The sequence below is a fragment of the Acinetobacter sp. YH12156 genome (assembly GCF_013418235.1).
GTDB classification, from domain to species: Bacteria; Pseudomonadota; Gammaproteobacteria; order Pseudomonadales; family Moraxellaceae; genus Acinetobacter; species Acinetobacter pseudolwoffii.
Genome location: NZ_VPCL01000004.1, coordinates 115,343 through 173,013, shown reverse-complemented (window position 1 = coordinate 173,013; position 57,671 = coordinate 115,343). Strand labels below are relative to the sequence as shown.

Here is a 57,671-nt window from a genome sequence, read left to right as displayed (position 1 = left end):
GTCCGGTGGCCACTACATTTTGTATCAGCGGCATGGTGTTCAAGGTATAGCTTGGTAGAACCGGCCCCTGCCACCAGCGGAACAGAGCAAAACCGACTGCCAGTAGCAATAAGATGATGAGCAAAATTTTATAGCGGGCAGCGCGCAACTGAGAATCTCCGGTTGATGCATCGAATATTGAATAAGAAAGATAACGCTTTATTTATTTTCTTCGAGTGTCTAATTTACAACAGGTTCCTGCATAGATTTATAGATATTTTGTTGAGTTTGAAAAGAATGTTGAGTTCCTGTCCACTTTTTTGAGCCAGCTTAAGTCGGTGTCAGTGAATTTAATCAATAACAGATCCAGATGCGGGATCAGGTAATAGAAAATTGTATTGAATTTATCTTGAGTTCAAGGAATGGGAGCTTTCATTAAAAAAACAGGCTGGATCGTAATGGATCTAGCCTGTTCAATCGTTTGGGTGTTAATTGGATGTTAGTTAAATATTAGACCGTACGACGTAATGGCTGATCACGTTGCGCCAGACTTTCACCCATCGGCACGAGTCGTCTATCAAGATCAATCTTTTGCCAAGGCAAGTCATTCGGGTCTGCTTTCATGGCCCCAGGCGCTTTCGCGACCAAAATGGCAGCAGCCATGTCCTGAAAATCTGCACGAAAATGTACCGAACTTTTCACCACGATAATCGTTTTATCTTCAGGCACAAGACCAAAAATTCTAAACATATTACGATCGAGCAACTGGGCTTTGTAGGAACTGACTGCAATTTCAATACCGTCTATTTCCAGCAACACACTTGGGCCAATATCCGCCTCAACGCCATGCATCATAGGCCCGCCATAGCTGAATTTTCCATCGCTATAGGCTTTGATTTTAAATTCAGCGCTAAATGGGGAATCCCCGGCAATACCCGATGTTCCACCCAGTTGCGCATAAAAATTCTGACCAAGCTCAAGCTGATAGGCTTGCTGCGCCACCGCAGGATCTACAATGAGGCCAATCAATGCATTTTTAACCTGATGTCGATGTAGCGCCGATAGCATCCCGGTCGTATTCGAATCACCACCGGCTCCCGGATTATCCTGAGTATCGGCAATCACTACGGGTCTGGTCGAATGATGCTGTTGATAAAGTTGAAGTGCCTGCTGCACGGCATGATCCGGTGATAAGAAATCCATATTCCAATGCGCTTCTTGTTGCAGCACATGGGCGATATAGCCTTGCATAGCCTGATCTAACTGCATAGCGTTTTCACTATAGCCCCAGATACAACCACCACATTCGGCAAAGTCTGCCGCCGGAAAACCCGGCGTGAAATTCATCTGGACAGGATTATTTTGCTCTAACTTTTCCAGTAAATTCATACAAGACTGGGTAGGTTCCAGCTCGGTACATTGTGCATTCAGCGCAATCAAAAATGGCAGCTTATACATTTGCTTGTGCAGCTTTTTACCCCGGAATATTTGATCCAGCAGTTGGGCACAGCGTTGTCCGGTTTGAGCCATATCTACATGCGGATAGGTCCGATAGCAAATCAACACGTCACTATGGGCAAACATCGCTTGCGTGACATTGGCATGGAAATCCAGACTAGCAATCACCGGAATGTCCGGACCAATGGCCTCGCGAACCCGTCTTAATAATTCTCCTTCGCCATCATCCACCTGTTCACTGACCATGGCACCATGCAGATCCAGATACACTGCATCTGCCGGATGCTGCTGGATGCTGGAAATAATTTCATCACAGATGCGCTGGTAAGTGTCCTGCTCTATATGCGCTGAAGGTGAAGTGCCAGCCCAGATCACTGGCAAAAGTTGATAACCGAATTGTTCTGCTTGTTGAATAAAACCGCCAATCGGAATGTTCTGTTCCCGAAATTTCAGGATATCTGCGCCACGACTAAGTGGAGGAAATCCCCCACCCTGGACAAAATCGGCGTAGCTTGCTTTGGTCGGGGCAAAGGTATTGGTTTCATGTTGAAAGCCCGCAATGATGATTTTTTTCATATCTTGAATCCTTCCTATGCTGCATGATTGATTATTTATCAACGATTAAAGCGGCGCGTGTTGTTTGCTGAGGAGCAGCTTGCTTTTTCAGTCTGAAGGCATAAATCAGGAAAGCGCCACCGAGCATCATGATCACAGCAATCGTGAACCAGCCTGCCAACATGGAACCGGTCATTGACTGCGCCATGCCCATAATATTTGGACTGACAAAACCACCGAGTAATCCAATACTGTTAATTAAGGCAATTCCGCCTGCTGCTGCACTACCGCTTAAGTATTTCGATGGAATCGACCAGAAAATGGTATAGGCACTAAACATAAAGGCCGTTGCGGTACAGATCGCAATAAAGGAAAGCAGGAAATTTGCACTGATCACCGACAACATCAAGCTAACTCCGGCCAATACCGTCGGCACTACACAATGCCATTTCCGTTCCTGCCATTTGTCCGAGCTACGGGCAAAGATGATCATGAAAATTGCGCCGCATAAATACGGGATTGCCACCAACCAGCCAATCATCTGCAAATTCTGGATACCGCCCGATTTCAATAAAGATGGTAGCCAAAAGCCAATCGCATAGATGCCACAGATAATGGTGAAATAGGCCAAGGCCATGAAATAAATCCAGGGATCCTTTAATACTGCTTTAAAATTGCTATGACCGCTTGCAGACTGATGCTGTGAAATTTCTTTCACCAATAAGGCTTTATCCTCTTGAGACAGCCATTTTGCTTGTGAGGGATGATCGGTTAAATAAAAGTACGCTACGCAGCCCAATAGCACGGTTGGTACAGCTTCCAATAAAAATAACCATTGCCAGCCAGAAAGATTATAAATCTGATGAAAAGTACTCATGATTTGTGTGGATAAAGGTGCACCTAACATGCCAGCCAGTGGTCCGGCTAGCATGACAATCGCCATGACACGTGCCATGCGTGCACCGGAATACCAATAGGTCAGATAGAAAATCATGCCTGGGGCAAAACCGGCTTCGAATACACCTAGTAAAAAGCGCAAGATATAAAACATTTGTGGGGTGGTGACAAATAGCATCGACATGGAGGTCAGGCCCCACAAAATCATGATGCGGGTAATGGTTTTTCTGGCGCCGACTTTTTCAAAATACAGATTGGTTGGCACTTCAAACAGGACATAACCTAAAAAGAATATGCCGGCTGCCATGCCATAAATCGCATCGTTAAAGCCCAACTCCTGCTGCATTTGTAACTTGGCAAATCCGATATTGATCCGGTCCAGATAAGCAAAGAAATAACACAGCAATAAAAATGGCAGCAGGCGCCAGCTTACTTTCTTGTAAATCTGGTCTAACCGTTGTTGACGGGAGGTGATTAAATCCATCTAAAACTCCTTTTTATCTAGATCTTCTTATTGTTCAAAATCCATGTAATCATGCTCCTGACTTGATAACAATGTAATTTTTTAGGCATACTGATGCTTTTAAGGCATCAGAGTTTTTATGGACAGAAACTTGCAATTCCTTGCGCCACTGAACGGAATCAATGAAAAACGTTTGCGTTATTTCTATACGGTGATGATGTTTGGCTCGATGCGCAAAGCGGCAGATATCCTGAATATTGAACAGTCTGCCATGAGCCGACAAATTCAACTCTTTGAATCAGAATTAAAAATAAACCTGTTCAAACGCAAGGGTCGGCATATTATTCCGACTGAAGCTGCCTATCTGGTACTTGAGTATTTTAAGGAAAATAAAAATCGTGAAAATGAATTATTTGACAGTTTATTTCAGCTGCAATCCTCTCAACTCGGCAAAGTGAACATTGTTTCAAGTGAAAGTTATATGCAACATATGATTTATGATGTACTTCGACATGTGCATCATAAATATCCAAATCTTGAAATCCAGTTAGAATTAATGAGTGCCCAGCATGTGGTACGACATATCGTGGACAGCCTGGCGCATATTGGACTGGCGTATAACCCTTCATTTCATACAGACATCAGCACCATTGCTCATAAGACAGAACCTTTTATTCTGGCTGTTCCTGCCGGTCATCCTCTTGCCAAGCTCAAACATCGCATTTGTCTTTCCGAAATTTCAGCCTATAAATTTGCTTTAATGCCCGTAGGGCACGGTTTCCGTCAGTTACTCGACAGTGAAATGGTGCGCTTACAAGTGAACCTGAATATTGGCCTGACCACCAATTCTATTTATGCCTTAAAAAATTATGTGGTGGCTGGACATGGGATTTCGGCCATGCGCTATGCAGATATCGCAGATGCAGTAAAAGAAGGTCAGGCCGTCGCCTTAACTATTGATTCCGAACTGTGCAACACAGCTCAAACCCAACTGATGGTCCGTAAAAACACCCATTTGTCAGAGTCGAAGCATTTATTGATTGAGCGTATTCGTTCTAGTTTTGATTTGATCTTTTAGATAATTTGATTTTTTAAATTGCTTATAAAATTTAGGCAATAAAAAAGCCACTTATATAAGTGGCTGATTTATAACAATAATTTTGGTGGAGGTGGCGTCAATTGAACTCAAACATTAACTACCTAATTTCAAATATATTTTAATGAATAAAAAAATTCATTGACCCAATTTTGACCCAAATTAGATTTAGTGTATTGATTCACTTTCAAATCTTGTTCAAATCCAAATTCAGGATTTGAAATGGCACACTGAATTATACTAATATTAAGCGCACTATAAAATATTATGTTATAACATATTGTTTTTTGATGTATTATTCGTTTAGACATATACAGGGACAAGGCAATGTTTGAAATCATTGATGATTTAAAAAATAAATTAGATCAATATCATTCAGTTTATTAAAAGGGTAATACAATTTAATGACGAGTAGAGTCCGTAGTATGAAGGGCTTTTTAAGCGGTATCTGTGCATCTCTATATGCTCTCACAATAAGCCAACCATTCAGATTAAGAAATCATTGGCTTAAATGGGTTTAGGGTTATAGATCCTAGATATCGTTATTTTAGGCTGTTTATTACCAATATACGATGCATTAAAAATATTTTCTGTTACTTCCAATTTTTAAGCTTAGATGTCTGTCCAATACCGACATTAAAACTGTTGGTTGGATCAAGTTTTTCATAATGATTTTTCAGCGCAGGCTTAGCCACATATAAATGTCCAACATTATGCTCTGCTGGATACTCAGCGCCACGGCTATCTAACAAACGCCACATTGCATGTTCCATAGCTAAAGGATCAACATCTTTTTTAACAATGTAATCTTGGTGGAATACATGACATAAAAAATGTCCATAATACAGTTTATGTAAAATCTGCTCATCCATTTCTTTAGGTAAAGTTTCTACCCATTCACGATCATTACGGCGAAGTGCGATATCCAATGCAACAATATCTTCAACTTCTGATCGGTGCGTATCTCGATAACGAATTGCAGCACCTGCGACCGCAAAACGATGTAAAAATGCTTTCCGCCCTTCATCTTGATCACAAAGGAAATAATCACCAGTTTCGTGATGATCAAAGTAGCTTTCTAAAAATGCCTCTACTGCAGCAACATCTTGATCTTCAATACGTAGTACCAAATGATGCTCATATAAATTTCGAAATGCATTCATACGCTTCGGCAAGTGTGACGGTAGAAATTTTGTCAGCAATTGCAGAAATTTATCAGAAAGACCTCGCATTTTCATTTTTTCAAGATAACCATCTATTTTATCTTTCATCGCAAACGCAGCAGGCACTTTGGCTGTACCGAACTTCTCGATAAACATAAAAGTATCCTTACCATATTCAGCACCAATGTCATAAGCAACACGATGAATATACTCACCAGCAATAGGAATACGCGGCAAATCTTTCAGTAAAAAACGACGGATTCTGGTTAAATCTTCTTGGTGATTACTCCCCACATAAAACACTTGGCTTGAAATTCTCTCAAACGTATCTAAACGCACTGCAAACACACAGACTTTACCCGCTGAGCCCGATGCTTCGAATAAACGGGATGGATCAGCATTAAAACGTGCCGGCGTGTTTTCATCAATTTTCGCCACATCTTTAATATAATGATGGTCTGATGCACAGCACTGACTCTCATTTTCGATGTCGGCAATTTGATATTTTTGTTGTTCCAAATTCGATAAGATTTCCTCAGAAGAATGACCCAAATTCACACCTAAATGATTGACTAATTCAAGCGAGCCTTGATCATTCACTCTCGCATATAATGCAAGTTCTGTGTACGCAGGCCCACGACGCACCAATGCTCCACCAGAATTATTACATACGCCGCCTAAAACTGAAGCACCGATACAAGATGAACCAATGACTGAATGAGGTTCACGATTAAAAACTGCTAATTCTTTTTCTAAACGATCCAAAGTCGCACCTGGTAAACAAATGACTTGCTTACCTTCATTGATTACTTGAATGCCCCTTAGACGACGGGTACTCATTAATAATACTGGACGATCATAATCATCGCCAAATGGAGTTGAGCCACCTGTGAGTCCTGTATTAGCGGCTTGCATGATTACGATACAACCAGCATCTACCGCTATTTCAAGCACTTTCCATTGTTCGACCAATGTCCCAGGAACAACGACAGCTAAGACGTTTCCTGTACCGTAACGGCGGCCTTGGCGATACAAACGAGTATCTTTGTCATCAGTCAGCACATTGTTTTTACCAACAATATCTATTAGTTTTTGAATAGTCTGTCGAGAAGAGGATTGAGTGTTTATCATTTTTAAGTCTTCTATTTTATAAATCCCCAAATAATATAATTCTCTCTCCTAGGTATCTTTTAAAACACGGCTTTAAAATTCAGCACAAGTGAAGATTAGAAGAGATTCTTTCTAAACTATCGAAGCCCCTTTTTCAAAAGGAAGCTTTGTTTACCTAAATTATTCGGATAAGAATCTCTTTTTTCAAAGGAAAGTTGGCAGAAATTTACTAATGTGAGTAATTAAATCGCTTACTCTTTCTCTAACTTGACCAGGCAATCCGATGTAATATCTGCAATGGTTCTTGCACCAGTCAATGTCATTGCCACACGCATTTCTTTCTCAATCAAATCTAGTAAATTACTTACCCCAGCACCGCCGGCAGCACCAAGTGCGTATACAAATGCACGACCAAGCATGCAAATATCTGCACCCATAGCCAACATACGTACTACATCAAGACCGTTACGAATCCCTGAATCTGCTAAAATTTTGATGTCACCTTTGACCGCACTTGCAATTGAAGGAAGCGCACGAGCAGAAGATAAAACACCATCAAGCTGGCGACCACCGTGATTGGAGACCACAATTCCATCTGCGCCAAAACGTACTGCATCCTTGGCATCTTCAGGATCTAAAATCCCCTTAATAACCATGGGACCCTCCCAATAATCACGAATCCACTCAAGATCTTTCCAAGAAATTGAAGGGTCAAAGTTATTGCCCAGCCAACCGATATAATCTTCCAGACCTGTCGGCTTACCTAAATATTTCGAAATGTTACCTAAATCATGCGGACGACCCAATAAACCCACATTCCAAGCCCAGTGTGGGTGCATACACGATTGCATATAACGACGCATTGCAGCATTTTTACCACTCATTCCTGAATGTGCATCACGGTAACGCGCACCTGGAACGGGCATATCGACTGTGAATACTAAGGTAGAACAACCTGCGGCTTTAGCACGTTCCAAGGCATTTTTCATAAATCCACGGTCACGTAGTACATACAGTTGAAACCACATTGGACGTTGAATCGCAGGTGCCACTTCTTCAATTGGACAAACTGAAACTGTTGATAAGGTAAATGGAATGCCCTTTTTATCTGCGGCAACCGCGGCTTGAACTTCACCACGACGCGCATACATACCTGTTAGACCTACAGGTGACAATGCCACTGGCAACGCCAAATTTTCACCAAACAATTGCGTTTCTAAGCTCAGCTCAGACATGTCATTTAACACACGTTGACGTAAAGCGATTTTTGATAAATCTTCTACATTACGCTTTAAGGTATATTCCGCATAGGCGCCACCATCGATGTATTCAAATAAAAATGGCGGTAAACGACGTTTCGCAGCTTCACGATAGTCATTTGCAGAAGAAATAATCATAACTTATGTCCTATTTAATCGACTCGAACGTTGACGACGAGCTTCTTCTTCATCGATCATACGTACGCGTTGAACAACAAATTCAATATGCCCACAAGCTGCCTTACGTGCAGTCTCTGAGTCTTGACGTTCAATTGCGTCCATCACCTCAAAGTGCTGGTCATGCAATTGTTCAAAATGTTGTGGTGTAGTGTAGACTTTACGTCGCCCTAACATCACGTTGTCTTGCAATAAATCAAACAAACTACGCATCATTTGGATCAGCACTAGATTGTGGGATGCTTCTGCAATCGCCAGATGAAACTTCGCATCCGCTATTGCTGCGTGTGCATCATCACCTAAGGCCTGAAAATGGCTAATCTGCTCAAAACACTGACGAATATTGATCAAATCACTGGGTGTGGCACGTTGTGCGGCATACCACGCTGTACCACCTTCAAGCACCATACGAGCTTCTTGTACATCAAAACGATATTCAGGATCTTGATCCATCAAACCGGATAATGGCTCAACGATTTGATGCTGTGACCAATGTGCAGGCAACTGCTTTAAATAGTTGCCTGCACCCGCTTTGCTCTGAATAATCCCTGCGGTAATCAGCTGTTGAATAGCCTCACGTAAAGAGCTACGAGACACACCCAACTGTTCACAGAGTTTGCGTTCGGCAGGCAATCGCTCTCCGACTTGCACATTATTTTTTTCAATCAATAGACGTAACCGCTGTACTACTTTGTCGGAGACTTTCATTTTTTTCCTTGACCCGTTTACGGAATCATCCACGGGAAAACATAAGCTTGTAAGGTCACAATAATACCAATCATCACCGTAAAGATAATGCTGTGTTTTACTGTAAATCTAAATAAATCAGATTCTTTACCAACTAAGCCCACTGCCGCACAAGCAATCGCAATTGATTGAGGAGAAATCATCTTACCTGTTACCCCACCACTGGTATTGGCAGCAACTAATAAGACTTCAGGCACACCGATTTGCTGTGCTGTAGTTGCTTGTAACGCTGAAAACAATGCGTTAGCTGAAGTATCTGAACCTGTAAGAAACACCCCAACCCAACCCAAGAATGGTGAGAAGAAGGTGAAAGCCTGCCCCGTATGTGCCAGTGCTAAAGCAAGCGTTGCTGACAGACCTGAATAGTTTGCAATGAAGGCAAAAGCCAACACCATACCAATCGAATAAATTGGTGTTTTTAGTTCATTCACGGTTTCAAAGAATGTCGAAACTGCCTCTTTAGGTTTCATTTTTAAATAAATAATCGTGATCAATGCCGCCAACATAATCGCCGTACCCGTTGCTGATAACCAATCAAACTTATAAATCGCATCATAATCTTTAATTTCAGGCACGACAGGCGGTAGCTTTTGAATCAATTGATGCAAATACGGCACTTTAATTGAAACTACTAAATCACTTAGTTCGCCGTCCTTAACAAATAAATCTTTAAAAGGTTTGATGCTCCAGACCGTCACCATTGCTGTAAGTATCAAAAATGGAGACCAGGCTTTGGCTATCTGCCCCACACTGTATTGCTTACGAACTTGCTCAACAATGGTTTCATCTACTTGTAAATCTTTATCCTGAAAACGAAAAATATGTTTTGGCTTCCAGTACTTAAGTAAGATTGTCAAACTAACCAATGCTGCAATTGCAGCAGTAATATCGGGTAACTCAGGACCAACAAAATTTGATGTCAAATATTGCGCTAAAGAGAAAGATAAGCTGGCAACTAAAATAGCAGGCCAAGTTTCTTTAACCCCACGCCAGCCATCCATGATTGCCATGATCCAGATCAATACAATTGGCACCATAAAGGGTAACTGACGACCCACCATTTGACTGATTTCCATGGTGTCAACACCTGAAACCTGCCCAGCGACAATGATCGGAATTCCCATTGCACCAAAAGCAACAGGTGCAGTGTTAACTATCAGGCATAGCCCAGCCGCATATAAAGGCTTAAAACCGAGTCCCACCAACAGTGCCGCAGTAATTGCGACGGGTGCACCAAAACCTGCCGCACCTTCTAAAAACGTACCAAAAGCAAACCCAACTAATAGCATTTGCAGACGTTGATCTTCTGTGATTGAAAGAATAGAGGAACGAATAACATCAAACTGCCCTGTTTTTACTGAAATCTTATATATAAAAACTGCACCGATAATAATCCATGCAATTGGCCACAGTCCGTAGAAGAATCCATAGACCATTGATGCCAATGCCATTCCGATTGGCATTTTGTATAAAAATAATGAGACCAGAAAGGCTAAAAAAACGGTAATTGTCGCGGCTACACTACCCTTCATACGAAAAATAGCCAATGCCAAAAAAAAGAAAACAATTGGAACTAGCGCTATTGCACTCGAAATCCAGATATTGCCCATGGGATCATAAATTTGTTGCCACTGTTGAAGCATTGTCTACTCCTTGAAATGCTTAACTACTAGATTGAACAGTTTATTATACTTATACACTAAATTGGTATGACCAATTTAGTAATTAAGAGATAAAATTTATATTTTATATTAGAAATATTAGCCTAAAAACGCAATAGACAAGCTTTAATTTATTTTTTTGGTATGACCAATTTTACAATCTATTAAAATCTTATACATTATTAAAAACTTAAGCAATACATGGTTTTGTTGCACAAACCTATTCTTGAAAGCTTATTCAGCAATATAATTCCCAAATGAATAAGCCTATACCTAAAATCTACCGGACAACGAAAGGCTAACCTACTACTTTTACAGTCAATACAAAATGTAATGATATATCACTACATTTCTGATCTTTATTTTTTCATGTATGATCAACTAAGACAAATTCAGGGATAAGGTAATGTTTGAAACTATCGATGATTTAAAGAAAAAATTAGATCAACATCGCCCCCTCTCTCATTCAATTGTAAAAAATTTACAAGAAGACCTTATTCTTCGCTGGACTTATCATTCAAATGCAATTGAAGGCAATACACTCACCCTGCTAGAAACAAAAGTAGTACTGGAGGGTATTACTGTTGGTGGAAAGGCATTAAGAGAACACTTCGAAGCGATCAACCATAGAAATGCAATTTACTATGTTGAAGATATTATTCGAAAAGAAGAACCTTTTTCTGAATGGCAAATTCGTAATATCCATCAACTCATTTTAAAGAATATTGATGATGATAATGCTGGACGTTATCGTCAACAAAACGTCCTGATATCAGGTGCTACCACTACCCCACCTGACTATACTTTGTTAAATGATAAGATGGCTCAATTGGTAGATTGGTATAATAGTGAAGCACATAAGCTTCATCCTATTGAACGTGCTGCTAAAGTACATGCGGATTTTGTAGGTATCCATCCCTTCATTGATGGTAATGGGCGTACATCACGCCTATTGATGAATCTAGAATTACTTAAAGCTGGTTATCCACCTTGTGTTATTACAGTAGAAAATCGTTTGGCTTACTATGAGGCTCTTGATCAGTGGATGGCTTACGGAAAAACCGAAGCCTTTATCAAGTTAGTCTCCGATGCAGTGCTAGAAGGATTTAAACCATATCAGGTGGTATTAGGTATTTAGCAAAGCTTGTACGGTAGCTCGGACAAAAATGAGACTGTAAATTAAATTGTGTAATTGCCTGAATTTGCTATGTTCATATTCACAACGGAGTCAGGCAACATGATGAACGAACAAAAACTAAAAGACCTTGCTGCAGAATTTGCTAAAGGAATCAAAACAGAAGAAGATCTCAATCAATTCACCCAATTGTTGACTAAACTCACTCAACATCATCCGACGGTTCCATCGAGTTCAGCCACTGCCAAAGCCATCAATTACAGCCTAAAACGTTGGGAAGTCTTAAGCCATTATCTGGATGATGGCAATCTACCTATTTGCAATAATTGGGTAGAGAACCAAATGCGTCCCTGGGCTTTGGGGCGTAAGAACTAGTTATTTGCAGGTTCGCTGCGCAGTGGTCAGCGAGCGGCGAACTTCATGACCCTGATTCAATCAGCAAAACTGAATGGGCTGGATCCGTATGCCTATTTAAGTGATGTACTGAAAAGGCTGCCGACACATAAAGTGACTCAAATAGAAGAATTACTGCCACACTGCTGGAAACCTGAACCGAATTAAAAAATAGGTATGGGGTTCAGCGAACGCTTACAAACAGCGTAATACGTCAGGCGATCAAAAAGCGTAAAGTCTTTCCAACGGATGATTCTGTACGTAAAGTGATTTACCTGGCAATTGATGCAGCGTCTAAAAAGTGGAATATGCCTATCTTGCGCAGCAGTGCTGCTCATGGCGTTTAGCTATGAGTCGCTTTATTATTGAATTCGGTGACCGCTTAAGCAATCACCTTTAATTTATGAAAAGCAATTACACAAAATTATTTACACGCTCCTTCCGTAGGCTAGAAATATAATTTCTAATTTTAGAACCTATTATTTTTAGGAAGGATTACCTAGGTTACATAGAGAAACCTAGATAAATAATAAGAGCAATTAATAATAGATTAATAATACTTATTCCTAAAGTCATCGTCTGCATTTTTTTATTTTTTGCCAATTGATCTTTAATGTTTTCATCAAATGCTTTTAATTCTGAAGCTTGCTGATCTAAACGATTTTGCTGAAACTCTTGCAGCTGATTGATATTGTTTTGCTGTTTATTTAATGACAGATCTGATGAAGACTTAATTTGTTCAATGAGTTGCAGTATAACAGCATCTTGTTTATTAGATATCTTTGTTTCAAAATCGATCAATAATGTTGAAATTAATTCAGATTGAGAATTTAAAGAGCTTATATGTTGATTAGATAAACTCTGTAATATTTTAAATAAAGTGGACCATTGATCTACTTGATATTTTTGTTGTTCTTTTAATTCACCTAAATTTTTTTTAAATTGTTCATCCACATGACTTAACACAGTAGTTTGTTGGTTTGAAAATGCAGTGGTGAGCTGTTGCCCTAGCTCATCTAATAAAGAATTTTTATTCTTTACAATGTTTAAATTTAAAAAATTAAAAGATTCACCAATTTTTTCAAAGCTTTGTTCTAACTTCTCAAAGTTATTTTTTTTAAAATCAAAAATTAACTCTTCTAATGTTTCAAGTTTATTCTGATTTTCATCACATTTATCTCCAATTAACTCATGAATGTCGTCAAAATTTTTCTTGATTTTAGTATTTTGAACTTTTATATCTTTTTCAATTTTATTAATTTTTTCACTAGAAAATTGAATATCAAACTTAATTTTTTCAATCTGTTTATTCACATTTTCATCTATAGGTTTATTAATATTTTGATGTATTAGTCCTATTAATGCATCCATTGATTTATCTACTTTAATATTTTCGTTCATTTCAGTTTTACTAAATTTTTGTAACATTACTATTTTACCCCTAACATCATTTCATCATATTGTGTTTCTAGTAACATTGAATACCATAAGCGATAAAACTTTTTGATAGGATCTCTTTCATTTAAAAAATCATTTTTGCACTGCAACCGTGCCTGCTCAAAGGAGATTTTCATAAAGTCTTCAAAAGATTTTCCATGTTGCTGTGCTGTGGTCATACGTGCAATAAAGTTTTGGTGACATATTTTTAAGTCACTTTTTTGTTGCTGTAACTTAAATAATTCGTCTTGTTTATTCTTTAAACCATATACAAGTTGTTTTAAGCGATTATCTAAGCTTTCATATTTGTTTTTAAGCTGGGCTCTTTGCTGATTTGTATAGTTTGTCAGTCGCGTGCATGCTTCTTGTGAAAATTTTTTCCCTTCTTTTATCAATGCAGTTTTTAACATTTGATAATCTTTTTTAAAATTACTTTCAGCCCAATAAAAATTTGTTAGGTAACCATTTAGCTTTTCATCATATACTTTAAAAGTTTCTACATCTAATTCTGGCGGCAAACCGAATGAAAAATTTAAATCTTCTTCATTTTTATCAAAATATTCTACAATCCCAAACCATCTTGATTTTGGATAACTAGTATATACCTTTGCTATCTTTTTCAGAGATGAAACAGACGTATCATCAGGAATTGTATAAAATTCATTAGCTAAATCCTCATACTGCATTTGAAACCAATCTAGTGAATATTCTTCTTGAATCATTCTAAAATATTCATCGTTTGATAGGCAATCAACTTGTTGTTGAGCTACATCTTCAATTTCTTGTTCAAATTTAGCCATTATAGTTCTCAAATCTCTTAATTCTTGGCTGAACTGTTCATCATTCTCATTAAATCTTTCCTTTTCTTCCTCTATACGTATTTTAGCAAGACGTTGTACATCAAAACCATTTTTAAATCGCGAATAAGGATTGGCAGCTTTGCATATTCCTTCATGTAATAATTTAAACGATTGCTGGTTAACGCTATCTATTAGCTCAAAATACTCAAGGTGTTTCTCTTGAATATTTGCTAAAGAATCTCCAAATTCGAGTGGGAAAATAATATCCCGACACTCTTGAGGAACTGGAAAATCATGGGTTTTTAATTGCTGGAAGATTCGATCTTTAAACGCATCTAAATTAAATGTATCTTGATTTTTTTTTATATAATCAATAACTGTCGCAGGTGAAAATGCACGAGTTAATATCACTCTAAAACGACTGGGTTGAGAAGTCCAATATTTAAATTGATCCAAGATAAGGCGGCTAGGATTTATAAAAGCTAAATCATCTGAACGTCCAACCAATAAAATTAAATCGGCATTGGCTGCATATTTTGTTGAAATCTGTTGTACATGATTTTGTTCATGTTCATTTTTTGCTTGAATACCTGGCAAATCCAGAATTCTAATATCTAGCATTCCCTCTGATTGATGAGCAAAATAGTATTGTGGAATATAGACATCTACAATATTTGTAGTATTAATTTGACCTTTTTCAACACTTGCTCGTAAATTTTTAAAATATTCTTCTACAGTTGAAACAGCAGTGTCTCTACCTTGTATATCATGAATATGCCATTGGTTATCTTCAGATTTACGGTAGCGAATAGGCATAATGGTCGCTGACTTACCAATTTCACGACCACCTCTCAGTAATGTGGAAACTTCTGACATATGAGCATCATCAATTCCCAATATTTTGAGAATTAATGATGTTTTTCCCACTTGTGTTGAGCCATATACAACGATAGTAATTTGATCAGATCGAGTTAAATCTACTTTTAACGCATCATCAACCTGATTAATAAAATTTTCATAGGCTGTTATCGCCCATTGATCACGTTGTTGATATAGCTCAAGCCAATCTTGATTGTTGTCCACCTAAATACCTTTGTAAGTTTTCTTGTGCATTCTTTGTTGCTGTTAGGCATCTTAAAACTGTATCACGTTTACCTAATGCCTGATCTAAACCATATGCTTTACGCAAGTTATCTCTTAAAACATCCCGAATATTTTCCATTACATCATCATATTGATCCAAAGAGTTTTGAATATTCATATCACCGTAATATTCCATCACTGTAGCAATATATTCTTTTTGATTAGCATGATAGCGTTGCACTTCTTTATGTGCTTGATACACTAAATATCCACCTACGATAACACCTGCGGCTGCCATAGAAGCAGTTGCACCTATACCTGCTGCGGCACCTCCGGCAGATATTGTGGCTGTACTAGAAACAGCTTGAATCAATGCCGGAATCGTATCAATTTGACCATCAATTGTTACATCTACTGCTAAAATAGCAGCTATTGTAGTAATGATTGGCTTCAGTGATTCATTGAATTTTGGTAATTCAGTGCTAACTGTTGTTGCGAAATTTTCAATTAATTTATCTCCACTCATTTTTTCAGAAATTTTGATGTCAGGGGTTGTTACAACCGCGACCTGCATCAGACGACCATATTCCATTACTAATGCAGGAACCAATGCGATAGCTTTCGATAAATCATTATTAAATTTAATATCGTTGTCTGTACTAATGACTGATGGAGAAAATAGTCGTTTTATTCCATCTTGTACCTCAGGTTTATCTAATACAGCGACCTTATTACTTTTATTTTCACCTAATAGAGCTGAGGTATTATTAATTAATCCTTGTTCGTTACGTGTAAATTCACTTGTAACATTTAATCCCAATTGATCCTTGGATAAATCTGATAGCGCTTTTACATTACTTTCGATGATGGTTCTTGGTTCTGATATTTTTGTATTTTGATTATCTCGCCACACACTTTGAATACGTTGCTTTGCCCGTCCTTGATGATCTTCCCCTAAATTGTTCCACCAGTTTTTAATACCTTCCTCATTATCAATATATTCTTTCTCTGTGAGTTTAATTGTTGCATGTACATACGAGTGAGTTTGTTTTGTTAATTCTTTATTATACTTACGTTTAAACTTATCTCGTGCTGTATCAAATTTTTCTAAAATTTCATTGATGTTTTTTTCTGCTTGACTGTTAGTACCAATAGAATCGACCTCTAATAATCCAGTTTGAGATAAAGAAATGATATCGTCTACTTTATCTGATAGTAAATAATCTAATTCAGCATATTTTGCTGCTTCAGATTGTTTAGAATTTAAGGTGGTAGTCATAATCGCGCACATTAATTCACTAGACCATCTTTTTTTATAATTATCATCATCAGCGCCTGTTAATACAATATTTACTTTTTGTTGTTCTGAAAATTCAAATGCTTCTGCTACCGTCTGTCTTAATTCAACACGCTTTTCATCCTTTAAATTTTCTGTTTTAGTCACGGCAACAATAGGTTGTCTATTTTCTAAATATTGACTACGCAAATCATCTAAAATACGTTTTTGTGTATTTTCAGCAATCCTTGTTTCATCCGTAACCAGTATACATCCTAAGGCATGTGTAAGGGTATGACGCATTAATTGTTGCCATTTTTGGTTTTCTCTTGTTTCCATTTCATAACCAGGTAATAAAACAAAACCAAAATTATTTTGCTTAAAATACTTCATTGGCACATACAATTTAGCTAATAAAATAGAGTTTTCGGCATTATAGTTTCTTAGAATCGTGTGCAATTCTTCCGAAGTGATTTTCCTTTCTTGTTCTCTATCATTATTATATTCGACAACCACAGCGTAAGGCTGAGTACATTCTTTATGTTCAATAATAAAAAGGGGTAATTGTTCGCCACGCCCCTCATTATCTGAAAGCCATTGATGATCCAAATCATACATTTCACGTATTAATCGGGTCTTTCCTGCACTTTGTGTACCAGCGATAGCAATATATTTTGTATCTGCTAGTTCTCTAGTAATACGTAACTTCCGATTAATCGATAATACTTGGTTTTTTATTTCTGTATATTTAGGCATACCAACTAAACTATTCATCAAATTAAAGAGTGCAAGTTCTAAGCGAGAAATGACATTTGATTCTGAGATGTTTTTCATTAATTTATTACCCTAGTTACAGTATACTTTCACAATAATTTTTAATTCATCCAATAAATTTTCTTGTAAATTCAGAGGACTTACAACCTTAATATAGGGAATCCAACAACTTATTAAAGATGGAATTTGGACTTCTGACACATAACGGCAACTTCCCATTAAGCTCCCTTTGTATTATTCCCCGTAAATGTGGACAGTTAACTTGCTAATTTGAACGATCTAAACTCCCGAAGGGATTTCATTTTTAGCCCACTATACGGCTAATTGCAATTGTAATCTTCAATCCAAATAGGCAAACATCTCATAACAGTTTGTGCATGGTAATCTTTCCATGAATAACTAGAGTTAACAGTGATGGTGACAAAACAACTCATAGTGAAAATTTAATTTAAACATGAAGTTAAAACAATATTACCCACTATCTATTACCCATATTTACCCATCAACCTCAGAAAGAGAATAGGCTGTGCATGAAGCACAGCCTGTAACCATCTATAAGAATTATAGACCTTTATAGAATTCCTTAATTTTTTGTGCCATGAGCTTACGACGCTCATTCAAAAATTCAGTATATTGATCAGCATCTAACTGGTTTAAATTACTTGGTATGCAATGAGTCTGTAAATTCAGGTCTAAACCTTCAATACTTTTCAGAGAAGTTATTTCATTCTTATCCAATTTAATTTCATTTTGGATTTTTTCCATATACACTTTTGGAGAAGCGTTTCCTAGTTTAATATTGATTGCTTGCTCTGTATAAACATAATTAGCTACTTGATTATATTCACTTTTCTTAAACCCATTTTTAGCTAAATAGTCTTTTGGAAAAACGTGATGTACATCCCCTCTTTGCTCTATTAAGCTTCGTACAGTTAAACTACCAGACAGGAAGGATTGCTCATTTGATTTGCATTGTGCTGCTAGATAACACAAGTATGCATTATTAACAGTACTTGAAGAATCCAGCTCATTTACCAAACGGTAATTCCAGAACCCATCATCTAAATCTGCTTGCTCGATTTGAGCTAAGTATCCTTCAATACCTTTTTCTAAGATTTGTTTACTATCACGCTCAATCGCTGATTCTGAAGATCCAGAATAACGCCCTGTCAGTAATGAAACCACATACCAGCGTTTTACAAGATTTTGAATTTGTGGCTCAGGCATTTTTGATGCTCTAAGCTGCAAATAAAGCGCATAAGCAAAATTCAAGCTAGTCTTTGAGCTAATAAGTTTTTTGTCAATAAATCCCGCTGATTGGATGATCGTTAGAAAACGTTGGTAATTTGTCTGGTTGAAGAAGTCTTCTAAACCTTGACGTAACTTGTGATAACTTTCTTCAGCAATACTTTGTATATTACGTCTATTTTCAAAATCGCGGCCAGAAAGTAACGCCACAAGATCACTAAATTTTCCACGATTAAATTGGCACGTGTATGCCACACGTAAAACATCTATATAGTTAGGTTGATACAAATCATCTTTGATATCAGCTATCCAACTAATTTTTTTATAGTCCTCCGTATCTGCAAAATTTTTATCATTTTGTTTAATGATTTTATTAAAACTACCATCTTTCAAAAGATGGCAAAAGTAATCAATCATTTTACGTAATCGATTTCCACCAAATTGCTCATCTGATGCAATCTTTGACATAACAAAGTCTGCATTACTGAGTACTACACCCTTTTGATTGATTCGTATAAAAATTTCAGTAACCGTGTCGATATCCAGAGATGAATCTAGTTCAATGATACCAATCTGACGATTTTTGATTGCTTTTAACTGCTCAAGCTTATCTTCAATGAAATCTTCATTTGCATCTGGATTCAATCCCATATATGCACGTCTAGCCTGAGATATTGAAATATCCCCATTTAAAATTGGGGCGATATTATTGACCCAGATTGGATTACGCTCGATAGCTGTGTTACATACTTCAAATAAGGGCTCATCATCTTTAGCAGTTGGGTTATACGCTATTCGAATATTAGTTTCTTTATAGTCCTTATCTAACACCAACTGCCCAACAACAGCAGCAGTCAATGCAGTAATACGTTGCTGTCCATCAATAAGTACCTTTTTTCCTGCGGATAAGGTTCCATCTTTAAGGCGAATATCCGGGTTACGCCATGTGATGATATAGCCGACAGGATAACCTTTATATAGCGAATCCATTAGATCCCGCACTTTACTACTCGACCAAACGAAAGGTCGCTGGATTTCAGGAATTGCGATTTCACCTGATTTTATCCAAGAGAGTAATGTATCAATTGGATGCTGATGTACTGAATATTTCGCCATTAAGACGCCCCTCAAAATATCTAAAACCAACAAAAAAAGGTCATTGGGTACTGATACCCAATGACCAAATTTAGAAAATCAAACTTCTTCCGTATCAACCAAGTTTTCCAAGGTTTGGCTAAACGTATCCTGGAAAGCAGGATCTTTTCGATATAGGTTATACAGATCAACCATATTTTTACGCTGAACCACCATAATTTCATCTAGCATTTTTTTGAAAGCAAGTGAACGAGTATGGGGATCTAAATTCTCTTTATACTTTTTAGTGAAGTGCTGATGCTCTTGCAGACGCTTCACTAGGTCAATAATAATGACACGCTGATCATTAGATGTTGCACTCCAACCCTGAAACCACTTTTCATTGAACTTTGAAATAATTGTATCTAAAGTTTCATCATCGTTTTGTTCGCTGGGATTACGAGGATTTGGGTTTTGTGGATCTACAATCGTTTCTTCAGCATCTAAGGAAATGGCTTTATTGATATGCTCACGCTTTAATGCATAGGTACTTAAATCGACCGATTCTAGAAGATCGTCAATACCATTGAGACGTCCATCTTGTACATTCAATTTAGGAACTAAGAATTTCAGGAACCAATAAAGTTGCTCCCATTCCACTTTATTGAACTGAATAATCGACGATACTTGCGCATAGATTTTAACGAATTGCTTGGCCTTTACTTTAAAATCGACTCGCTGTTCATGTCCCCATACAGATGTGTCTGCATCAAAACGCTCTACTGCTGTATCAATGATAGGGCTTAAGTCACTGCCAGAAGCGCTACTAAAGAATAGCTCATTAAATTCCACAATCTCATGCAACTCATATACACCGCTGTCGTCCAATGATGTTTTGACATCATTCAGTACATTCACATCTGTTGCACTTGATAATGATGTAGAGGTATAGAAATCATCAAATGCTGCTTTAATGTCAGCAATATCATTATAGAAGTCTAAAATAAACAGATCTTCCGTGCGCTTATTATATTTCGGTGCAGCTCGGTTCAATCGAGATAGGGCCTGCACACACTGTACACCTGTCATTTTTTTATCAATGTACATGGTCGTCAGCTTTGGCTGATCGAAGCCTGTTAAATATTTATTCGCTACCACTAAGATGCGGTTTTCATCTAAATCAAAATGGTCTTTGGTTTTAGATTCACTAAATCCATTTAACGATTCTTCAGTATAGGTTTGGCCATCAACCTCTTTTTCGCCCGAGAAAGCGATCATAATGTTGAAAGGATTGCCTTTTTGCTCTAAAAGCTTTTTGATTGACAGATAGTATCGAATCGCAGATTCAATACTTTGTGTTGCGACCATTGCTTTAGCAATACCCTTCAATTTCTTTTTATTCACCACATTATCAATGAAATGTTCCAGCATAATACTGGCTTTGGCTTCAATAGATTGCTGTGATGCCTCAACATAGGCTTTTAAAATACGCTGGGCTTTCTTTGACTCAAATAATGGATTGTCCTCAATCGATTTTTGAATTTCATAGAAGCTTTTATAGGTCGTGTAATTCGCCAGTACATCAAGAATAAAGCCTTCTTCAATTGCCTGCTTCATACTGTAAAGATGGAATGGCTCATATTTACCCGTCATGACATCTAGCTTACCGAACTTCTCTAAGGTGCTGTTCTTTGGTGTTGCCGTAAATGCGAAGTAAGAAACATTCTCTCGCTTTTTACGCGAGTCCATCATTGCAACCAGCATATCCTGAACATCATCAGCATTTTTTAGAGCCTCATTACCCATGGCTCGGTTCATGCTGTTATGCGCTTCACCCGACTGTGAGCTATGCGCTTCATCAATAATAATGGCAAAGTTTTTATGGCTTAAATCGGTCACACTTTCCCAAATCATTCGGAATTTTTGAATGGTGGTAATGATGATCTTTTTACCTGTTTCTAAGGCACGTTTCAGCTCTGCACTGTTATGTGCATGGGCAATAATATTTTTCACTTCTGAGAAGTCTTTAATATTGTCCCGAATTTGTTTATCCAAGATCTTACGGTCTGTCACCACAATCACAGAATCAAAAAGTGGCTGATGCATGGCACGACTCGCTGCCGCTGCTGCATTGTCTGGGTAGGCTTCAATCAACTGAAATGCAGCCCAGGTAATCGAGTTTGATTTACCAGAGCCTGCTGAGTGCTGAATCAAATAAGGCTTGCCAACGCCATGCTCTGAAACATGGCTAATTAATTTTCGTACTACATCAAGCTGATGATAGCGTGGAAAAAATAGGGTTCTTTTGCTGAGTTGATCTTTATCTGTACCATCTAAACGTACAAAGTGCTGAACAATATTCACCAGACTTTCTTTAACAAAGATCTCTTCCCAAAGGTATGCTGTTTTGTAGCCCTTTGGATTCACTGGATTGCCCTGGCCACCTGACTTTATGCCTTTGTTAAATGGCAAGAAATTGGTCTTTTTCCCTTCCAGTTTGGTGGTCATGTAGGCTTCATCAGTATCCACAGCAAAATGCACTAGGCAACGTGCAGGCGTCAGTAATGGCTGTGTTGGATCTCGATCTTCACGATATTGTTTTTGACCGTGATAACGTGCCGTTTGATTGGTCCATGCATTTTTTAGTTCCATAGTGACCAATGGCAAACCATTGAGGAAGATCACCATATCAATTTCTTCACGACGGTTTTTCAGTGAATACTGTACTTGTCGTGTCACACTAAAAATATTTGACGCAAAATTTTGTTTGACTGACTGGCTACTGCTTGCCAATGGGCATGGATACATAAAATGAAAATGTTGCTCATCAAGTGCCATGCCTTTTTTGAGCATATAGGCAATGCCATGTTTTTTAATGAGTTTGTCAAAACGTCCTAGAATTTTTTGTTTCCAGTCGTTTTTGTTATAGGCTTTATAGGCATCTAAGCTGTCTTTTTGGGTGCTTTCTAAAAATTGAAAAAACATTTTTTCATCAATAGCATAGTCTGCATTAAAGTCGGATACTTGCCCGATAACATAGCCCAAACCCGAGTGGGTTTGAGCGATGCCTTGAGCAAGGTCTTCTTTACAGATACCGACCAATGCACGTTCGATATTTTTTTCTAAAGCCAGTTCGTTTAAATTTTTGTTCACAAGTATCCCTCTACCCTCTGCATTGGCGGTTTATATTTTTTAAAAGCTATATCAAGATTTATGCCACTTTAATTTTGCCTGTCACAGCATCATTAATCAGGGTAGTTTTATATTCTTTTAGCTTTTCGATTTGATCTTTAATATTTCCTATTAAATAACTAAATTTTCTTGTTTCATTTTCAATATACTCAGTTATTAAAGTTTGTTCTTTTGAACAAGGCATACATAAGTAGCTATTTTGAATTGTATTTAAATACACTCCTGGTTGTGCTGAAAAACCAGCATTAGCCCATAAGAAATTCTGATATTTCGGACTTCTAATAAATGATAAAAGAAAATTAGGATTCAATACACTTGGTTGAGTTCTTAAAGTTGCCAAACTACGTTGAGTAACAATTTCTTCCTCAAGATCCTTTACTATTGCAGCCTTACCTAAAGTACCACCAACAATTGCTAATTGAATGTCATCATTACGAATCAAAAATTTTGAACTAATTTCTTTGAAATGTTTTTGAGAAACACAACTATCATCCTCTCTAAAAACAAATTCATTATTTATAATATTCCTTACACTTAACAACCTATATCCTTGTTCAACTCGTGGATATGATCCATGTGTACCATCATAGATAAATTGACAAGCTCTTTTAAACTTTAAAACCTTCCAATGCTCAGGAATTTGCCCAATCCATTCCACACCCGAATCTTTCATCGCAACATTTGGATTTAAACCTTGCGTCACTGCTTTTTGAATGACAATTTGCTTACGCTCATTAAGTAAAGCAATTTGCTGTTCTTTAATAGCAATGGCTTGGTCAATTTCTAATATTTTAGTTTCTAAAAAATCTACTATTTTTATCTGTTGTTCTTTACACAGATGTAAATATGGTAGCTCTAATAGATCTTTTGGACTTAAAGTAGATCGAACACCAGCACCTAGCTTGTTAAAAACCGTCTGCAAGTACAAATTATAAAAATAATAATATGCAAATTTAGGTATAACTGTCTCTTTACATTCTAAGCGGATATAAGCTGGGCTCATAATTCCTTTTTCATGCACTAGACCAACTCTACTAGTACTAATGTTTTCTAAATCAATTAGCTTAAATACCAAATCGTTCTTATTAAATATCTGATAAGTTGCATAGTCCTTTGGAATCAAACCTTCTGGATTATCAAAACTATTATTTACTACACCTCGCAGTGTCAAGCTAAGAACATTATCACATTGATATTTAGAATTAATGATCTTCCTAAAATTGAAAAAGTTCTTTGCTCGCAATACTGACCATTCACTTGGAATTTCACCAATCCATTGGACACCTGAATCTTGATACGCATTATATTTATTAAACATTCTGCTTCCCCTTAAAGACCCACAATTTGTGCAATTAAACCATCAGCTTGCTTCTCAAGATTTAAAATATCCTGAGCCACTTCTTCAAGCGAACGCAATGGCTTATGTTGGTAGAAATACTTATTAAAACTGATTTCATAACCAATTTTCACCGAGTCCAAATTAATCCATGCTTCATCTACATGCGGTTTTACTTCATCTAAAAAGTATTGGTGAATACGCTGATTTAATGGCACAGACTCACTGTCACGAATATCGGCATTACTTTCATAAGTGATGTACTCACCTTTTTTGCCTGTTGCATAATAACCAAAGTCGGCTAGATCAGATTCTTCACAGCCTAAATGCTCAAGTAGCTCAGCCAACTTATCGCCATTCAACTTCACGACTTTCTTCAGCACTTTTTCAGCCGTTTCGTCATACCAGCTCACGGCATTTAAAATGCTGTTCTTTTCAGGAGCAGACAGCTTTAGACCAAGGGCTTTAATCGCTTTATCTACGTTATCTTTAAACACATTAAAGTCGCTTGATTCCGCTTCACCCACTTGCGCCATAATCGCTTGTGCAGACTCAAATAAAGTCTTTAACGATGTCCAATGCTTAATATCAAACAGCTTCGCTTTTGCTTTGGTATTTAAGCTAATTTCTTGCTTTTCACACCAATCTAAAACGTCTTTTTCAACTTCTTTGAGCTTGCCTGCTTGGTAAATAGCATCGCCATATTCAGCAAACATATATTCCATTGGCTCAAGCAATGACTTATCAAAACGTAATGGCTGTAAACGTTCCAAACTAAACTGTGCTTTGCGACGATCAGGACGTTCTATATTGACTTTGTAATAGCCAAAATCACTATTATTAAAAACTTTAGATGCTAAACCAATCGGGTCATTCTTGGCATCAAGACCACGCTCAACATCTTGTCCATTCAGGTACACATTTAAAATTTCTTCAAGATGCTCAGGTGCAAATTCACAATTCTTTTGCCCTAAGTTTTTACGCAACTTACGGTAAAGCAGACTTGCATCAATCAGTTGTACTTTGCCTTTACGTGATTCAGGCTTGTTATTGGATAACAACCAAATATAGGTAGTAATACCGGTGTTATAGAACAAGTTGTTTGGCAACTGAATAATGGCATTCAACAAATCATTCTCGATGATATAACGACGAATGTTTGATTCACCGCCACCTGCATCACCTGTAAATAAACTTGAACCATTATGGACAGAGGCAATACGGCTACCGATTGGGCTGACATCAATCGATTTCATCTTGCTGACCATTTCCATCAGGAACAGAAGCTGACCATCGCTTGAACGTGGCGTTGCATCTTCTTCTCTCAGGTCGCCCCAATAGTTTTTAAGCTCAACTCTAAAACGTGGGTCGATAACTTTTTTATCTTCTACAATGTATTTTTGATCTGATGCCCAGCTTTTACCATACGGCGGATTAGACAGCATAAAGTCAAAACGTGTTGATGCAAATTCATCACTTGCCAATGTAGAACCGACACGAATGTTTTCAGGGTTGTTGCCCTTAATCATCATGTCCGACTTACAAATGGCATAGGTTTCGTCGTTAATCTCTTTACCATACAAGAAGATATCTCGATCTTCATTACTATAACGCTCTTCAATAAAGTTTTGTGCTTCAGTGAGCATCCCGCCACTACCGCAAGCAGGGTCATATACAGACAATGCATAAGGAATACGGTCTTTGATTGGATCAAAAATGGCATGTGTCATTAATTCAATCACTTCACGCGGAGTAAAATGTTCACCTGCCTCTTCGTTATTTTCTTCATTAAATTTACGAATGAGTTCTTCAAAGACATAACCCATACCGAGGTTTGATAAACCACCCAACTTATAGCCATTTGGGTCTTCAGTTTCAAACGGACTTAAATTGATATATGGAGAGACAAATTTCTCCAAAACATCGAGTAATACATCTTTAGTTGCCATGTGGCGAATTTGCGCAAACAAGTTAAAGCAGTTAATAATTTCTTTAACGTTATCGCTAAAACCACGTAAGTAGTCTTCAAAGTTCGCCAGCAAAATTTGCTGGTTATTGGTCGCTGTGTCGAAAAGACTTTTTAATGTCCATTCTGAAGTATTATAAAAAACATAACCTGAAATATGCTCTAATGGCAAAGCATCCAATTCCACAAAGTCTGGCTCTTCTTTTTGTTCTTTGACTTCTTGTAAGACAGCTTGTTTTGTTGGTTCTAACAAAGTATCTAAACGACGTAGTACAACCATTGGTAAAATAATGTCACGGTACTTACCGCGTACATAAACATCACGCAAGCAATCGTCAGCAATAGACCAAATAAAAGAAACCAATTTGTTGTGAACGCTTTGATCCATGTTTAGACCTTAAAATCTGTAATTATTTCTTATGCTTATTTAACACTATTTTCAAATATATAGGCAGTCTGTATAGTGGAATCTTTAGGCGTACACGCCAAATAACGTCGCTTACCATTTTCAAGACAATGGATTTTATCGTGGATCTAACACAGTTCTATTTTGAAATATTTTTAAAGTTCGATAAGAATATTGAAAAAAAATTAAAAAAAGCAATGGATAAAGCAAGTCAAACTCAAGATGAGCCGAGTACTACACAACTCAAAATTTTATTAGCAGAAGCATTTAGTCAAAAAATTCTAGACCCTGTTTCCAGCAGTTTTATTGACGCAGTTACTGATAATTATAAAGATATGCAATTTACTTTTTCTCACATCTTAAAAAACTTAGCACTGTATCCACTGCAAGGGGATCACTTCAAAAATTGGAATAGGCACGTTGAACTCTTCGATCTAGCTGAGCGTAGTCATTACTCTCAAAAAATGGTCAAACAATTACACGACTTCCTCTTGGAATTCACCTCACAAAAGGAAGATAGCCCTTTCTTTAGTTTGAAAGAAGTTCAGCAACCTTTTCACAACATCCTATTGCTCATCGTACATTTAGACACACTGATTTCAAGCAGCGCTCATTTTGAACCGCTGTGCTTTAATCATTATTTCAAATATCGTTTGGTGAAAGATAAGCCCTACTATCCTTCTAGAAGTTTTTCAGATGTTTTGCTGTTCTTGTTAGGCTCACGATTTGAAAAAAAGTTTGTTCAAAAAATTCCTGGTATCACCAAACTTACAGAACTTATTGATGCTGAAACATTAGGTGAAGGTATGGAACTAAATTGTTTAAGTGAGTCAGCTAGGCAGAAGAAAGAACAAGAAAATGAAAATTTTACTGACGGACTGCGACAGCAAGTAAAAAAAATGAGAGAAGGTAAAAAATTCTGTTATTTAACAGATATCGACCAGTTTTTTACCGTTCCTTTTAACTTACAAAATACAATCAATCACTGCTTGTTCGAAAAAACATCTCTATCAAATTTGAATTTTCTCCAAACTGGTCAGTTAACGAGCATAGATGAATTAAAATTCAATGATATGAATGCCTTATGGCTTATCTACTTTTTCCAGAATTATTTTTACAATTACTTTGTAGAGCACAATCCAAATGGCCTAATCCAACTTAGTAGTAGCTTGGAGTTTATGACTATCTGGAAGACCTTTAATCAATCAAAAACTTCAGAGGCCATTTATCAATGGCCTACTGAATTACAGAAAATTGCGAAACCGAGTTAGATATTATTGTAACGTCCCTTGCCTGAAGGATTACCTGTTTTACTCGGCCAGCCAGGATAATTCGGCAATTCTGAAAAGAATTGCATTATCATATCCTTATCTTCTTGAGACCACTTATAGAGTCCTATAAATGTATTATTGATTTGGTTCCAGGCTTTTAGTTCCTTGGACTTTAAATCGGCTCCATCAAATTTACGTTCAGCTCTAATCAAAAAATTCCATTTTTCATTAGCTTCTCGAATATCTAAATACATATTCAACTTTTGGGCCGTTTTGAAAATATTGATTAGTCCACATACACCTGCATTTGGTATCAGCTTTTCTAGTAAAATAACTTTATTTCCAAGCAAGCTTTCCAGTTCATCAATCGTTTCAGGGTAATAAATTTTTGCACCTAAAGATTCCGAGAGTGTTATACCTAAATTCATAACTTTTATGCTCCTATTTCCGTGGTGGATTATTGTCACGACCACCACCTGACGGATTACCTGTTGTACTAGGCCAGCCTGCTTTACTCATTTTTATCTCCTGTTAACTTAATTTATTATCAAGCTCACTTTGAGTTGATAGATGAATTATGAAGTTAAAGAATTTTGCATTTTGCCTAAAATGACAAGATTTAGATCAAAAAACACTCGATCTAAAAATATTTCAAAATTTTTTATTTTCCTCAACTATATGTTTGAGCTTCAAAAAACTCCGGTTCCATTTCTCACAGGTTCCCATTTCTTCCCTCCACCCATTATCAACGTGGCACAGTTATAAGCATCCTGCAAAAAACCTCGTCTTGCTAATTCCGTAAAACCTGTCTGAGCGATTAAAGTTTCCCTTAAGGGATGATGACTCGTAATCAAGTACTCATTCCGTCTATGAAGACGTTTCAACAAGTTTACTGCTGGCAGATGATCAAATTTACCTTGATAGCCACGATTGCATTCTGCACATGACAGCACAAGGTTTGCTACACCATTTATAGGCTTTTGAATATCACAATCACGAAGCTTGTGCGGAAAAAAATGATCTACATCGGCTGAATGCTCAAACAACTGTTCAATCGTGATTGGCGCAAAACAGTAAAAACATCTACTTTTCTGATATCCATTTAAAGCAGACTTAGCAGATGTGACATTCACCCTTCTAATTTTATTATCCGCAATCAAAATCCCTTTATCATCATGCTGTATCTGGACCAAATGCTTTGGTAAATTCATATCCCACGCTGTTTCGACTAAACGCCACCTTGCCTCAGTTTCATTAATTAAATCTTGCGAATTTTGTGCTTCGAATAACTGGAATACTTCATCCGTGAGGATAATGCCTTTATGTGTTTTTCGAGCATCCACAAAAAATCTTTTTGGCAACTCCTGTCCATGTACATTATGGAATGCATCAATTACATTCACAAAGCCATATTGAACAGTCCTAGCAATCAGCGTCTGTTGATCAATTTCATGAGCATTGAACGCTCGGCAATAGTCTAAGAATTTACTTGAGCTTGATGTCGCTTGTTTATCAACTAGCTTTAAATGCTCGCAAATATGACGACTAAAAGGCTCCGCTAGTTGATCGAGTGTAATAATCGTATTACCGTCAGCCTTTAAGTCATAAAGAGACTTTGCCAATGCAAATTTATAGGACGCTACATTACGACCAAATAGAATGACTGCACGCCAATAATTTTCAAGAGATGGTTCAATCTCATAAAACTCAGACATAGAACATCTCCCAATAAAAAATCATGAATTAATCTTCTTTAATAAAATATTAAGCCATTTTTCTGATCGATTAGGTCTTTGGTCGATAGTAATCCATTGCTTTAGCTGGGAAACATCATCCCATTGATTCAACAACTCTTTTACCTGTACTTCATTCAAATCGGTAAACTGCCGTCCATCCTTCTCTCTGTCACCGTTGCCATATTTGAAAGAGATATAAATTACACCGTTTGGCTTGAGTGCACTCAGCAGTTTTCCTATCACTTCTTTTAAACGAGTACGCTCACAATGCAACAACGATGCACACGCCCAAATTCCATCATAAGCTTCATAGTCATCAACCTCATAAAAGCTCTTCAACTTAATAGGAATACCTGTAATTCGAGATGCTTTTTTAACGAGTTCTTCCGAATAGTCTATTGCATCGACCTGATAGCCTTTCTTTTTAAAAGCCAGAGTATCTCGTCCTGAGCCACAACCAACGTCAAGAATCCGAGCACCTTCGGGCAACTCAGCTAAAAATGGCTGATATAGGCTTTCCATATCAACTTCAAACGTTGAAGCTGTAAATTCTTCTGCATGCTTATTGTAGTAGTCTATTGTTTTCATTACGGACACTTAGGCTATAAGACATTTTCAGTCTACAAGAAAACAAAAAAATAAGGGAGCTAAGAGCATCCCTTATTCTCGACTCGCCAACTTACTTTCAATCCATTGATGGATCTCATAAGCTGACCAGCCGATACGATTTTGAGTAATTTTAACTTTCTTTGGAAAGGTTGGATCATAGTAAGGTGAGTCCTCATCCATCATCTCGTAGATGGTAGAACGCCCCACACCGACAAATTCTACGACCTGCTTAATACTGATGAGTTGATTCATTTGAAATGTTTGACCGATAAACGCATTCATGAGGCTAGCTCCTAATCATTGATGCGAGCGGCTATTCGCTCAAATAATAGAGCTGGTCTGTAAAATTTAACGTTAGCTATCTTCTCTCCTCTCGCTTAATTCACAGCTCGTACACTTTGCTGTAACCCCTGCTGAATATCCTGTACAAACTCTTCAGGCGAAGCTTGTTGCTCCACCACCCGGTTTTGTTCTTGTTCAGGGTAATATTCTTCCAGCACATCCAATCCTTCCTCTATATCCGTTTCAAATCGCGCATTCGCAAAACCCTTCCTTGCCGTAAAGTCCAAAGCCTCCTGATAAAACCCTGCCTGCTTGCTATGTTCATCAATTTGCTTGGCTTGAGTAATCGCATCATTTAGGCTAATGCCCTCCCGTAAAGTCAGATCCACGTAATACACCGGCTGACGATAGCTTTGTGTGGTACTTTTCCCTCTTAAAGTCAGTTGCAATGGTAGGCACGACAGTAAGCCTCCTGAAGCTGCACTGTAGTAACTCAATCGTGCAGCCAATGTCCGAATACTGTTAAAGCCTGTGGTTCTGAAAATGAAGGTTCCAAACTCATCCGATTCATCCAAATTTACATGCAAGCGACCATAGGGCTTACAGTTGCCGCCTTGAGCCAGAGGACACAAATCAGGGGATGGACATGGATGTTGCTCGACCCCTTGATTGGTTAAACGCTGGCAGGTCTCTCCATTGCCGACACAGACTGGCCGTCCGGTCTGACGGTCAAATAAGGTGTATTCTGCACGTAGGTTTAAGTCAGGATCATTGAAGATCATTCTGACAGGAATTGAGCGTAGCTTTTGATTGGGTACATTCGCTCGAAGCTGTTCATCCAGTGGATGTTTCACCCATCCATCTTTGCTTTGAATTTGGCTAGTAATAGTGAACTGGTCATCCTTTTCCGGTAGGCGTTTGCCATTCTTTTCCACCACCCGACCAATACTGATACGCCCCAACGTAGGCGGTGTAATTGCTAGACCTTTAATCATTTTATTTTCCTCAATTTGATTTTGTACAGATCATCCAGCTTTATGTAGATCACCTGATTCAAAAAATATGTATATAGCTCACTACAAAAGCCGCGACCGTATTGCCCTCTATTCCTAGCGAATGGAGGGCGGGGAGCGGTTTTTGCGCCTCGCTAAATTGAATGGGCTGAAACAGGCTTAGTCGGTATAGATATTGAATCGACGACTACCCTGCTTTTGAAGTGGATAAAGCTCAATGAGTTCAGGCTGATGCTGAAGTAATGCTTTGGTATTCAGACTGATGGAATCCTTGGCTTTCTTCCAGACCACAGAGCCACGACTAAACACAGCTCGTTCTGCATCTTTCATTAGCATTTGGATGTGATGCTTCAGCTGGTCAAAGCGTTCCTGCTTGTGCTGAATCTCTTGCTTCATTTTGATGAGCTGATCGAACATCAAATTGGCATTTTCATTTTGCGAGAGATCTTCAACGCTTAGTGGGATATGCGCTGGATAGAGTTGCAGAATCGCTTTGGCTGCGGATTCACTTGCATCGACTGATGGCGGTGTATCGTTTTCCACACATTCCCAGAAATAACGCTCTGCCTGAACGATGTGTTGAATCACTGATTCAGAACGGCTGACTTTAAAGATCTTGGTTTCATGCCCACAGATCAGAACACAGACATGTGCAGCCTGTTTGCCTGTTACCGCAAGTTGGTGTTGCACCTGACACAGCACGTATAAAGGCACACCATCTCGCCATAGCCTGGCACCATGTTCCCCAGCAGTTTTACACTCAAGAATCTGCACCTCATCACTACCCACGACCGAATAATCTAGATTTGCCAACATAAAGGCTTTGTCTGGATCGGGATGCTGAAGCACGGCATTCACTCGTCTCACTTTATTATTGGTGTGCAGGCTGTAGTACTCAGCCACCAATGGCTCTAACTGTTTGCCCCAATACAGCGGTGCAACGCCTGAGCTGTCATCATCAACGTTCTGCTGAGTTCGACCGGTCTTGATCATCCACAGTTCCAACATCGACATATAGGGATTCAACCCACATGCGGTTGCGGCATCACTACTGCCAATACCTTGCTTACGTACTTCCAACCATTCCTGGTAATCCATATTTTTAGTATTGGCCAAACGCTTGGCGGTCACTGTTCGTTTAGCAGCGGTATTTGATTGATTGCTCTCATTCGGAATTGGAAAATGAGTTCGTTGAGGGATATTTATCGGTGCAATCTGATTCATGCTTTAATCCTTATAAATAGTGAGGTCTGTAAAAAATTTTCGGCATAAAAAAAGCCACATCTGGAGATGTGGCAAAAGGGGATTTTCACTGGAGAAGGATCATCTACATGACCCTTGACCATTATTGTAATAGCACTGGCTTAAATGAAACTTAAACCACTAAGCGAAGCGCCTGTTCCAGTCCACGCTGCTTTAATGCAGCACCTGCACCAAACCAGGCAGAGTCCAAACGATGATCGGTACTCATGGCACGTCGCTCATGATCACAAAACTCAGTGATTGAACAAAGTAAGCCATAAGCAGTATCTTTGGCTGAGCTGAGTTCTGCACCACGACCTTGTCCGTTGAACATATCCATGACTTTAGTCATGGCTCGTCCATTCGGTTCAGGCTTTTCTTTAGTTGGATTTGGAGTAGCCATATTGCGATAGAACTGAATGATGTTCTCTTCCTGATCGGCAACACTCATGCTGGTATTGTTAAACACTGCATCAAAATAGGCAGCTGCTTCTCCTTGAGTGACTTTACGTTGAGTCAGCTGTTTCATCTCATACATATGCTCATCCCAGGCACGGACTGAGATGCCCAATTGCTGTTTGACCTTGTCCGCATCAAACTTGGTACTGTGTGGCACTTTCACCACACCCGCACTGCTGCTCTGTCCACGTAAGGCAATCGCTAAGGTGTTATTGCATACCACCCGGATATTGGTGAACTGTGCCGTTGTCGCCAGTGTACCGTCGCAGGCAGTTGCCAGCAGAATATAGCCATTACTGACATCCTTGCCCTTCAGTGCCGTAGATTGTCCGGTGCGTGCCAATGCCCAGAACTTCTTCCCGCCTTTAAGTACACCTGCGGTTTCCAGTTCAAAGCCAGATTGCTCAGTCAGATCCCGGTAGAACTCCAGAATCTCCATCGGCTGAACTTCCTGATAACGCTGACTCACTACCGACAGAGGTGCATGAGTATCTGAACGATACAATACTCGCTGTTCTTCATAAGGCATAATGATGCTTTGGCCACGTTCATTCTGTGCCATGTAGCTGACATTGGAGGATTCAATCCGCCAATCCATGCCTGCTTGCTGGGCCCAGATTTCAATCGGCTGATTTTGAGTGAGTTGATTGCCTAGACCATGCCAGGGGGTTTCACCGACATACGCCATTTGTTCAAGTTGATGTGCCATAGATAGTCTCCTTTTAATATCCGTTATAGACTTGAGGGGATTGACGTAAATTGGCATCAAAATGGTTTTTACATGAATGGCAGTAGTACATAGACTGATTAGTCTCATCATTCATTAACACCATAAACACCCCGCTAATAACGATCCCTGCAATTGCACCAATAACTGGGGGTAGATTGGTTGAACGAATTAGGTTTACCCCTAATGCTAACATTGTGGCAGGAGAAGTCAGTAAAGTTGGAACATCGGATACGGCTGGCACTCGCGGCTTGATCTCAATCAAGCTGATCTGACTAGAATTACAAGATGGGCATTTTTTCATAATATATAGCTCCAAATAACGAAAAAGCCTGCTTTTGAAGGCAGGCTTAAAACTCATTGATCTAATAGCTCAAAGTAAAAGAGCCATGACGTTCATAGTGATGTTATATATTTGAAATAATTTAGCTTTAGATTCCTCTTCTCCAGCCAACATTAAATTGACCTCTCCCAAATGTTTTCATTTTCGGCAATTTGACTTTTAAAAATTGATCGGTTTTCTCAGGATTCACGAGATACATTGCTACATTGATTGCCTTACTAACTTCCTCAAGATTGTTACGATGAATCATACCCACCCCTAAAGAATCAGAAGCTTTAAATTTAGCCTTAGATTTAGAATGGTTGGATGTATAACAATCCCCCCCCTCATTAACAAGATTTTTCCAACAGTCACCTACCTGTGAAGCCAGGTAATAATCACTTTGACGCTTGTGGCCATCGTAGATCAGTAGTAAATGACAATGATATCCTCGGCGCTCTCCCTGCTCTACTGCCCAAGCATATCCCTGTAAACCAAAAAAACAACCATCCTGATTTGATATTCTACTTCTCAAGGTTTTCATATGTTGAGCAAACTCAATCATTGATACGTCTCTTGCTCCCTCCTCATCAAAATAAAGATCAACTCTCACAAAAAGTAATTTTGCATAATGCTGTGTAAGTTGATTTACATATTCTTTTAAAGACTCACGGTTCAAGACTTCCTGTCTTTTTAACTTTTCTGTATCTGCCTTCAGCGCAGATCCTTGGTCCTTTATGATCCCAATAAGAGCTTTAGTTAAATTATCATCTAAGTATATAATTGTATTATAATTTATACCAAACCCATCTAGTTCCAACTTTCTATCAATTAAAGCAACTATATCAGAAAATATTCGAATAGATAGGCAATAAGATAGTCCTGGCTTATAATGAAATTTAAAAGATGCAATTAATTCAGATAGAGTTTTCCTGAACTCTTTTAACAAAATCCCTTGGTAAGGGATTTTTCTTATAAAAAGATCAATTTGAGTCATCACATAGGACTCATTGTAAAATAATGAAGTATCAAACATGCTCATCACGCTTAGGTTATTAATCATACCTAAGCATGCTATGTATTTTTTTATGAGCTTCTTATCTATCACTGCTAGTCATAAGCAGTGAGACTAGTTCAATGCTAAAACTCTATGTAAGCAAATGAATAGATTAGATGTTTTTAAATTCTTATTAAATATAATTATAAAAACCCATTAAGAGAATAGCTCAAGAACACGGGGTGGCCAACGATCATAAGAAAGACAATCCAGCCCATGCTTGTCATTCATCATTTTTTTGAAGCTAAAGTTAACTTTTTAAGACAAGCATTTGGATGACCTCATGTGGAGTCAGAATAGTTGCCAGTTATGTAGCATCTTAGTAAGCATCCGCCGAACTCCGTGCCTGTTTTTTAATTCGGTTCAGGTTTCCAGCAGTGTGGCAACAATTTTTTTATTTGGTTCACCTTATGTGTAGGCAACCTTTTCAACACATTACTTAAATAGGCATAGGGATCTAGCCCATTCAGTTTTGCTGACTCGATCAGCATCCACGATGTTCGCGCTCGCTGACCACTGTGCAGTGAGCCAACAAACAATTAGTTCTTACGCCCCATGAGCTGCGGTTAAAGCAGCGCAAGAGGGACGTATCTGATTGTTAGGTAATCAGATGTATTACCTACGTGAACCTAAGAAACGTGCATATGAGCTTCCCAGCACACAGCTCAACCCTTTACTAAGGCGCAATTTAGCACCGGATTATACACCCTTAATATTGAAAAATTGCGTACTCCTTTGGGTAGCACAGTTAGTAGATCTAAATATTAGCGGTCGCTTCCGTACCCCATGACTTAGCTTCAGAATATGGCGGCTGTACCATTTCTTTGATGACCGATTTAAGGCAGCCCCAGGAGCGACCGCATTGTTTGACGGGTAAAAGGTTGGGAGGACGGCTGAATGGACTGGCTTAGTTTAGAGCATATTCACCACCTGCTGTAATACGATTCTCTGCCAGGGCAAACCCTGGATCAGTGCCTGTAACTGTTCCTGGTTGATCGCCACGATTTCACCCTGATGAACTTTAGTTCAGTGAAATTTTCCTTTGTTCTTTGCTGTATGTTCTACGTTTTTTAGCAACGGGAGTTGTGTCAGAAGGTATATCCACGTTCATGGATTAAGTCCCCACTTATTTTTAAGTGGAGACCAAATTAAAGCTTACAGGATAGCTTGGTAAGATGAGTTCCTCGGATGCTTGTATATTAATTATCAATATACTCTTAAAAAATCTTTAAAAAACAAACAATACAAATCATAAGCTATTGATTTACATTAATAAGATTGAAATTTAAATAATAAATATCACTAAAATATCACGAAAATATCACTTGAATAATTATAAAAATATCTTTTAAATACAACAATAATTTTATAGAGATATCTAAATTGATTATTAGAAATGGAATAATTATCAATAATATTGATGATTTAATGAAAAAATTATTAGACAGAGAATGTGATTTTTTATTGGGTCACTTTAAGATTTTTGATAAATATGAACTTATTTGTAATACGAATAAAAGTCGTAAAATAGAATTAATTAAAAGCTACTGTACATCAAGTTCAATTTCTCATGAGACTATCTGTAACATTCTAGATTCTTGCCTTATTAATGAATTTAATTTCGAGATGATTAACAAAAACGATTTTAGAAAAATTTTATTTATATTAGATTATGTTTCTAGTTCTACCTTAATATTACCCCTAACAAAATCACTATATGATTACTTAATTTATTTTATAGATATAGCACCTATCTCTAATGATAAAAAAATCAATGATTTAAACATTGCTTTAAGAACATATAACAGACATAAAACACCAGATTCCCAGTTAAAATGGATTGATTTCAGTAATACGAATCAAACTGAATGGGCTATAAAATACTTACAATCGAAATATAGATTAATAAGTTTTTTTACAGTGGATACGATCTACAGCTATGATCCTTCTCTAATAATATCTACATCTTTAGATTGTTATAAGGCCTTTCTTTATGATGAAAAGTCACAATTCATTGAAAGAATGCGAAAATCATGGAGTATGCAAAAATTTAGAGATGCGGGAAAAACCAAGACAAAACACCACTTACCTCTCACAAAACAAGCGAAAAGAAATCTAAAAAAACTTGCGCTCTTTAAAAACAAGAGTGAGAGCGAAATACTTGAAGAATTAATTAATGAATCGTATTTACTTGAAATGTGTGATGATGAAGGGAGGGCTCTTTACTGAGCCATCCATTCCCTCACCTGCTCCCCGTACCACTCCATCAACCTTACCCTTTCATCCCAATATTGCGCTCGGTTATAGGCCGAGCGAATTCTATTCTGAGGTACATGGGCAAGTTGGCGTTCAATAGCATCAGGATTAAATAAATTGGACTCGTTTACGACTGTACTGAATAGAGATCTAAAACCATGTGTGGTCATTCGTCCCGTATAGCCTGAACGTTTGATCACAGCCAAAATAGACTCACTACGCATTGATTCTTTGTTATTTAAACGATGTGGAAATAACAGTTCCTGATTATGAGTAAGTCTCAATGCCTGAAGCTCAGCAATCATCATGTCCGTCAACGGTACACGATGCGGAAGTCTGTTCTTCATTCGTTCTTCAGGGATATCCCACTTACGTCCTTCCAGATCAAATTCTTCCCAGCGTGCTTGCAGCAACTCACTAACCCGAACGCCTGTCAGCATAATCAGAATAATCGCATGATGTGTCTGAGCATCACTTGGGTATGCCCTTACCTTTCTTAAAAATTCAGGCATTTCAGAGGCCGAAAGCGAAGCTAAGTTTTTGACCCGTTTATTCTTGAGGGCATAAACTAAATCACCTGCCGGGTTGTCATAGCGGTATCCATGGGCAATAGCGTATTTCATGACCATGCCGCAACGAGATAAGGTACGTTTTGCAATTTCAAGCGAGCCTCTTGCCTCAATTTTCTTAATGATCTGCAGAATCTCAGGTGCCTGAATCTGATTAATACGCTTATTAGCAAGAGCAATATAAAGCTCATCCAAGGAAGCTCGAACATTACTAATATGTTTGGATGACCAGGTTTCTTTTTGATTATTGAACCAATCCTCTGCGACTTCCTTAAAATAAGGCTGCTCCTGCTCGACCTCAGTTGTATTTTTGAGTTTATATCTCAGATCAAGCGCGATCTCCCTTGCACGCTTTAAACTTAGCTCAGGATAGATACCTAATGCTTTGGACTTCCTTTGTCCATTTTCCGTGTATCTGATAGACCAATATTTTTTGCCATTCGGATCGACTCGTAAAGACAGACCATTAATATCAGAAAGGCGGTACTGTTTTTCCTGCGGTAATGCTTTTTTACACAGCACATCAGTAAGCGACATATCTTTTTCCCACATAATTAAACTTATTTAGTGGGTCAAATTGTCCCAATTTTGACCCTAATAAAGCAAAAATAGGGTCAAACAGCTTAGGACAAGGTCGGACAATACAGCCAATAAAAAAGCCTTTAAACATTGAGTTTAAAGGCTTTTTTAGATTCCGATGGATTGCTTCGGAAAGAATTTTGGTGGAGGTGGCGGGAGTTGAACCCGCGTCCGCCAGCATTACGCTCGAGAATACTACATGCTTAGATATCGTCTATTGTTTTAACTCTTTGTGACCCGACGAACAGGATACAAATCGCGATCCTCTTAGTTTAGTACAAAGCCCCGAGGCTTGGCTTTATACGGACTTGTGTGCGTGCGCTTCAGTCGGACTCTCTAACCACAAGTATTCGGAGAGGCGGACAAGCTGCCCTTAGGCAGCTAGAGCGTATGATTCGTCGTTTGCGACTAAAAAATGCAAATTTGATTTACGAGAGAAAATGCGCTCTCGGCATGCATCTATGAGTTTCATCACCAGCGTCGAAGCCAGAAACACCCCCAAAGTACAAGGCAATCATAGCATAGATGTCAAAAATTACGATGCATTTTCTAAACATTTACACAACTTGATGCGCTTAATTACATTATTGCGCTAATATTTTACTTTTCAAGCCGAATAACAGAAAAATTATGAGCTATTTACTGGCCCTAGATCAAGGAACCACATCGAGTCGGGCTATTATTTTTAATGAACATGGACAAATTCAGGCAACGGCTCAACGTGAAACCCATATTCAGACGCCACATTCAGGTTGGGTCGAACAGGATGCTCAGGAAATCTGGAGCACGCAGATTGCGGTGGTACAGCAAGCGCTTGCTACGGCGCGTATTCTCGCCAAAGATATTAAAGCCATTGGTCTGACCAATCAGCGCGAAACCACGGTGGTTTGGGATCGAAGAAATGGTAAACCGCTCGCGCCGGCCATCGTCTGGCAAGACCGTCGAACGTCTGACTGGTGTAACCAGCTGATTGAACAGGGCTGGATAACCAAAATTCAGCAAAAAACCGGTCTACGGATTGATCCTTATTTTAGTGCAGGAAAATTGGTCTGGTTTCTGGAGCATGTAGAAGGCGTACGTGAACTGGCTGAACAGGGTCATGTCGCTTTTGGTACTATCGATAGCTGGCTGATCTGGAACCTGACTCAAGGCGCAGAACATGTGATTGAAGCCAGCAATGCTTCCCGTACCATGCTGATGAATCTACATCAACAAACTTGGGACGAAGAACTACTGGAGCTGTTTCATATTCCTGCTTTGGTCTTACCAAAAATTATTTCCTCGGATAGTTATATCGCTGACACCGCTTCAGGTTTACTCGGTGCCAATATCCCCATTACTGGGATTCTAGGTGATCAGCAATCTGCACTGTTTGGTCAATCCTGTTTTGACGTGGGGAGCGCAAAAAACACCTATGGCACCGGCTGTTTTATGCTGTTCAATACCGGTCAAGACATCCAGCTCAGTCAGAATAAACTGCTTTCTACCCTTGCCTGGCAAGCGCAGGGTCAAACCACCTATGCACTGGAAGGCAGCGTGTTTATGGCGGGTGCGGTAGTGCAATGGCTACGTGATGGTCTCGGGATTATTCAACAAAGCCGTGATGTGGAAAAACTGGCCTGTAAAGTTGAGGATACCGACGGCGTGGTTTTGGTTCCGGCCTTTACCGGACTTGGCGCACCGCATTGGGACAGTAAAGCGCGTGCCCTGCTCTGTGGCATGTCTCGTGGTACGACTCAAGCGCATATCGCCCGAGCAGCCTTAGAATCAATCGCTTTTCAGGTATCGGATGTCCTCAGTGCAATGCAATCCGATATTGCCCACCCTTTAAAAGAATTACGGGTCGATGGCGGTGCCAGTAGCAATGACATGCTGATGCAGTTTCAGGCAGATATTCTCAATGTGCCGGTGCTGCGTCCAAAAATGCTGGAGTCTACCGCTTGGGGAGCAGCAGCGATGGCCGGATTAAAAGCTGGCGTATTTTCAAACCTGGAGGAAATTTCGCAGTCTTGGCAACTTGAACATGCCTTTGAACCGAAAATGCAAAATGATGAGCGTGAAGCTCATTTAGCCAAATGGCAGAAGGCCTTAAATCGGGCCAAATCAGATCTATAACCTGTATCAATCTGAAGGTCGAAAGCTAAAAAAGCACTGTTCAACAGTGCTTTTTATTTTCTATCTCTTACCCTCAATAAGCATAAGATGCAATCGCTGTAGCAATTGGCTTATCTTCATCATTGATCATGGTCATACGCATGGTGCAGCCCTTACGCCCCAAACGTAAGGTTTCTGCCCGCGCGATAAAATATTTACCGCGCCCGGGTGCCAGATAATCCACCCGCATATCCACTGTCGCCAAACGCGAGACTTTTTTAATGGTGTCGGCAATGGTTTCAGGTTCGGCTTTTTTATATAACTCCCCCATCGCTACAATTCCACCGACACTATCGAGTACCGTGGCCGCAAGACCGCCATGCAAAATTTGAAACGCGACATTACCAATCATAAAATCCTGCATTTCGACATAGGCTTCGATCTGGCCTTCCACCACCCGCATGCTCATACCATTATGCTTAAAAAAAGGAGAGCTATTAAAAGCATGTACCAACTGATTTAAGACCACATCAATATCCACCTTTGCCCCCAAGTGTATATTACCTGTCCAGCTTTTCTCTGTCTTAGTCATCACTCTGCTCAAATCCACCGCAATAAAAAACCGCTAATTTATGCCCAAAAATTTCAGTTAGGGCTACAATAGGTGCCTAGTTTAATACTGATTGCTGAGATTTTTATGACCTATACGTTCAATCGTCCCGCGTTTCCTGCAACTCGCATGCGTCGTATTCGTAAAAATGAGCATTTACGTTCTATGGTACGTGAGACGCATCTCAGTGCAGATCACCTGATTTATCCAGTATTTGTACTGCCGGGACAAAACCAGAGCCAAGATATTCCCAGTATGCCGAATATCCAGCGCCTGTCAGCAGACTTGCTGTTAAAAAAATCAGAGCGTCTGCTGGAACTGGGCGTCAACAAACTGGCACTGTTTCCAGTCACACCACAAGAAGATAAAAGCCTGACCGCCGAAGCGGCTTGGCGCGAAGATGGTCTGGTCCAACGCACTTTGCGTTTATTAAAAAAAGAACTGCCAGAAATGGTGCTGATTACTGATGGTGCACTCGACCCCTATACCACGCATGGTCAGGATGGCATTATTGATGAGACCGGTTATGTCTTAAATGATGAAACGGTCGAATGTCTGATTAAACAGGGCTTAAGCCATGCCGAAGCAGGCGCAGATGTATTTGCCCCAAGTGACATGATGGATGGCCGGATCGGTGCAATTCGTCAGGCCTTTGAACAAAATGGGCATATTTATACCTCAATCATGGCTTATTCAGCCAAATATGCATCCAGCTTCTATGGCCCATTCCGTGATGCAGTCGGTTCTGCCAGCAATTTAAAAGGCGGCAATAAATACAATTACCAGATGGATGTCGGTAACCGTGCCGAAGCACTGCATGAAATTGCGCTGGATATTCAGGAAGGCGCAGACATGGTGATTGTCAAACCGGGCATGCCTTATCTTGATATCGTCCGCGAAGTCAAAGACACTTTTGGCGTACCAACCTTTGTCTATCAGGTCAGTGGTGAATATGCGATGCTGGCCGCTGCCATTCAAAATGGCTGGTTATCTGACAGCGTGATTATTGAATCACTGATGAGCTGCCGCCGCGCCGGTGCCGATGGCATCTGGACTTACTTTGCCGAAGAAGCTGCGCTTAAACTGAAAGACATGAAGTAAAAGGATTTCGGCGCAATGCATATCGCCATTATCGGCGCTGGCATCACTGGGTTGATGTCGGCGCTGGAACTGCTTGAACAGGGATGTTCTGTCACGATTTTTGATCAGCAAGTTGCCGGGAAGGCTGCGTCCTGGGCCGGAGGCGGGATTCTTTCTCCGATGTATCCCTGGCGCTACCCCGCTGCAGTCAATACGTTGGCCCGGCATGCCAAACCGCTGTATCAGGACTGGAATCAAAAACTGCAACCTTTCACTGGCATCGATTTCCAGATTCATGAAACAGGTATGCTGATTTTTGATGAATCCGATTTTGAAATCGGTTTAAGTTATGCCGCAACACATCAAGAGCCGCAGCAACAGGCAAAATTACTTGATCAAGCTAAACTGCAACAGATCAATCCCAGAATTAATCAGAGCAAATTCAAACAGGCGATTTATTTCCCTGAACTGGCCAATATCCGCAATCCGCGACTATTACAGTCGGTCATCAGCTATTTAAAACAGCATCCGCATGTCACCTGGCAAGAGCACTGTAAAATCACTCAGCTCAATATTCAGCAAGGCTGGGTAACGAGTGTGTCCAGTGAAAGTGGTCAACACTTTCAGGCAGATCAGTTTGTAATCGCCACAGGCGCATGGTCTGCAGGCTGGTCAGAACAGCTTGGCTGTGAAATTCCGGTGCAACCGGTGCAAGGACAAATGCTGCTGTTTAAAACCCCAGAAAACTGGCTACCGAGCATGTGCATGAACAAGGTCATGTATCTGATTCCACGGCGCGACGGACATGTTGTATGTGGTTCCAGTATGCGTCAGGTCGGTTTTGACACCTCGCCTTCTGCTGAAATCCGGCAAGATATTCTACAGGCTTGTCTGGAGATGGTGCCGGAACTGGCGGATTTTCCGCTGGTCAAGCAATGGGCCGGATTAAGACCCAGCTCACCCGATGGTATTCCCTATATTGGCAAAATCCCCGAATTACAAAATGCCTGGGCCAATTTTGGCCATTTCCGCAATGGCTTATGCATGGCCCCAGCCTCAGGCAAATTACTCGCTCAATTGATGCTTGAACAAACGCCGACCATTGTAGATCCACAGCCCTATGCTCCGGCCCGTCTATCGGAACCAAGCACTTTAGTGCTTTAGTGCTTTAGTGCTTTAGTGCTTTAGTGCTTTAGTGCTTTAGTGCTTTAGTGCTTTAGTGCTTTAGTGCTTTAGTGCTTTAGTGCTTTAGTGCTTTAGTGCTTTAGTGCTTTAGTGCTTTAGGATATTATGCAGCGCTTCTTTCAAGGTTGGATAATCAAACTGAAAGCCCGCATCCTGTAAAGCTTGAGGCTGTACATACTGACCGTTCAAGACCAGTTGCGATTGTTCTCCCAGCATCATTTTCAAGCTGCATGCTGGCAGTGGCAGTAAAGGTTTGCGCTTCAGTAGCTGTGCAGCAGTCCGGGCAAACTGTGCCTGACTGACTTTTTCCGGGGCAACCACATTAAAAATCTGCCCGGTCGTCGTTTCAAGCATCAAGAATTCAATCGCACGCAATACATCTTCTAAATGCACCCAAGTGACTGGCTGACGCCCATGACCAATCCGCCCGAACAGATTCAGTTTAATCGGCAATAACATCTGCGGCAGAATTCCACCACCTTTGCCAAAGACCACAGCAAAGCGAACAATTTTGGTGTTCTGACTGCTATAGGACAAAGCCAGTTGTTCCCACTTCGCACAGAGCTCAGACATAAAAATATCTTGTGGCGGGCTTTGTTCCGTACAGACCTGCTCCCAACGCTCGCTCGGGTCAATACCATAATAACCAACGGCCGAGGTCGAAATAATCCGTTTCGGTTTGATCTGGTATTTTTCTAAATAGTCAAATAACTGTTTGGTGGTGTCTAAACGGCTATCCAACAATTTCTTTTTACGCGCTGCCGTCCAGCGTCCCTGACCGATGCTTTCGCCAGCCAGATTAATCACATAATCAATCTGAGGCTGTTTTAATTCATCCAGCTGGTTAATCCAGTGAAAATCTGGATGCGGTTCAGATTGATTCTTGCGGCGGGTCAGCCCAATCACCCGATAATCACGTTCCAATAAAAAACGTACCAGATGACTGCCAATAAAACCCCTCGCTCCGGTCACCAGCACTACAGGTTTATCCATAAGTCATTCTTAGCCCTGTTATTTTTTCTATTTAAATTATACGCAACTTATTCTGGGGTTTTTCAATCAATGCCCTCTTTGTCGTGGTGAATTTGTATCCTGCCTGATGCGATCAATTTATCAAGATCAATCGTCATAAAGCCACCTACCTATCAGGCCTGCGGCGAATTGCCAAACATTTGATCTGCCATACGCTGTGCCTGCTTGCCATAGAACCAGTAAGTCAATAGATACAACGGAATCGCGATCAGCAAGAACATGATCAGCACAATACTTATAAATTGTGGCTGCTGTAGATATAGCAAAAAGTCCTGCCAAGCATTTGGATTAGAGCGCGTGGCAATCAGAATACCAAGTAACAGAAATAGCAGGTTATAGCCCCAATAGATCAGGCTAAACCCCAAGGTGAATTTTTTACGTTCCGACTGCGTTGGGGCACGTTTTTGCTGTTTTAAAAACTTAAATAAGATCCAGATCATGGCCACCAGATAAGGAACAATCGTCAGTACGGCGCCCATCCCCGTTGGCATCAGTGCTGCCAGCACCCCGCAAATGCAGGTAAAAATAAAGCAGATAATAAAAAACCAGATAAAATAACGGGTTAAAGGCAACATAAGAATCACTCAGTGACATTCATCAAGCTAGTATAAAAAAAAACAGGTTTTTTTTCATTTTATTGTCAACCATCGGCCAGAAGGTGACGTTATATAGGGTACAAGGTACAAAAATTTGGACTGGCATCCACGAATTTTTGCTGACCTTAGAGCTAAAGCAATAAGTCCAGTGTACAGGGAAATTTTGAATAGCAGCCAAAATCTTCATGTAACACAAATTTGACCGACGATTTCACATCACTCGAATCGTCGGTTTTTATTTTTTAAAATTCCGATTTTTCAGCCTGATGAATTGCATGACTGTTCAAGACTGGGTGATTTAGACATGACTATCCTGCCATTTTGCCTACTGATTAAAATAAATTCAGCCTGACATCAGCAACAATTCGCTGAAATATCTTTTTTAAGTAGATTTTTCCCTCAGCTTTTTCCTATAGTAGCAAGGCAGACATTTCAGGGTTCATCTACATGGCAGTTCATTTTCTTCACACTTCCGATTGGCATCTGGGGCAATTTTTCCATAACCATGACCGTGAATTTGAACATGCCCAGTTTCTGACCTGGCTGCTGGAGCAAATTAAAGCAAAACAGCCGCATGCCCTGTTGATTGCCGGAGATATTTTTGATGTGATCAATCCAGCCTCAAGTGCGCAAAAGCAACTGTATCAGTTTCTGGCCGATGCACATAATCTGGCCCCGCACATGCAGACTTTGATGATTGCCGGCAACCATGATTCCGGTTACCGGATTGAGCAGGTTGAACCTTTTCTGTCTAAATTCAATGCCAAAGCTGTGGGAATTGTGGGCCGAACCGCAGAAAACACCCTGAATCTGGATCGCTTGCTGATTCCGATTTATGATCAGGATAAAAATATCATCGCCTGGTGTCTGACTCTGCCCTATTTACGCAGTGCCGAAATTACCGGGCTGAATGAACATACCAGCAATAGCCAGAATGCGATTAGCTATCTGCATCAACAACTGATTGCCGAAGCCAAGGCCCGTAAACAGCCGCATCAAGCTCTGATTCTAATGTCGCATGCACATATGCAAGGTGGCGAAACTTCCGACTCGGAACGGCCAATTATTGTCGGTAATGAAGAAGCGCTGTCGACGGCGCTGTTTGATGAAGTGATTGATTATGTCGCACTCGGTCATCTGCATAAACCACAAAAAGTTGGTCAGCCGCATATCCGTTATAGTGGCTCACCGATTCCGCTGTCATTTAGTGAAATTAATTACCAACATCAGGTGGTTGAGGTCAGAATTGATCCTGAACAAAGCTTGGAACAGCGCTTTCAATACGATGTTTTAAAAGTGCCACGCACCGTCGAGCTGTGCCGGATTCGGGAAAAGCTGGAAGATTTAATTGCTAAACTTCAGGCCTTGCCTGCCGGAGAAATCGAACAACTGTCGGCACGACATTTTCTGGAAATAGAATACACCACCGATGCGCCGCCACCAGTCGATTTACGCCAGCAAATTGAACTGGCTTTACCCGCCAACCGTTACCGCTTGCTGCGCATCAGCCGGATTTATCAGCAACAGGCCGAACATACGCAAGGAGATTCGAAAATTGATCTGGCACCACCGACGCCGGAATCGCTGTTTTTGAATATCTGGAAAAAAATGGGCTATGAACATGATCATTCTGTACAACAGGATTTTCAGCAACTTCTGGTTGAAGCCCAGCACGAACTTGCTCAGAAACAACAAGCCTAGGATCGGCCATGAAAATTTTACGTTTGAGTCTCAACAATCTGGCCTCCCTCACTGGCACCCATCATATTGATTTTGAATCCAGTCCTTTAACACATGCCGGCCTGATTGCAATCACTGGAAAAACCGGAGCTGGTAAATCGACCCTGCTCGATGCCATGTGTCTGGCGCTCTATAACGAAATTCCGCGCCTAAAAGGTGCGACTGGCAGCCTGAAAGATGCCGGCGGTCAGGATGTTTCGATTAAAGACTCCAAGAATATTCTACGCCGTGGCTGCGTGCATGGTTTTGCCGAGCTGGAGTTTATTGCACTGGATAGCAAACGCTATACAGCACGCTGGGAGATTCGCCGGGCACGTCAGAAAGTCGATGGCAATCTAAAAGTAGATCGTTATATCAAGTGCATCGATGATGATACGACGCTAACGCAAAAAATATCTGAAGTTACTCCCTTAATTGAAAAACTGCTGGGCCTGAGCTTTGAACAGTTTACCCGCGCGGTACTGCTGGCGCAGTCGGAAGTTGGCGCATTTTTAAAGGCCAAAGACCATGAACGCGCAGACTTGCTGGAATATCTGACCAATTCACAGATTTTCAGTGAGGTCAGTAAAAAAGCAGCGGAAAAGCATAGTCAGGTTCGACAAAAGCGCCATGAACTGGAAAACTGGCTCGGTCATCTGGAATTACTATCCGAAGACGATATTACTCAGCTGCAACAGCAACATACTGCCTTCAACCAGATACTTGAGCATTTTAACCAGAGTGAAAAATTACTAGAAAATGACCTGAAATGGCATCGGCAGAAACATGCTTTATATACTGAAATTCAGGCCAAAAAAGAAATTTACGATGTACAGCTGGATGCCGATCAGAAGCTGACCGCACAAAAGCAGTTGCTGGTTCATTTGGATGAGTTTCAGGGCATTCGCGAACAGTTTATCCAGCAGAATCAAATGCTCACGCAGCAACAGCAGCTTACGATACAACAACAATCATTCGAACAGCAGCTGCAACAGGTACAACAGCAACGTGATGCTGAATTTACGCAACTTGCTCAGATCCAGCAACAACAGCAGGCCCATGTTCAACATATGCATGCCATGCAGCCGCATCTGGAACAAGGTCTAAAACTGGATCATGAGATGCATCTGGTCGGCAATGACTATAAGAAAAAATCAGCAGATTTATTGGACTATGCACAGCAGTATATCCAACCCTTGCAACAGCAGATTGAACCATCGAAACAGCAACTCGCATCTGCTGCCGAGCAGCAACAGCAACGCCTGACGCAACTTGAACAGCAGGCTGATCTTGCCGTGTTTGATCTGGAACCACAAAGTACACTGCAACGACTGCAAGACTATCAAAAGCTGTATCAACAGATGCAGCAACAGGCGCCGGCAGTACTCTCTCAATCGCGTACTGAACTGGAACATTCCCGGCAGCAGCTGGCTCAACAAATCGAAAGTTTGCAGCAACAATTTGGCAATCAAGCCCAATTGGAACAACAGCTTCAGCAGCAGCAGACTGTACAGCAACAGAGCACGACTCAACTGCTTAAACTGGAAGGCTTGATCCAGCACGTGGCACGTCTAGCGGAACAGGAAGCCGAACAACAGCAACTCAAACAAGACGTAGCGCATGCACAGACAGAATTAACCCAGCTTGAACATACGGAAATTCAACTGCAGCAAATAGTCAGCAACACCGAACAGGAATTTGAACAACTACAAAATATGCTGCAGCAACAGCGCCTGCTGCAAACCCAAAGCGTGCAGGAACTGCGCGCGCAGCTCAAACCTGATGAAGCCTGTATGGTCTGTGGCAGCCAACAGCATCCGTTTGTCCAACATCAAGCATTATTAGACACAGCGCTAAACCAGCTGCAAGATCAACAGCTGCAACAGGCACAACAACAACTGAATCAGCTTAAAGATGATTTAAAAGCAACCCAGATTCAACAATCCAAAATCAAGATGCTCCTTGAGCAAAAACAACAGCGTTTAATCCACATTGAACGGATACTGAATGAACAGCACCAGACATTACAACAAAACTTAAAAGAGTTAGGACTTGAGCCAGCCAATCCTGATCATTCAGCTCAGTTGCTCCATCCCCTGCAAACACAGCTTGGCCAATGGCAACAGCAACACACTCAGGCAAACGAACAGTTCAAAATCCTGCAACAGACTTGGCAAAACTGGCGACAACAGCAACAGCAACTCGACAGCTTACAACTGAGTCTGCAAAAAATGCTGCAACTGGATCAACTGATTGAGCCAATTCTTACAGTACTGCCCGAAGCACAGCAGCTCGCTTGGCACAAGAATGCGCCTGCTGCCTGTACCCAGCTGCACCAACATTTGCAGCAGCGATTACATCTTGTCAATCAAGTCAAAACTGCGGAACAGGAGCTACAAGGTTTCAAGCAGCAACTGAATCAGGCTCAACAGCAACTACAGATGCATGAGCAGCGGCATACGCAAATACAGGCCGAGACCCATTATTTGCTTGAACAAGGCAAAGACTTACGTCAGCAACTCAATCAGCTGACCGAACAACATGCCGGTCAGACCTATAAGCTGGCAGCAGAATGGCGACAGCAACTGGATACCCAGTTAAAAGCGCTTAATAGCCAGCTTCAAGCACAACGCCAGGTATATGAACAGCATGAGCAAGCTTTGCATCAGGCTTTACTTAAACAACAGGCTTTGCTGACCCAAATGCAACAGCTAACTCAACAGCAGGCACAATCTGATCAGGCCATCCGTACATGGCAAAATCTGCATCGACATTTTAATGCGGAACTGATCCAACAATGTCTGACCATTGGTCTGAGTGAACATCAGCAAATCCGGCAGCAATTACAGGCACAACATCAAGCACTGGAAAATGCCAAAATTGCCTGGCAAACGCTGGAAGATCAATACCAGAAGCATCTCCAGCAACAGCCTGAACTTGCTTTTGAGGAAGTGGAAGCACATTTAAATAGTTTGGCACAGGAAAAAACCGAGCAACAAAACAGCTTCAATGAGATTGATACCAAACTGCGTATGAATGCCAATAATCAAAATACCTATGCCAAATATCAGCAACAGATTGAACAGGTCAAAGCCGAAGAATATCGCTGGGGACGTATCTACGATTTAATCGGACATAAGGAAGGTACCAAGTTCCAGAAAATTGCTCAGGAACATCATCTGGATATCTTGGTGGAATACGCCAACCAACAACTGCAACCGCTGGCACCGCGCTATCAGTTGCACCGTATTCCAGACAGCCTGAGTCTGGCGATTATTGATCTGGACATGAACAGCGAAGTACGTCCGGTCTTGTCTTTATCTGGCGGAGAAACCTTTCTGGTTTCTCTGGCCTTGGCACTGGCGATTGCCAATATGGCTTCCGGTTCGATGAAACTGGAATCGCTATTTATTGATGAAGGCTTTGGTACTTTAGATCCAGCCTCATTACATATGGTGATGAATGCACTGGATCATTTACAAAGTCAGGGTCGTAAAGTGGTCTTAATCTCGCATGTGCAGGAAATGCATGAACGGATTCCAGTACAGATTCAGGTCAAGCCAGTCGGTGCTGGCGCCAGTACCATTCAGATTATAGGTTGACAATGATGCACCCTGCCCCAGACAGGCTCTCGCCCTATTTCAGCTTACAGCTCGAGAGCCTACGGGGCATCAGTGCCATTGTTGTACTGTTCACGCATTGCTTTCAGGCCTTTATCGCCCCTTTTGACCTCAGCCTGTATTCATGGGTGCGCCTGCTTGGTCAGGCCGCGGTCATGATTTTCTTTGTTCTGAGTGGTTATCTGATTGGCTATTCGATCCAGCACAATATTCATCAGCATGGTCAGTTCAATCTGCGCCGTTATACCCAACAGCGTTATCGCAGGATTTTGCCACCCTTTCTGTTTGCCATGGCTCTGAGCCTGTTGTTGTATCTGTTGGCACCACTACTCTTTGCCACTCAAAGCCATGCCTTTCAAAACAGTTTTGGCATGATGATCCGGACTGACTATGGTCTCGATTCAGGTGATTTTATTGGCGCTCTGCTGTTTTTGAATGGCTTCATCACGCCTACAGTTTCAGCCAATGCCCCGCTCTGGAGCCTGAGTTATGAAGTCTGGTTCTATGTCTTGGCCGGATTTCTGCCTTTTTTCAAAGATTCAGAAATAGCCAAAATCGGCTTTTTTAGTGTTTTAATCGTTTTATCCATCCTGAATATTCAGTTTTTTATTTATTTTCTGGTCTGGCTGATGGCCTTTGCCTGTTCATTTCGTCATATCCAGCGACATTTTCTAAACCGGTTACAAGTGCTTAAACTGGGGTTATTTGGCTTGGCATTTCTAATCGCCTGCATTGATGCTTACCAGTTTCATATCGTCGATCAAGCCCGACAATATCGCGCTGCAAATTTTACTCTCTTTAATTTCTGTATCGGCCTAGCATTTAGCTGCTGGCTGGTACAACTCCAGCAGCAGCGCAGTCACTACAATCCGGTCTGGGTACAATCCGCTGATTTTTCCTATACCTTGTATGTAACCCATTTCCCTTTGCTGCTGTTTATTCTGGGCTGTGTTCCGGCAACCTTGGCTTATGGTCTGGGCGGCGCTGTTTTAGCCTTGCTCGGCAGTATGGGCAGCCTGATTGTCTTTGCCTGGCTCATGGCAAAATGGCTGGAGCCACAAAGAAAAAAAGCGTTATCGAATAACGCTTAATCATACTTTTTCAAAATAACCCGACAACGCCTGTTAATCCTTTTGAGGACGTGCACCAAATAATGCCGTGCCGACACGCACCATGCTGGAACCGGCAGCAATTGCAGCCTGCATATCGGCCGACATGCCCATACTTAAAGTATCCCAATCTTCAGGATGCGCATGCTGAGCTTTCACCCTATCAAATAAAGCTTTAGCCTCGATGAAAGCTTGAGGATTCCCCGGCGCTGGAATCACCATCAAGCCACGTAAGCGCACATTTGGCAGTTGGCTGATTTGTCTAACTAAATCAGTAACTTCTTCCAGTTGGCAACCATCTTTCGTATCCTGAGCATCAATATTGACCTGAAGACAGATATTCAGCGCGAGCTGATCTTCTCTACGCTGATTGGATAAACGCTCGGCAATAATCAGACGATCCACCCCATGCACCCAGGCAAAATTTTCTGCCAGATGTTTGGTCTTGTTACGCTGTACATGGCCAATAAAATGCCATTCAATTTCCAAGTCTTTTAGAGCCGTAATTTTTTCCAGCGCTTCCTGCAAATAGTTTTCGCCAAAGGCACGTTGTCCCGCCTGATACATATCAGCCAGTACTGCACTCGGCTGGGTCTTGGAAACGGCCAGCAGTTGCACCGAATCTGGCTCACGACCGGCCTGAGCACAGGCTGTTTCAATTTGCGCTAAAACCTGATTTCGTGACTGTTGCAACATATTCATTGATGGGGTTCTCATTTCATTCATCTTTTTTTCCCTTGCCCATAAACTAAGGGTTGGTTAAGCTGTGGGAAAGCCTTATTATTCTATCAAAATAATTAACATTTTAATGAACTCGGGGACCTTATGGATATCACAGAATTGTTGGCGTTTTCTGCTAAAAATGGTGCGTCGGATTTACACTTGTCTGCAGGCTTACCGCCAATGATTCGTGTCGATGGGGAAGTTCGTCGCATCAACCTGCCAGCATTAGAACATAAAGAAGTACATAAACTTGTTTATGACATCATGAACGATAAACAGCGCCGTGATTTTGAAGAAAATCTGGAAACTGACTTTTCTTTTGAAGTACCCGGTGTGGCCCGTTTCCGTGTCAACGCATTTAACCAGAACCGTGGTGCCGGTGCAGTATTCCGTACCATTCCATCCAAAGTTCTGACCCTAGAAGATCTGGGCATGGGACAGATTTTTAAAGACATCTGTGAATATCCGCGTGGTCTGGTACTGGTTACAGGGCCAACCGGTTCGGGTAAATCAACCACCTTGGCGGCGATGCTGGATTATATTAACGACAACCGTTATGACCATATTCTGACCGTCGAAGATCCAATCGAATTTGTGCATCAATCCAAGAAATGCCTGATCAACCAGCGTGAAGTGCATCGTGATACGCATGGCTTTAATGAAGCCCTGCGTTCGGCACTGCGTGAAGACCCTGATATTATTCTGGTCGGTGAGATGCGTGACCTTGAAACCATCCGTCTGGCCTTAACTGCGGCAGAAACTGGTCACCTGGTGTTTGGCACCCTGCATACCACCTCTGCGGCCAAAACCATTGACCGTGTGATTGACGTATTCCCTGCCGAAGAAAAAGATATGGTTCGTGCCATGTTATCGGAATCATTGCAGGCTGTGGTTTCACAGGCCCTATTAAAGAAAAATGGCGGCGGACGTGTTGCAGCGCATGAAATCATGATTGGTATTCCTGCAATCCGTAACCTGATTCGTGAAAATAAAGTCGCACAAATGTATTCTGCGATTCAGACCGGTGCCAACTATGGCATGACCACACTGGATCAGACTCTGAAAACGCTGGTATCTAAAGGTCTCATCAGCCCGCAAGTGGCACGTACTGCAGCCAAACAGCCAGAAGCATTCTTATAAGAAAAATTAATTGTATTGGGGTTTTTATACATGGATTTTAACGGCTTACTCGATTATATGGTGGAGAAAAAAGCATCGGATCTGTTCATTACAGCCGATGTCGAACCGTCCATCAAGATTAACGGGCAGATTTTACCGATTGGTTCGATAAAATTACCCGGCGCGGCAGTAGGACAACTGCTCCATTCCATCATGAGCGACAAGCAGCGTAAAGAATTTGCAGACACGCGTGAATGTAACTTCGCCATCAGCACACCGGACAAAAGTGCCCGCTTCCGTGTCAGTGCCTTTCAGCAGCGTGATCAGCCGGGTATGGTGTTGCGTCGGATTGAAACCGTGATTCCGACCATGGATGAACTCAAATTACCGCCGATTCTAAAAGAACTGGCGATGACCAAACGCGGCATCATTATTTTTGTCGGGGCAACCGGTACCGGTAAATCAACCTCGCTGGCCTCGCTGGTCGGTTATCGCAATGAAAATTCCAAAGGTCATATCATTACCATTGAAGATCCGATCGAATTCGTTCACCAGCATAAAGGCTGTATCATCACCCAGCGTGAAGTCGGGATTGATACCGATTCCTTTGAAATTGCCCTGAAAAACACCTTACGTCAGGCGCCGGACGTGATTCTGATTGGTGAGATTCGTTCGCGTGAAACCATGGATTATGCGATTGCCTTTGCCGAAACCGGCCATCTGGTCTTTGCGACCCTGCATGCCAACAACGCCAACCAGGCCATTGACCGGATCATTCATTTCTTTGAAGCAGACCGGCATAACCAGCTGTTCATGGATTTGTCGCTGAACATGAAAGCCATTGTGGCACAGCAACTGATCCCAACCATCGATGGCAATGGTCGTCGTGCCGCGATTGAGATTCTGATTAACTCCCCCCTGATTGCTGACCTGATCCGTAAAGGTGATGTGCATGAGATCAAGGACCTGATGAAGCGTTCCCGTGAACTGGGCATGCAAACCTTCGATCAGGCACTGTATGACCTGTATAAGGCCAAGCAGATCAGCTATAAAGATGCGCTGAAACATGCGGATTCACCCAATGACTTACGTCTGCAAATCAAACTGGCAGAAGAAGGCGGCAGTCATTTATTACGTGCACATTCCAATATCACCTTTGATGGCCAGTCCTGATCAGATTGAGCACATAAAAAAACAGGCTTCAAGAAGCCTGTTTTTTTGTTTCAACCGGAGTGCAAATTATTTTTTACGAAACACTTCCTGACAGGCCGGCGCATCGCAGTAGCCATACAGATTCAGAGAGTGACCGGTTAATTCAAAACCAAATTTTTCAGCAACATCATGCTGCTCTTTTTCAATCGTATCATTGATGAATTCAACGACTTTGCTGCAATTCAAACAGACCAGGTGATCGTGGTGATCTTCCTGCATGATCTCGAAAACGGAATGATTGTTTTCAAAATTATGACGCTCAATAATACCCGCGGCTTCAAACTGTGTTAACACACGATACACAGTTGCTAAACCTACATCTTCACCCTGATCGAGTAAAGTCTTGTAAATATCTTCCGCACTTAAATGATGTTGTCTTGAATTTTCTAGTAATTCTAATATTTTAATTCGTGGAAGGGTAACTTTCAGTCCAGCTTTTCGTAAATCTTGGTTTGAAATAGTCATGTAAAAAGGTCTCTCAACAAAATCAAAGTTGGAATATGCAACAAACTTTAGATGCAGTATGATCTATCCTTGGATCAAATGCATCATAATTAATTTGGGATAGTTTAGCAAAATGCAAAAAATCATGTTGACGTTATTCGTCACTTCCTTGCTCGTCGGCTGTTCGACATTAGGTGTTTATAAAGTAGATATTCCACAAGGAACCCCTTTAACCCAAGCTCAAGCCGCTAAAATTCAAGTGGGAATGAGTCATCAACAGGTGCGTTTCTTACTGGGCAGTCCAACGGTAAGCGATCCGCTGAATCCTTTACGCTGGGACTACATCTATAACTATACCCCAGGAACCTACGCTAAAAAAGCCAAGATCCCGGCAGCCCAAGGCCAGCATTTGAAAATTTACTTTAACCAGTCTGGTATCGTGGAACGTGTTGAAGGTCTGGAAACCATTCCAGAATCTCAACCCGGCTTACCAGGTTCAAAAGAAGCAATTTTAAATGCGCCTCCACTATAGTCGCTTTCTCATGAAAAAGCCCCTGAATCATCAGGGGCTTTTTTGATTAAGTCGATTGATTGAGCAGATCATTGAAACTAATGCTCATTCAAGCCGCTTTCTATTCGGAAGATGGTTTCAGCTTTCTTAAAAGATTGCCTCTGGCATAACGACCCACCGGATTTTTCTCGGCACGTTTACGTCGGATATCTTTAGGATTGATAGTCAGTGCTCGGTAAATTTCGACTCGATCACCTGCTGCAAGTGGCTGCTGATGATCTTGCAAGCGTACACCAAAGATGCCCAAAGACAAGGGTTCAGGTAGGGTAACCTGCTCTGCTATGCCACTTTGCTGGATGGCATCCAATGCTGTCATGCCGGGCTGAAATGGCACAGCCAGATGAAACTGTTGCTCCGGAGTCGCATAGGCCACCCAGATCAGTGCATTATTCATCAGAACAGTTGTCCTAGAACAGCGACCATCGCCACGATAATCGAAACAGGCAATACCACACGGACAGCAATACGCCACAGGTTATAGAACCCTTCAGAGCTAAAATTCATTGATTTACGTAAATGGCTGATCTTCATGATCCAGCCCGCAAAGAGCGCGTAAATCAAACAAATCAATAAGCCCCAAAGCAGTAAGACTACGTTGAACATTGGTGTCACATTTGGAATGGCCCAGATCAGGGTGACGACAGCCATAATCGCCCATTGAATCGCAGGGTGAAGCTGACGTTGCTGTAACTGCTCTCGTGCCATCTGCAGGATGAATGCAGCAGTCGCTACAATCGCGGCCACCAACGTAAATGCAGGGATTTGTGCTTGTACAGCAAAGAAGGCAAATACAATCACAGCAAGCAATTGTGCGATCCAGATCGGCAAGACCGTCTTGCTGGCGACATCCTGCTGTTGTACAGCACTCAGGCTAGACTGCCAGTACAAGCCCATGCCTAGGCCACTTGCAACCAGTGCCAATACGGTGGCATTGCCCCATTCCGAGAATTCAACTGGCGTGACTTGCCATGCAGGTAGCGCAGTTCCCATCACATTTGCCAAGATCAGAGATGCCAGTACGCCAATCGCCGTAATGACTAACAAAATTTGACGCGGCAGCAGTGACAAGACCAGAGCGGCAATTACCAGACCTATAAACAAAAGATTCGGTGCAAGATCAAGAGCAGCAAGCGCCAGAACATTGCTGGCATTGTTCAGCATGGCACCGGCCAGAAAAGGAATAAAGATCACACTGAGCCAGCCGACTATACGCCATTTTTGTGAGGCATCTGCTTCACGGGTCAGCGTTGACAGTGCCTGTAATGCCGTTGTTTTAGAGCGCTTGGCCAAAGCAATTTCCAAGTAGCAGATGGGAAGCGCCAGAATCAGCATAGTGGCTAACCAGAGCATCCAGAAATCCAGCTGACGATCAATCTGTATACCCGTTATCGGTGCGAGCGTCGCGATGATAATAAACGATAAACAGAAAGCCATCAGCGGTGATAACCATTTTGACATAGCATTGTCCTGCATGATGCATTCCTATAAAAATCTAGCGCTATTTTGCCTTGTGAAGCGGTGAAAATCAAAAACAAAAAGCAAACCACCATGACAGTGATTTGCTGCGCAAAATTTATTATTAAATTGTAATTCTTGTTATCTCGTTACGTCTTTTATTATGAGAAGAAACGAGCGAACCAGTTTTTACCTTTTTTCTGTTCTTTTTCTTTGATAATGCCCATCATATTTTCTTTCACTGCGCCGACATAATCAGCGTCATCGTGCTGAATATGGTTGATTAACCATTTAG

44 protein-coding genes, 1 other RNA gene and 3 pseudogenes (2 of these 48 running past the window's edge) are annotated in these 57,671 nt (G+C 40.7%); 15 read left to right on the top strand and 33 right to left on the bottom strand.

All coding sequences use genetic code 11. The annotated features are described in order from the left end of the window. The 3 genes from FTU87_RS06300 to FTU87_RS06290 all read right to left on the bottom strand — a co-directional run. Positions 1–148, bottom strand: partial view of an efflux RND transporter periplasmic adaptor subunit gene (locus FTU87_RS06300; RefSeq protein ID WP_100328871.1) — the beginning only. 1,076 nt of this gene lie to the left of the window's left edge; the window shows 148 of its 1,224 coding nt (coding positions 1–148); the start codon lies at positions 146–148; its stop codon lies off the left edge, out of view. Between the two features lie 341 nt (positions 149–489). Next, a complete protein-coding gene (locus tag FTU87_RS06295; protein WP_180075972.1) occupies positions 490–2,013 on the bottom strand; it encodes a M81 family metallopeptidase in 1,524 nt (507 codons plus the stop codon). Between the two features lie 31 nt (positions 2,014–2,044). Then, positions 2,045–3,373 carry an MFS transporter gene (locus FTU87_RS06290; RefSeq protein ID WP_180075971.1) on the bottom strand — a complete coding sequence of 443 codons (1,329 nt, stop codon included), beginning with the start codon at positions 3,371–3,373 and terminating at the stop codon, positions 2,045–2,047. Between the two features lie 130 nt (positions 3,374–3,503). On the opposite strand from FTU87_RS06290, the gene FTU87_RS06285 reads away from it, so the two are divergent. After that, on the top strand, positions 3,504–4,430 hold the full coding sequence (locus FTU87_RS06285; RefSeq protein ID WP_257220461.1) for a LysR family transcriptional regulator: 927 nt from the start codon (positions 3,504–3,506) through the stop codon (positions 4,428–4,430). Between the two features lie 611 nt (positions 4,431–5,041). Here FTU87_RS06285 and dld read toward each other — a convergent pair. From dld to lldP, 4 genes are all read right to left on the bottom strand, one after another. Continuing rightward, a complete protein-coding gene (gene dld, locus FTU87_RS06280) occupies positions 5,042–6,742 on the bottom strand; it encodes a D-lactate dehydrogenase (protein ID WP_180096840.1) in 1,701 nt (566 codons plus the stop codon). 230 nt (positions 6,743–6,972) lie between these two features. Further along, a complete protein-coding gene (lldD, locus tag FTU87_RS06275; RefSeq protein WP_004961411.1) occupies positions 6,973–8,118 on the bottom strand; it encodes an FMN-dependent L-lactate dehydrogenase LldD in 1,146 nt (381 codons plus the stop codon). Between the two features lie 3 nt (positions 8,119–8,121). Further along, on the bottom strand, positions 8,122–8,865 hold the full coding sequence (lldR, locus tag FTU87_RS06270) for a transcriptional regulator LldR (protein ID WP_005093795.1): 744 nt from the start codon (positions 8,863–8,865) through the stop codon (positions 8,122–8,124). A 17-nt stretch (positions 8,866–8,882) separates the two neighbouring features. Beyond that, positions 8,883–10,547, bottom strand: a complete 1,665-nt coding sequence (gene lldP / locus FTU87_RS06265; protein WP_180096839.1) for an L-lactate permease — start codon at positions 10,545–10,547, stop codon at positions 8,883–8,885. Positions 10,548–10,971: 424 nt separating this feature from the next. Here lldP and FTU87_RS06260 point away from each other — a divergent pair, with 424 nt between their 5' ends. The 3 genes and pseudogenes from FTU87_RS06260 to FTU87_RS06250 all read left to right on the top strand — a co-directional run. Beyond that, a complete protein-coding gene (locus FTU87_RS06260; RefSeq protein ID WP_180096838.1) occupies positions 10,972–11,703 on the top strand; it encodes a Fic family protein in 732 nt (243 codons plus the stop codon). Between the two features lie 111 nt (positions 11,704–11,814). Continuing rightward, positions 11,815–12,261 (top strand): annotated as a pseudogene (locus tag FTU87_RS06255) (transposase); the annotation flags it as partial. A gap of 32 nt (positions 12,262–12,293) precedes the next feature. Continuing rightward, a pseudogene (locus FTU87_RS06250) lies at positions 12,294–12,493 on the top strand (IS256 family transposase); the annotation flags it as partial. A gap of 104 nt (positions 12,494–12,597) precedes the next feature. Here the strand turns inward: FTU87_RS06250 and FTU87_RS06245 are convergent. From FTU87_RS06245 to FTU87_RS06215, 7 genes are all read right to left on the bottom strand, one after another. Next, a complete protein-coding gene (locus tag FTU87_RS06245) occupies positions 12,598–13,521 on the bottom strand; it encodes a hypothetical protein (RefSeq protein WP_180096837.1) in 924 nt (307 codons plus the stop codon). Positions 13,522–13,523: 2 nt separating this feature from the next. Beyond that, positions 13,524–15,413: a dynamin family protein gene (locus FTU87_RS06240; RefSeq protein WP_180096836.1), complete on the bottom strand. Its 1,890-nt coding sequence runs from the start codon at positions 15,411–15,413 to the stop codon at positions 13,524–13,526. After that, positions 15,388–17,523, bottom strand: a complete 2,136-nt coding sequence (locus FTU87_RS06235; RefSeq protein WP_180096835.1) for a hypothetical protein — start codon at positions 17,521–17,523, stop codon at positions 15,388–15,390. The genes FTU87_RS06240 and FTU87_RS06235 overlap by 26 nt, the downstream gene beginning before the upstream one ends. A gap of 501 nt (positions 17,524–18,024) precedes the next feature. Beyond that, positions 18,025–19,827: a DUF262 domain-containing protein gene (locus FTU87_RS06230; protein ID WP_180096834.1), complete on the bottom strand. Its 1,803-nt coding sequence runs from the start codon at positions 19,825–19,827 to the stop codon at positions 18,025–18,027. Positions 19,828–19,905: 78 nt separating this feature from the next. After that, positions 19,906–22,938 carry a DEAD/DEAH box helicase family protein gene (locus tag FTU87_RS06225; protein WP_180096833.1) on the bottom strand — a complete coding sequence of 1,011 codons (3,033 nt, stop codon included), beginning with the start codon at positions 22,936–22,938 and terminating at the stop codon, positions 19,906–19,908. 58 nt (positions 22,939–22,996) lie between these two features. Continuing rightward, the gene (locus FTU87_RS06220; protein ID WP_180096832.1) at positions 22,997–24,295 is read right to left on the bottom strand and encodes a hypothetical protein; all 1,299 of its coding nucleotides are present in this window, start codon (positions 24,293–24,295) and stop codon (positions 22,997–22,999) included. Positions 24,296–24,306: 11 nt separating this feature from the next. Next, positions 24,307–26,667, bottom strand: coding sequence for a class I SAM-dependent DNA methyltransferase (locus FTU87_RS06215; protein ID WP_180096831.1), 2,361 nt, complete (start codon positions 26,665–26,667; stop codon positions 24,307–24,309). 140 nt (positions 26,668–26,807) lie between these two features. Here FTU87_RS06215 and FTU87_RS06210 point away from each other — a divergent pair, with 140 nt between their 5' ends. After that, complete coding sequence (locus tag FTU87_RS06210) at positions 26,808–27,956, top strand: hypothetical protein (RefSeq protein WP_180096830.1); 1,149 nt, start codon at positions 26,808–26,810, stop codon at positions 27,954–27,956. Here the strand turns inward: FTU87_RS06210 and FTU87_RS06205 are convergent. The 9 genes and pseudogenes from FTU87_RS06205 to FTU87_RS06165 all read right to left on the bottom strand — a co-directional run. After that, the gene (locus tag FTU87_RS06205; protein ID WP_180096778.1) at positions 27,953–28,384 is read right to left on the bottom strand and encodes a hypothetical protein; all 432 of its coding nucleotides are present in this window, start codon (positions 28,382–28,384) and stop codon (positions 27,953–27,955) included. The genes FTU87_RS06210 and FTU87_RS06205 overlap by 4 nt on opposite strands. Positions 28,385–28,645: 261 nt before the next feature. After that, the gene (locus FTU87_RS06200) at positions 28,646–29,671 is read right to left on the bottom strand and encodes an HNH endonuclease domain-containing protein (protein ID WP_180096829.1); all 1,026 of its coding nucleotides are present in this window, start codon (positions 29,669–29,671) and stop codon (positions 28,646–28,648) included. A 21-nt stretch (positions 29,672–29,692) separates the two neighbouring features. After that, the gene (locus FTU87_RS06195; RefSeq protein ID WP_180096828.1) at positions 29,693–30,280 is read right to left on the bottom strand and encodes a bifunctional 2-polyprenyl-6-hydroxyphenol methylase/3-demethylubiquinol 3-O-methyltransferase UbiG; all 588 of its coding nucleotides are present in this window, start codon (positions 30,278–30,280) and stop codon (positions 29,693–29,695) included. 72 nt (positions 30,281–30,352) lie between these two features. After that, a complete protein-coding gene (locus FTU87_RS06190; protein WP_005096077.1) occupies positions 30,353–30,583 on the bottom strand; it encodes an AlpA family transcriptional regulator in 231 nt (76 codons plus the stop codon). 95 nt (positions 30,584–30,678) lie between these two features. Next, the gene (locus FTU87_RS06185; protein WP_180096827.1) at positions 30,679–31,578 is read right to left on the bottom strand and encodes a hydrolase or metal-binding protein; all 900 of its coding nucleotides are present in this window, start codon (positions 31,576–31,578) and stop codon (positions 30,679–30,681) included. Between the two features lie 177 nt (positions 31,579–31,755). After that, positions 31,756–32,820, bottom strand: a complete 1,065-nt coding sequence (locus FTU87_RS06180) for a YqaJ viral recombinase family protein (protein ID WP_180096826.1) — start codon at positions 32,818–32,820, stop codon at positions 31,756–31,758. Positions 32,821–32,971: 151 nt separating this feature from the next. Further along, the gene (locus tag FTU87_RS06175) at positions 32,972–34,006 is read right to left on the bottom strand and encodes a DUF932 domain-containing protein (protein WP_180096825.1); all 1,035 of its coding nucleotides are present in this window, start codon (positions 34,004–34,006) and stop codon (positions 32,972–32,974) included. 449 nt (positions 34,007–34,455) lie between these two features. Then, entirely contained in the window at positions 34,456–35,382 is a 927-nt protein-coding gene (locus FTU87_RS06170) for an inovirus-type Gp2 protein (protein ID WP_180096824.1), read from the bottom strand. Positions 35,383–35,756: 374 nt separating this feature from the next. Further along, positions 35,757–35,969 (bottom strand): annotated as a pseudogene (locus FTU87_RS06165) (transposase domain-containing protein); the annotation flags it as partial. An 862-nt stretch (positions 35,970–36,831) separates the two neighbouring features. On the opposite strand from FTU87_RS06165, the gene FTU87_RS06160 reads away from it, so the two are divergent. Next, the gene (locus FTU87_RS06160) at positions 36,832–37,632 is read left to right on the top strand and encodes a hypothetical protein (RefSeq protein ID WP_180096823.1); all 801 of its coding nucleotides are present in this window, start codon (positions 36,832–36,834) and stop codon (positions 37,630–37,632) included. Here the strand turns inward: FTU87_RS06160 and FTU87_RS06155 are convergent. Then, complete coding sequence (locus tag FTU87_RS06155) at positions 37,626–38,765, bottom strand: tyrosine-type recombinase/integrase (RefSeq protein WP_180096822.1); 1,140 nt, start codon at positions 38,763–38,765, stop codon at positions 37,626–37,628. The genes FTU87_RS06160 and FTU87_RS06155 overlap by 7 nt on opposite strands. A 183-nt stretch (positions 38,766–38,948) precedes the next feature. Beyond that, positions 38,949–39,307: a transfer-messenger RNA gene (gene ssrA / locus FTU87_RS06150) on the bottom strand. A 130-nt stretch (positions 39,308–39,437) separates the two neighbouring features. On the opposite strand from ssrA, the gene glpK reads away from it, so the two are divergent. Further along, entirely contained in the window at positions 39,438–40,922 is a 1,485-nt protein-coding gene (glpK, locus tag FTU87_RS06145; protein ID WP_180096821.1) for a glycerol kinase GlpK, read from the top strand. A gap of 73 nt (positions 40,923–40,995) precedes the next feature. Here the strand turns inward: glpK and FTU87_RS06140 are convergent, their stop codons facing one another. Continuing rightward, on the bottom strand, positions 40,996–41,493 hold the full coding sequence (locus tag FTU87_RS06140) for a thioesterase family protein (protein WP_005172294.1): 498 nt from the start codon (positions 41,491–41,493) through the stop codon (positions 40,996–40,998). Positions 41,494–41,598: 105 nt separating this feature from the next. On the opposite strand from FTU87_RS06140, the gene hemB reads away from it, so the two are divergent. Beyond that, positions 41,599–42,612 (top strand): porphobilinogen synthase, encoded by a 1,014-nt coding sequence (gene hemB, locus FTU87_RS06135; protein ID WP_005172298.1) that lies wholly within the window; start codon positions 41,599–41,601, stop codon positions 42,610–42,612. Between the two features lie 15 nt (positions 42,613–42,627). Further along, positions 42,628–43,755: a glycine oxidase ThiO gene (gene thiO / locus FTU87_RS06130; protein WP_180096820.1), complete on the top strand. Its 1,128-nt coding sequence runs from the start codon at positions 42,628–42,630 to the stop codon at positions 43,753–43,755. A gap of 108 nt (positions 43,756–43,863) precedes the next feature. Here the strand turns inward: thiO and FTU87_RS06125 are convergent, their stop codons facing one another. Both FTU87_RS06125 and FTU87_RS06120 read right to left on the bottom strand, forming a co-directional pair. Next, positions 43,864–44,769 carry a TIGR01777 family oxidoreductase gene (locus tag FTU87_RS06125; protein WP_180096819.1) on the bottom strand — a complete coding sequence of 302 codons (906 nt, stop codon included), beginning with the start codon at positions 44,767–44,769 and terminating at the stop codon, positions 43,864–43,866. Between the two features lie 152 nt (positions 44,770–44,921). Continuing rightward, the gene (locus FTU87_RS06120; RefSeq protein WP_100357320.1) at positions 44,922–45,383 is read right to left on the bottom strand and encodes an ABZJ_00895 family protein; all 462 of its coding nucleotides are present in this window, start codon (positions 45,381–45,383) and stop codon (positions 44,922–44,924) included. A gap of 468 nt (positions 45,384–45,851) precedes the next feature. Between FTU87_RS06120 and FTU87_RS06115 the strand changes: the two genes are divergently transcribed. Genes FTU87_RS06115 through FTU87_RS06105 form a run of 3 tightly spaced genes read left to right on the top strand, consistent with a single transcriptional unit; the run spans position 45,852 to position 51,834 of the window. Then, on the top strand, positions 45,852–47,105 hold the full coding sequence (locus FTU87_RS06115) for an exonuclease SbcCD subunit D C-terminal domain-containing protein (protein WP_180096818.1): 1,254 nt from the start codon (positions 45,852–45,854) through the stop codon (positions 47,103–47,105). An 8-nt stretch (positions 47,106–47,113) separates the two neighbouring features. Next, positions 47,114–50,725: an AAA family ATPase gene (locus tag FTU87_RS06110; RefSeq protein ID WP_180096817.1), complete on the top strand. Its 3,612-nt coding sequence runs from the start codon at positions 47,114–47,116 to the stop codon at positions 50,723–50,725. 5 nt (positions 50,726–50,730) lie between these two features. Next, positions 50,731–51,834, top strand: a complete 1,104-nt coding sequence (locus FTU87_RS06105) for an acyltransferase (RefSeq protein WP_100354981.1) — start codon at positions 50,731–50,733, stop codon at positions 51,832–51,834. 33 nt (positions 51,835–51,867) lie between these two features. Here FTU87_RS06105 and FTU87_RS06100 read toward each other — a convergent pair whose 3' ends face one another. Continuing rightward, entirely contained in the window at positions 51,868–52,554 is a 687-nt protein-coding gene (locus FTU87_RS06100) for a YggS family pyridoxal phosphate-dependent enzyme (RefSeq protein ID WP_180096850.1), read from the bottom strand. A 123-nt stretch (positions 52,555–52,677) separates the two neighbouring features. On the opposite strand from FTU87_RS06100, the gene FTU87_RS06095 reads away from it, so the two are divergent. Beyond that, positions 52,678–53,715, top strand: coding sequence for a type IV pilus twitching motility protein PilT (locus FTU87_RS06095; RefSeq protein ID WP_004279279.1), 1,038 nt, complete (start codon positions 52,678–52,680; stop codon positions 53,713–53,715). A 30-nt stretch (positions 53,716–53,745) separates the two neighbouring features. After that, positions 53,746–54,867: a PilT/PilU family type 4a pilus ATPase gene (locus FTU87_RS06090; protein WP_074384137.1), complete on the top strand. Its 1,122-nt coding sequence runs from the start codon at positions 53,746–53,748 to the stop codon at positions 54,865–54,867. Between the two features lie 66 nt (positions 54,868–54,933). On the opposite strand, the gene fur is transcribed toward FTU87_RS06090, so the two are convergent. Beyond that, positions 54,934–55,371: a ferric iron uptake transcriptional regulator gene (gene fur / locus FTU87_RS06085; RefSeq protein ID WP_005096051.1), complete on the bottom strand. Its 438-nt coding sequence runs from the start codon at positions 55,369–55,371 to the stop codon at positions 54,934–54,936. Between the two features lie 112 nt (positions 55,372–55,483). Between fur and FTU87_RS06080 the strand changes: the two genes are divergently transcribed. Then, positions 55,484–55,882, top strand: a complete 399-nt coding sequence (locus FTU87_RS06080) for an outer membrane protein assembly factor BamE (RefSeq protein WP_004279275.1) — start codon at positions 55,484–55,486, stop codon at positions 55,880–55,882. 100 nt (positions 55,883–55,982) lie between these two features. Here the strand turns inward: FTU87_RS06080 and FTU87_RS06075 are convergent, their stop codons facing one another. The 3 genes from FTU87_RS06075 to FTU87_RS06065 form a co-directional block, all read right to left on the bottom strand. Beyond that, the gene (locus tag FTU87_RS06075; protein ID WP_180040276.1) at positions 55,983–56,315 is read right to left on the bottom strand and encodes an RnfH family protein; all 333 of its coding nucleotides are present in this window, start codon (positions 56,313–56,315) and stop codon (positions 55,983–55,985) included. Then, on the bottom strand, positions 56,315–57,394 hold the full coding sequence (locus FTU87_RS06070) for a hypothetical protein (RefSeq protein WP_005096049.1): 1,080 nt from the start codon (positions 57,392–57,394) through the stop codon (positions 56,315–56,317). Before FTU87_RS06070 ends, FTU87_RS06075 begins: the two co-directional genes overlap by 1 nt. 143 nt (positions 57,395–57,537) lie before the next feature. Next, positions 57,538–57,671, bottom strand: partial view of a bacteriohemerythrin gene (locus FTU87_RS06065; protein ID WP_005096048.1) — the end only. Its footprint extends 322 nt past the window's final position; only the last 134 of its 456 coding nucleotides appear in the window; its start codon lies off the right edge, out of view; it ends in the stop codon at positions 57,538–57,540.

Coding starts and splice junctions, on each gene's coding strand:
- FTU87_RS06295 (WP_180075972.1), bottom strand. CDS start 2,013: ATGAAAAAAATCATCATTGCGGGCTTTCAACATGAAACCAATACCTTT.
- FTU87_RS06290 (WP_180075971.1), bottom strand. CDS start 3,373: ATGGATTTAATCACCTCCCGTCAACAACGGTTAGACCAGATTTACAAG.
- dld (WP_180096840.1), bottom strand. CDS start 6,742: ATGATAAACACTCAATCCTCTTCTCGACAGACTATTCAAAAACTAATA.
- lldD (WP_004961411.1), bottom strand. CDS start 8,118: ATGATTATTTCTTCTGCAAATGACTATCGTGAAGCTGCGAAACGTCGT.
- lldR (WP_005093795.1), bottom strand. CDS start 8,865: ATGAAAGTCTCCGACAAAGTAGTACAGCGGTTACGTCTATTGATTGAA.
- lldP (WP_180096839.1), bottom strand. CDS start 10,547: ATGCTTCAACAGTGGCAACAAATTTATGATCCCATGGGCAATATCTGG.
- FTU87_RS06260 (WP_180096838.1), top strand. CDS start 10,972: ATGTTTGAAACTATCGATGATTTAAAGAAAAAATTAGATCAACATCGC.
- FTU87_RS06245 (WP_180096837.1), bottom strand. CDS start 13,521: ATGTTACAAAAATTTAGTAAAACTGAAATGAACGAAAATATTAAAGTA.
- FTU87_RS06235 (WP_180096835.1), bottom strand. CDS start 17,523: ATGAAAAACATCTCAGAATCAAATGTCATTTCTCGCTTAGAACTTGCA.
- FTU87_RS06230 (WP_180096834.1), bottom strand. CDS start 19,827: ATGGCGAAATATTCAGTACATCAGCATCCAATTGATACATTACTCTCT.
- FTU87_RS06220 (WP_180096832.1), bottom strand. CDS start 24,295: ATGTTTAATAAATATAATGCGTATCAAGATTCAGGTGTCCAATGGATT.
- FTU87_RS06215 (WP_180096831.1), bottom strand. CDS start 26,667: ATGGATCAAAGCGTTCACAACAAATTGGTTTCTTTTATTTGGTCTATT.
- FTU87_RS06205 (WP_180096778.1), bottom strand. CDS start 28,384: ATGAATTTAGGTATAACACTCTCGGAATCTTTAGGTGCAAAAATTTAT.
- FTU87_RS06200 (WP_180096829.1), bottom strand. CDS start 29,671: ATGTCTGAGTTTTATGAGATTGAACCATCTCTTGAAAATTATTGGCGT.
- FTU87_RS06195 (WP_180096828.1), bottom strand. CDS start 30,280: ATGAAAACAATAGACTACTACAATAAGCATGCAGAAGAATTTACAGCT.
- FTU87_RS06190 (WP_005096077.1), bottom strand. CDS start 30,583: ATGAATGCGTTTATCGGTCAAACATTTCAAATGAATCAACTCATCAGT.
- FTU87_RS06185 (WP_180096827.1), bottom strand. CDS start 31,578: ATGATTAAAGGTCTAGCAATTACACCGCCTACGTTGGGGCGTATCAGT.
- FTU87_RS06180 (WP_180096826.1), bottom strand. CDS start 32,820: ATGAATCAGATTGCACCGATAAATATCCCTCAACGAACTCATTTTCCA.
- FTU87_RS06175 (WP_180096825.1), bottom strand. CDS start 34,006: ATGGCACATCAACTTGAACAAATGGCGTATGTCGGTGAAACCCCCTGG.
- FTU87_RS06170 (WP_180096824.1), bottom strand. CDS start 35,382: ATGTTTGATACTTCATTATTTTACAATGAGTCCTATGTGATGACTCAA.
- FTU87_RS06160 (WP_180096823.1), top strand. CDS start 36,832: ATGAAAAAATTATTAGACAGAGAATGTGATTTTTTATTGGGTCACTTT.
- FTU87_RS06155 (WP_180096822.1), bottom strand. CDS start 38,765: ATGTCGCTTACTGATGTGCTGTGTAAAAAAGCATTACCGCAGGAAAAA.
- glpK (WP_180096821.1), top strand. CDS start 39,438: ATGAGCTATTTACTGGCCCTAGATCAAGGAACCACATCGAGTCGGGCT.
- FTU87_RS06140 (WP_005172294.1), bottom strand. CDS start 41,493: ATGACTAAGACAGAGAAAAGCTGGACAGGTAATATACACTTGGGGGCA.
- hemB (WP_005172298.1), top strand. CDS start 41,599: ATGACCTATACGTTCAATCGTCCCGCGTTTCCTGCAACTCGCATGCGT.
- thiO (WP_180096820.1), top strand. CDS start 42,628: ATGCATATCGCCATTATCGGCGCTGGCATCACTGGGTTGATGTCGGCG.
- FTU87_RS06125 (WP_180096819.1), bottom strand. CDS start 44,769: ATGGATAAACCTGTAGTGCTGGTGACCGGAGCGAGGGGTTTTATTGGC.
- FTU87_RS06120 (WP_100357320.1), bottom strand. CDS start 45,383: ATGTTGCCTTTAACCCGTTATTTTATCTGGTTTTTTATTATCTGCTTT.
- FTU87_RS06115 (WP_180096818.1), top strand. CDS start 45,852: ATGGCAGTTCATTTTCTTCACACTTCCGATTGGCATCTGGGGCAATTT.
- FTU87_RS06110 (WP_180096817.1), top strand. CDS start 47,114: ATGAAAATTTTACGTTTGAGTCTCAACAATCTGGCCTCCCTCACTGGC.
- FTU87_RS06105 (WP_100354981.1), top strand. CDS start 50,731: ATGCACCCTGCCCCAGACAGGCTCTCGCCCTATTTCAGCTTACAGCTC.
- FTU87_RS06100 (WP_180096850.1), bottom strand. CDS start 52,554: ATGAATATGTTGCAACAGTCACGAAATCAGGTTTTAGCGCAAATTGAA.
- FTU87_RS06095 (WP_004279279.1), top strand. CDS start 52,678: ATGGATATCACAGAATTGTTGGCGTTTTCTGCTAAAAATGGTGCGTCG.
- FTU87_RS06090 (WP_074384137.1), top strand. CDS start 53,746: ATGGATTTTAACGGCTTACTCGATTATATGGTGGAGAAAAAAGCATCG.
- fur (WP_005096051.1), bottom strand. CDS start 55,371: ATGACTATTTCAAACCAAGATTTACGAAAAGCTGGACTGAAAGTTACC.
- FTU87_RS06080 (WP_004279275.1), top strand. CDS start 55,484: ATGCAAAAAATCATGTTGACGTTATTCGTCACTTCCTTGCTCGTCGGC.
- FTU87_RS06075 (WP_180040276.1), bottom strand. CDS start 56,315: ATGAATAATGCACTGATCTGGGTGGCCTATGCGACTCCGGAGCAACAG.
- FTU87_RS06070 (WP_005096049.1), bottom strand. CDS start 57,394: ATGCAGGACAATGCTATGTCAAAATGGTTATCACCGCTGATGGCTTTC.